The organism is Scytonema sp. UIC 10036, from assembly GCF_009725235.1.
The window spans coordinates 1-45,833 of the sequence record NZ_WJFC01000099.1; the positions used below are offsets into that span (position 1 = coordinate 1).

Here is a 45,833-nt window from a genome sequence, read left to right on the forward strand (position 1 = left end):
CCCCTTTATAAGGGGAGGGTTAGGGTGGGGTAAAAAATATTTGATACATCAATCATGACTTTTCAAACATCCTCTAACAACTATCAACTATCAACTAACCACTAACCAATTTCAAAATCTCCCCAATTCCAAATTGTAATTAATTGTGAAGAACCAGCCATTAAAATCAATGTTTTGCTCGGTAGAACCACCTAAATTTACACCACCTTGTAAACTGAGGTTTGTATAGGTGGATATTCCATAAGTCAAGTGACCGTATATGCGATGGTATTCGTCTTGTCTTTCGCGACGGGTAAAGTCTGACAAACTAAATTGGTAGTTCAGACCTACTTGAAGTGTTTTTTGCCAGTAGTAGTTTAAAGAAACCCATAAGGTATTAGAGATGCGATCGCGATTATCTTGATTGCTCGGAGGGTTAGTAAAACTAGCTCTTAGTTCATAAAAAGTATCTAGCATTAATTTAGGCGTGAGAGGGTCTCGCCTCCCAAAAGACAATTGGACGGAATTTTCGTTAAGGAAACGGTCTCCTGCACTATAAAAACTGCCGTTTCTGGCATAGAAAAACTGTTGATTGCTCCAACCAAATTCTCCATACATTCGTGGTGATAGTTGTTGGTAGACACTAGCGTTAAATCTTATTTGATTGTAATTGTACTTAGATTCGTCTACATAACGAATCAGATTTCCATCAATTGACGCATTTAAATAAGTTTTAGGCCCAAGGCGTAGAGGCGCAGAAGCTAGAGACAATCCTGTATAGATTAAGCCATCTTGTTTTGGATCGACTTCTGAGGAAAAAATATTACTGGTTAGAAAGTAGCCAACCCGACCAAATAGAAATCCTACTGGTTTTGCTTGGATGACAGGCTTTGCTTGGGGTGGAAGCGGTAATTGTTCCAATGGCTTTTCTCGAACTAGCAGTCTACCCAATTCTTCATCACGATCTTCAGTTTCTGGATTTTTTTTCAGTAGTTGCTGTAGTCTCTCCAGTCGTTGTTTGCGTTCTATTTCAGGTGATTGCAGGCGTTGCTCTATTTGCGGTGAACTGGACGGGTCAGTAAAATTGCCCGGTTGCCCTTCGAGCTGAGGATTTTCCAGCTGAGGGGGAGCGACTGGTGTATTAATTTGAGGAGATGGTGCTTCTGGAGGGGTCGTCTCTGGTACAGGTGCTGGTTGTGGTTGTTCTGGAGGTGTCGGAGATGCTGGTGGTTGGGTTGTATCTGCCTGTGCTTGTACGTTTGAATTGAGAACTTCACTACAATGAAGAACGCAAAGTTCAACATCTGCTGCCGTTGAGAGTAGCAATTTTGGAGGCAGCAGGGTTTTTTCAATTTTTTTATGGAAACTTTGTAATTGTTCCTGTAATAGGAGTTGCTCACTGGTGTCGTCGCTTGAGTCAGTTACGCGTATAATCTCTAAAGATGGTATCCTTAATACTAGTTGATGATTCTCATCTTGAATATGGGAATTTGCAGCCCACACCGCATCTACTTTGTTAAAACAGCACCAGGTTGTACTACTGGCTAGTAGAATCCGGAAGAGCAAGTTTTTCCAGCCATTGGGTTGCATGCGAAATCTTTTTTAGCAAAATAAGACCTAAATATGGACTTTAAGTTTTGTGGAGATGTAACTTCTCCTCTAAAACTTCAGTAATAGCACGTGATAACCATTACCTATTTGTTCATCAGAAGCTATGAATTCTACAATGTATTGTTTAAGATTTGTTTTTTTCTTAAAATAACTTAACATTTTATGGAAGGTATTTACACGTACTTCATAAATACGAATAGTTCATTGGATTTAAGCAAATTTACGGAAAAATATTGCTATAACAGATCGCAGGTTGAAAATATTACACTAAAATCCATTCTTACTGCTTTGGTTCAGTATAAATATCCGAGGCTCCAAACGATGTTACGCAAGTTATCTATATTACTGGTGATTAGTGTCATGGAAGTTGTGGTAATGCCTTTACCAAATCGGGCAAGTGCAGCCACTCCTCTAACTCAGGCCGTCATTCAGGAACTTCGCAACTTAGTACAACTCATGCCCCAGAATCGACCGAAGCGTCAAGCGCGTCAGTCGGATGCCATGACGCCTGGTGATGGGTTGTCTACGGGAAGATCTTCTTTAGCAGGCTTGCGCTTCAACGATGGTTCTTTAGCTCGGATAGGGGAACAAGCCGTATTTCGCTTCTTACCGAGAACGCGTTATTTTAGCTTGAAAAACGGAACTGTACTGTTACTGATTCCACCGGGAAAAGGTCAAACACGGGTAAACACTCCAAATGCCGCAGCAGCAATTCGCGGTTCAGCATTATTTGTACGTTACGATCCAAGCACAGAGACCACAATTGTTGGTGCATTAACAACTAGCGGCATTGAAGTTTTTAATAAGGATGCTTCTCAACGAAAGGAGCTTCAGGCTGGGCAACTGATGGTTGTTGTCAAGGGGAAATTTCAAGGTTTGTATGATTTTGATTTAAGAACTTTTTATGATACAAGCGATTTAGTTCGGGGGCTGGATTTGCCCCTAAAAACTGGTGTACCCAGTACAGATCCAGCGATCGCGAGTGTTCAAGCAGAAACGGCTGCCGCTCTTGCCGCACAGCAACCTCTCATTGGTGAAGGGGTTGTGGAAAATCCTTCTTTCTTGAGGTCAACCACTGCTTCTCAAGATCTACTTAATAACGCTAGTAGAGATGATGCTCCTGTTAGTACATTTATTGAAACAGGGCAAGTTGTATCTAATAATGATGAGCGATTGGACAGTGGAGAAAATCCATCAGGAGCGCCAAACTCACCCAATGGAGGCAATCAACCCAGCAATCCAGCGAGTTCAAATAATCCTACTAGCAACCCCACTCCAACAAATCCAACTGAACCTAGTTCGTCCCAGCCACAGCTTGCTACGCCATCACAACCACCTCCACCAGTGTCAACAGCACCCGCACCTGTAGTGCCCGCACCTGCACCTGTAGCACCCGCATCTGTAGCACCCGTACCTGTAGTACCCGTACCTGTAGCACCCGTACCTGTAGCACCCGTACCTGTAGCACCCGTACCTGTAGCACCCGCACCTGTGGTACCACCAGTGTCAACAGCACCTGTAGCGCCAGCGCCAGCACCCGCACCCGCGTCGCCACCTGCGGTACCACCAGTGTCAACAGCACCTGTAGCGCCAGCGCCAGCACCTGCACCTGCACCTGCACCTGTAGCGCCAGCGCCAGCACCCGCACCCGCACCTGTAGAGCTGCCAAGCCCATCGGCAATACAACCACCCACGTCATTGCCAATTCCGAGACCAGAGCAAACTTCCTGGAAACCAAGTACTTGAGTAAACTACCCACCCTTCGCTTGCGTTTAGAGGTGCGGTGAGATATCTCGTGCTATTCATGAAAAAGGTATTGGTGATTGGCAATTGGGAACTGATTTCCAGTCGCCAGTGCCTACTTGCAAGACGAGCTTGCTCACAATTAAGGATGAAAACTTCTCTTCCTCAATCCCTAATCCCTTATCTTGACAGTTGATTGGGAACTTTCATCAGATATTCCCGACCAAGGTGTAGTTGGGGTGTCTGAATCTTCCAGATAAAGGGTATCTGTAGGTAATTCTTCGCGTGACCAGGTAGGCGGCGTTCTCTCAGTGATTTCTAACTCTTCTAATGCCTTAAGTGCCTCTAATGCCGATTGGTAGCGTTGTTGAAAATCTTCGCGTACCATTTTACTAAGAAAATTTGCTAGAGAAACGTTGACTTGTGCCTTATCAACCCATTTCACTTCTCCATTGACATCTCTTTCAAGATCGTGAGGGGCCATACCCGTTAGGGCTTTAATACCAATCATACCGACTGCATAAATATCACTGCTGAATTGGGGACGTCCATAACACTGCTCGCTTGGTGCATAGCCTTTAGTACCAATGCCGATGGTAAAGGCTGTTTGCTCTGAACCGTCAAGCAATTGTGTGGTCATTTCTTTGACGGCTCCAAAGTCAATTAGGACTAACTTACCATCTGAATTGCGTCGAATAATGTTACTGGGTTTAATATCTCGATGAATGACGTTATTTCTGTGAACAAAGGTTAATGTTTGCAGTAAGTCCCGTAAAATATGAACAACAGCTATTTCATGAAGAGGTCTGCCGCTTACTAATTCCTGACTGAGAGCATGGCCTTCTATATACTCTTGAATCACGTAAAATTCTTCTTCCTCTTCAAAGTAGGCTAACAACTTTGGTATTTGCTCGTGATTACCCAATTTTTGAAGGGTTTGGGCTTCTGAAGTAAATAAACGTCTGGCAATTGCCAACTGTTCTGGTTTACTATTCGCTGGTTTTAGCTGCTTTACAACACATTGAGGATGGCCGGGAAGTTTAATATCTTCGGCAATATAGGTTTCACTAAATCCGCCTGCACCCAAAACTTTGACAATTTTGTAGCGACCATCCAAAATTTTTCCTGAGATCGCCATCTCCCTTTGCTGGATCAAGTCTTTTAAATCCTCTTGCTGGCTGAGAATTTCTTGAACAACACGGTGCGAGGAATATTTCCGGAAAATATCTAGCAATTGGCTTCTTCTGGCAATTTCCTTGACAAATTCAGTTCCCAAATAGACAAGTCCAACAGTTATAATTCCCATAATGGGTATGGCTGTAGGTAAAATCAGTAGCCCAGATACAAAGCTTACGTAACTAATTCCTCCCCAGATTGCGGCAAGACCAATACTGGAAAGAAATCTAACTGCGCCCCTCTGCTTCCAAGAAATAAGTGCAGCAGATCCACCTAATAAAAAAAGCACAAATAAACCGCGTCCTTCAGGGCTGGGGATTGCTTCTGCGATCGCTTTGTTTTCCATGAGAGTTGCGATGGCGTTTGCGTGAATTTCTACCCCTGCCATTTTTTCAGGTTGCAACAAACCTCTAGCCGCCGCCGCCGAATGATAGTCATTTGCCAACTGGGCTGTTGCGCCGATCAGGACAATTTTATCTTCAAAAAACTTTCCTTGCTGTAAATAACTGTTCCAATTTTTTGGATCTAGTACGAACCAAAAGGGAATTTGCTCAAATGTCCCTGGTGGTCCGTAGAAATGTACGCGATCGCCCTTTGGTGGAGGATAATTTACTTGAGCTGCTCTCAGAGCTGCCTCATCAAAGGAAAGAACTTTCTCTGTTAAAGTATCACCTTCTCCTATGGACTTAGAAAACTCGCTCGCCAATCTGTGAACTTTACCATTTATTTCTAAGGGAAAATTAACCGAACCCACTCCCACAGATCCCACTTGAAACATCTGTTGGGGTTGCGTCAGTTGCATAAATGCACCTTGATGTGTTGCAAAATTTTCGTACAGTGCTGCTAAAGTCACCTTGCTACCATAGACTTGCAATGATTGTTGCAAAGCCTTATCATCATCTCCTCCATAAGTACTTGGCGTATCAAAAACGACATCTACGGCAACAGAGCGTGCGCCAGCTTTCACTAATTTTTCAATCACTTGGGCGTATGCAGCACGCTTAAAAGGAAAAGATCTCAGTGGTTCTAAGTAAGAAAATTCTTGGGGATTGGTTTTATAATACTGTTCGCCAATAGAGATGGACTGTTCATCAATCGCCAAAATCACGATGTTTTTTGGAGGAACTATCGGTCCCCGGATTAAATAGAACAGGCTTTGCGCCTGGTTTTCCATGAATTGAGTGAAATTAGTATTAAAAGCTGAAAGCAAAGCCGCGCCGACGACTGAAGTGCCAGCCAGGGCGTGCCCCACGCGAGCTAACAGTTTTGAGCGGCGTGCTACCAAGGTCGAAGTTGCTTTCGTCAGGCGTGATAGCGGTCGATTGGCAGCCTCGACATATGGTTTAGTTGTAGATTGAGGTTTTTCTGCCATACAAAAAATGCTGGTTTACTTATGTGTAACATCAAGCTCTTCGTTTCTGCACCGTATCTGCACCCCCAACTACTGCTGTTTCAGATTCGGAGCAGCCAGCAGTCATTACTAAGCTACTTTATACGGAACCACACTTGGCTGTAAATAAGAAAAATCTCTACAAGTGTTTATTTGGAAAGCGCTATATAATTAGACCGAGTAGATGCGCTCAGAGGGCATTCCCATAAATCTACAGTATTGTAGAGGTAAGGATAAGCACGAACTGTACTGAAATGTGCCGTCATTGTTTGCACGCTCGTTTTAACAATCGTGTAAGAGTAGTCAGTGCTCTCCTATATTTTAACTTCTATGACGAAAGCTATAAATCTCGTCTTGTGAATACCTGAAGGCTATGAGCCTACTTCATACCTCTTTAGGAGTAAACTTGACAGGTATAGAGCAAACAATGCTGCTATGCCATCTCTTTTATTGGTAGATTTTAGATTGCGGGTTCTCCTGAGTGTACTTGTGTAAAAAGGTTAGTACCAAGAGCGCTTAGGGGCATACCTACTTCAATGTTCAGCAAATTTTCTGATATGCGAGAGGTTAAATAAAAGCTATATATGACAATATATTTTATAGATATTAGCAAGATAGCCATTTTATAATTGCTATAATCTATTGTTCAATCTAAATTCTTTTATATTATTAGGTGTAACTTTACTATGGGTTCCCCGATGAATCGTCTGTCTATATTTGTAGACGGAAACAATATGTTCTATGCTCAGCAAAAAAATGGCTGGTTTTTTGACCCGAGGCGGGTGTTGGAATATTTCAAAAACGAACAGTCAGAGACAACGTTAATTAATGCATTCTGGTACACGGGCTTAAAAGATCCGCAGGATCAACGAGGATTCAGAGACGCTTTAATTAGCTTGGGTTATACAGTCAGAACTAAGATTTTAAAAGAATATTATGATGATTCCTCAGGTCGCTACTCGCAAAAAGCGAATTTAGATATAGAAATTGTAGTAGATATGTTTAATACAGTAGATCAGTATGACAGAGTAGTACTATTTAGTGGAGATGGAGATTTTGAAAGAGCAATTGAGCTACTGCGTTCTAAAAACACCCATATTACAGTAGTATCCACAGAAGGAATGATAGCCAGAGAATTACGTAATGCTACCGACAGATATATAGATTTGAACGATATTCGCGACCTAATAGAAAAAGTAGATGCTTAGTATTTATTAACATATGTTAGTAGCAGAAAAAGTAAGAAAGACGGTATTTTAAGCCACAAGTAAAAACTTAACAATAAGCGGCAAATGAAGAACAAACCAGAACGAATCATCATTTTCGACACGACACTCCGAGATGGGGAGCAGTGTCCGGGTGCGACTCTGAACATTGATGAAAAACTAGCTATAGCCAAACAACTCGCCCGTTTGGGTGTAGACATTATTGAAGCGGGGTTTGCCTTTGCCAGCCCTGGGGATTTTGAAGCAGTAAGCAAGATTGCTCAAACAGTGGGAACGGAAGATGGTCCGGTGATTTGCAGTTTGGCAAGAGCGCGGCATGATGATATCAAAGCAGCAGCCAAAGCGATCGAACCTGCTGTAAAAGGTAGAATTCACACTTTTATTGCCACAAGTGATATTCATCTCAAGTACAAACTGAAAAAAACTAAAGCAGAAGTCTTGGCAATTACGGAAGAAATGGTTGCTTATGCCAAGAGCTTTATAGATAATGTAGAATTCTCTCCAGAAGATGCAGGACGCTCCGAACCGGAATTTCTTTATGAAGTGTTAGAACGAGCGATCGCAGCAGGAGCAACCACAGTCAATATTCCTGACACAGTGGGTTACACAACTCCTAGCGAATTTGGTGCCCTCATCAAGGGAATCAAAGACAATGTTCCCAATATAGATAAAGCCATTATTTCCGTCCACGGGCATAACGATTTAGGTTTGGCAGTTGCCAACTTTTTAGAAGCGGTGAAAAATGGTGCAAGACAGTTAGAATGTACCATTAACGGTATTGGCGAACGTGCGGGAAACGCAGCACTCGAAGAATTAGTCATGGCATTGCACGTCCGGAGACAATTCTTTAACCCCTTCTTAGGACGACCAGTCGAATCAGAAGAACCGTTAACAAATATTGACACAAGACAAATTTACAAAACGTCACGCTTAGTGTCCAATTTAACAGGGATGCTAGTTCAGCCAAATAAGGCAATAGTGGGAGCAAACGCTTTTGCCCACGAATCTGGAATTCACCAAGATGGTGTGCTAAAAAACAAGCTCACCTACGAAATTATGGATGCCCAACTGATTGGATTAACAGAAAATCAAATTGTCTTGGGCAAACATTCCGGAAGAAACGCTTTCCGCACTCGCTTGAGAGAATTGGGATACGAACTCACAGAAACTGAATTAAACAAGGCGTTTGTTCGCTTTAAGGAGATTGCGGATAAAAAGAAAGAAATTACGGATTGGGATTTAGAAGCTATTGTTAATGATGAAATTCAACAAGCTCCCGACTTATTCCGGTTAGAACTTGTACAAGTTTCGTGCGGTAGCAACGCTCGTCCCACAGCAACAGTGACTATACGCACCCCAGAAGGAGCAGAATTAATGGATGCCGCCATTGGTACCGGACCTGTGGATGCAGTGTATAAAGCAATCAACCGTGTCGTCAACGTACCAAATCAATTGATTGAGTTTTCCGTACAATCAGTCACAGCTGGCATTGATGCACTTGGGGAAGTGACCATCCGTCTTAAATATGAAGACCGAGTTTTCTCAGGTCATGCAGCCAACACCGACATTATCGTAGCATCAGCACAAGCTTACGTAAATGCACTGAATCGATTGTTTGCAGCTTTGCAAATTAAACAACAAAAGCAAGAAGCTGTGAAGAATTAGCAAGTGGATGAAACAGACCCCTCACCTCGTTCCCAGGCTCCGCCTGGGAATGCCTATTGGGAGGCTCCGCCTCCTGTATCGATCTGTAACGCGAGGCAGAATTTTTGTAGGTTGGGTTGAATGATAGTGAAACCCAACAAATGTCTGCCAATGTTGGGTTTAGTTCCTCTATCCCTAAAAAAGCAACTTACTATCAAGCGCGGCATAACATTTATAGAATAGCGTGATACGTATCCCGACATTTTAGCTAATAGGTGAATATTGGAATAAATCGGAATAATCGCTATATAATAGATAAAGAACGATTATTCGGAAATTATGCCATATATTACACCTCAAGAGGCATCAAGAATTACTGGGTTTCATACAAAAACTTTAGCTAATTGGGCAGAAGAAGGTAAGATAACTTATATTAAATCTGCATCTGGACATAGACGTTACGATCTAACTACTCTCAAGAAAATGATTGGGGAAGATGAGAGAGCAGTTGTCCTGTATGCTAGAGTCTCTACTCATTCTCAAAAAGCTGATTTACAGACTCAAATTGACTTTCTCAGAATGAATTGCGGCGAGAGCGAAGTCATTTCAGAAATTGGTTCAGGATGAAATTTTAAACGACGTAAATTACTCTCCATCCTAGAGCGAGTAATCAAAGGGGAAGTTAAGGAAATAGTAGTAGCTTATCATGACAGACTTAGCCGTTTTGGATTTGATTTGATTGTTTGGCTATGCGCTCAATTTGATTGTAAAGTTACCGTACTGAATGAGTCTAAATTATCTCCACAGCAGGAATTAGTCCAAGATATCTTGACAATCCTACACTCATTCAGTGCTAAGCTGTATTTTCTCCGTAAATACGAGAAAAGCATTCGTAAGACTGCTGTCAAGGAGTCTACTCAAGATGAAGATTCTGTAAAGCTGGCTGATATTTCTGAAAAGGACAACTAGAGATGGTATACTATTGATAGTTGCTAATAAAAGGAGGTGATGACGAGAATGGCAAATAAGAAAACTCGGAGAAAAAAGGGACATATTGAGTCTCAAAAAACAATTAAGCTATGGGTAGTAGATGATGTGTCATACAAAGACAATATTGCCAATTACATTATCTCTACTCACAAGAAGTACGCAGAAGTTACTAATTTTTATGCAGACATTCTGCTCGCCGATCTCTCCTTACTCGAAACCAGATCCGATGACTTATATGTCGTTCTAGAAGGACTAACAATTAGAAACAAGAATCGAGCAGAAGTTCAATTTCCCATGCTTGATGATGTTCCATCTGATATGCGTCGGGCTTGCATAAAGAAAGCATTTGGAGTTGTTAAGTCTTGGTATTCTAATTACAAAAAGTGGGAAATTAAGAAAGAGAAGAAACTAGCGCTAGGCAAGAAGTTTACCGATAGACCCCCAGTTCCGCCTAGACCCTGTTCGGGAAGCACAATTAGCCGTTGATTGATAACATCAGGTTGTAATCCCAATTCTTCAAGTGGGATTAAGCCAAGAAGCCGGTCTTCTCCACCAGCCAATTCTGTACAGGTGAATTCACCTTTTCGACCTTCCACTGTCAGACTTACGCGTTTAAAAAGCTTAGTTTTACGTATACCCACAGGAGTTTTGACATCAATTTCTCCCGCTAATGGTAAACCTAATTCAGTAATAATATCTGCGGGCAGGCAAAGACGCGTTGCTCCAGTATCAACTAAAACATTATCAAGAGTCACAGAACGAATTTGCTCTTGAGGGATAAAACCTCGCTCTGCCAAAATTTCATCCACTAAATTGGTGATAATAATTGTAGTCGTGATAATTCCCATGTTGCGCGTATACGTTTTTGGCATAGTAAACCCCTAAAATCATAGTAATTGAAGTACTGTAGGTAGGGAAGACAGCCCACCAAACGTGTATTTCATAAATCAAATAGAAAAATCTGTATTGGCTGCAATTGATTCCCAAGCGTCTAACTCTGTAGTTAAAGATTCTATCAAAATAATTTGGGAGGACGAGAACCCCTCCGTTTAACGTTCCCAGGCTCCACCAGGGAACGAGGTCACAGCCCATCAAAATTAATGTGGTGGACCACTAGTAGTCCACCACACCAACTTTGCTGGGTGAAAAAGATGGATATAAGCGTCCCATCTTTCTACGTGCATCAGTGGTTTTAAAGCACCAATTGACACTTGCTTTTTCTTGGTTACGCTGTTTTTCCCAAGCGGCAATCTCAAACTCCAGAATCGTGCGATCGCTAATTCGTCGTTCTAAACACTGACGAGACAATACAGATAATTCAATTTCAACTTGATTTAGCCAAGAAGCATGTTTGGGGGTGTAGTGCAACTCTAATTTTTCTACAATTCTACGTGCTTCTTGGGGTTGAAAAACTTCATATAAAGCAGCGAGATTATGGGTGTTTAAATTATCTAATACTAGACGAATTACTTCAGCATCTGGAAAATATATATCTACTAAATTTTTCATTTGCAATGCAAAATCAGCCTTAGTACGTTGCTCAGTCACCTCAATATGTCGCCACCCAATTAACGGTTGAAAGCAAGCAAACAAGTTAACATTACCATTGCGTTGATACTCATAATCATAGCGTTCTGGCTGTTTAGGTTGAGTAGGCAAAGGTTCTCTAACGTCTTCTAAAAGTTGGTATGGACGCTCATCAAAACAAACTACAGGACGTTTTGGATCGTAAGGCTGGCTATATAAATCCAACAAATTTTCCATTCGTAAAACATACTCAGCATCCACTTTGGGGATACACCATTGTTCCTTTAACCACGGTTTAATTTCGTTTTTTTTAAAGTGCGACGTATCGTTTCATCGCTAATTAAATCGATAATACCTATGGTTACTAATCGGTCTGCTAAAAGTTGCATTGTCCAGCAAGTTCTGCCATCAGGTGGTGCTGAACATGCTGTCGCAACTAAAAACGCTTCCTGTTCACCATCTAATTTCCGAGGTTTGGGAGGATGTTGGCGGTCAAATAGCGCTTGCTCGATTCTTCCTTGGGCATACTTTGCACGGGTTCGTTCTACTGTCGAAATATGTACTCTCAAGCGTTCCGCAATCGTTGTGTCTATCTCGCCTTCACTTGCCATCAACAGTATGTGAGCGCGGGTGATGCTTCTAGCTTTCGCCTCACCCTTTTTGATTAGCGATTGCAGCTTTTCGACTTCCTCATTACTCAAATTTACGGTATACTTTTTTGCCATGATGCTACCCTCAAAGCCTTAAACTAAGGGTATCATAAAATCTGCCTCACCCAGCAAAGTTGGTGTGGCGGACTACTAGTACTAATCTTAATGGTGGGTTTTCAGAATTCACAACCTAAATCAGTACTTGTGTATGGTGAACCAAATCTGATTCAATCTATGCAGATATATCAGAAGTCTTTAATTGCTTCTGCTGTCACATGACTGGTAGAACTGATATCATGTCCGTAATAATTTTTGTATTTAGAAGCCCTAAGAACTCTCGAATGCAGCCAGATTATTTCGGACAAAGTCGCGGAACAGAGTTGGTTGTTCTCCAAGAATTTGCGGGATATTATGATAAACATCAGCAAAGTCAGGAAGTTGTCCTGCCTGTAGTAATTCCATTTGACGAACAATGCACTCAAAGTAGGCGGGTTCCATTGTTTGACCGATGGGTAACTTTCGCAAATCGGAAGCAAGAAGAGGTTCGTATGCGATCGCTTTGCCAAGTTCTTCTGAAAGAATTTGTGCGGCTTCATTCATGGTCAGGGCTTCCACACTCAGAAAATACTTTTGCCCCGCGTGCTTTTGGGGAGCACGCAACGCTGCTCCTGCAACACGCGCAAGGTCAAAACAATCTACCAATCCGACACGTTCCTGACCAAAAAACATACGTAGTTTTCCATCTTGCACAGCGCCAAAGAAGTTTTGCATGAATGCGTTGGGAAGAAGATGAGTCCAAGCAATACCGCTAGCTTCAATATAAGTTTCCACAAGTTGATGCCAAATGTAATGACGAATCAACTTTGTTTGTGGACGACTGGGTTGATGGAAAGTCCCTACGTGGACTATATACTCAACGCCTGCATCTTTGGCTGCATCGGTCAAGTTTTTACCTTGACTCAGCATATCTACGGTGTAACCAGTAACCATAAAGAGACGCTGTACGCCCTGTAGTGCTTTTTCGTAAGTAGATATCTGGTCAAGCTCAAGATGTACGGTAGAGATACCTCGATTTGTAAAAGTTTCTGCTTGTTCGGGTTTGCGAACGGCAACACGTAACTGAAGGTTATCTGAACCACTGTCTTGTTCCAACAGGTTAACGAGTTGAGAACCCGTTCTACCAGTGGCACCGAGAATCAAAGCAACAGGATTTGAAGGACTCATCTGATTTTTACTGCTAAAAATTACCAAGGAACGGGCTTGCGCGAATTAAAGAAACCGCCTGTAGGACCATCTTCTGGTAGTGTAGCGAGCCATACAGGAGTGTCAGCCCCTTCTTCTACTGTTCCTGGTGCATCCGCACTACCCATATCTGTTTGTAACCATCCAGGGCAAGCAGAATTGACTTTGATGGGAGTATCCGCGAGTTCCTTGGCAAATTGTACCGTAATGGCATTAAGTGCTGTTTTAGACGCTTGATAAGCTAAACCTCGGTATTGAAAGTAGTGTGAGTTTGGATCGAGGGTATCTGTAAGAGAACCAAGCGTACTTGAAATATTGACAATTCGACCTGCATTGCTCTTGCGAATCAGGGGTAGCATTGCTTGCAGTACTGCAAAAGCACCAAAGACATTTGTCTCAAATGTTTCTTTAAAAACTTTTACGTCAAGGTCACTGGGATTGACGCCTCCGTCATGTAAAACACCCGCATTGTTTATCAAAATATCTAGCTTGCCAAAACGTTCTTCAATATTTTTGGCGGCTGTAGCAATAGAGGAGATATCGCTCACATTCAGTTTAATAGATTGTACGTCAAACCCTTGGGCTTGTAACTTTTCGGCAGCTTCAGCCCCTTTGTTTTCGTCTCTGGCACCTATAAGAACAGTCAATCCTGTTGTTGCCAGTTGACGACTAATTTCAAAACCCAGCCCCTTGTTAGCACCTGTTACCAAAGCAATCTTTTTGTCGTGATTCTGCATAGTTTCGTTGTGATTCATTTATGTTGTCAAATCTTATACTTGCTGTGGCTTTCGTGCTGTTAGTACTGCAGTATCACCACTGTAGTATTTTACGGAGTTTCAGTCACTTTAATCTTGCATATTATTGCGAAATCTATCTAATTCTTGTTTTCTCTCGTTTACTAGATTTTTCAAATCTTGCATATACTTTAATTAGACGCACCGTAACGTCTTATAAAAAAGCAGTCTTTATTTATGTCGCAAAAGGTAGAACACAACCGCACTCAAATCAAATCTCCCACGAAAACGCCTTCAACGCGCAGGCGAAATCAGCATTCCCATCAAGCAATTCTTAAGGCTGCTTCGGAATTGTTGGAGGAAAAGGGTTATGGTGGTGTCTGTATTGAGGCGATCGCATCTCGTGCGGCAGTAGGTAAGCAAACTATCTATCGGTGGTGGTCCTCGAAAGCTGCTGTCATTATGGAAGCTTACGCTGCCCAAGCCACAAGCAACATTCCTACACCAAATACAGGTTCAGTGCGGGAAGATTTATGCAATATTTTACAACAACTGTTTGAGCTATTGACAAAAACTCCTACAGGTGCTGCTATTTCTGGACTGATTGCGGAAGCACAAATAGATCCGGAAGTGGCTGAGGTATTTCACGAGAGATTTGTGCAGGGCCGCAGACAAGCCACACGTATCATTTTAGAACGAGGAATTGCGCGTAGTGAATTGCGCTCGGACTTAAATTTGGAATTAGCGATCGACGCAATTTTCGGTCCGATTTGGTATCGGTTGTTGTTGAAGCATGCACCGTTGGATGATGCTTTTGCCGAAGAATTAGTGAATTTGGCTATGGTGGGGTTACAGGTTTAGAGGAGTTTTGAACCGCAAAGACGCGAAGGACGCAGAGTAAAGAGGAGGAGGATTGAAAGAGGGGAATGAGTATTTTTGCTAAAGTTCCGCTTTTTTTATGAATTTTGCGATCGCTAGGAATCTCGTAACAGATATCAATAGTTTGTAATGATGAAACTGCCGTTTCAAGTTATAGGACTCCTATTTGATACTGAATAAGACTCTCCATTGCTCTCAGTCATAGCACTTTGAAAATCAGCAACATCCCTTGCACTTTCCAACGCTCCTAAACCCTTTAACTGATAATTGGGAATAGGTTCTTTCGATACAATTGCATAAAGCACATCTGGGTCAAGATCTGCTCCCGATGGCCATTGAATGGTACCTACCTCACGATTTACCTCAACCCGAGCAAAATCTTCTTGATTTTGTAAGGGAGCGAAAACACCCGTAAATTTAACAATTTTACTGATATCAACAACTCCTTCGACGCCATCTTCAAAACAGATGCGTAGTTGATAATTTTCTTGTGGTTCAACTGCGACTATATCTTTTAACACAATTTACTCCAGTGGTAAAATTTTGTTTAAAGGTTGGTTATCCCTTGCCAGTTCCCAATCTGCCATTAATTCAGATTGATGTAAAGTAGCCCATTCTAATACCAGTTTAAAGAGCCTAGAGGTTAGCTCACCTTCTAAAATTTCCAATGTTTCTATGCTAACTATAGCTTTTTGTTGATTGTAGCGAACATGGAAGTGTGGCGGAGGATGGTCGTTATAGTACATAGTAATAATAATTCCAAAAAATCGGCTAATTTCGGGCATTGGCTTTGCTAGTGTGTAATAATCAGATTTTTAATAATAATTATTGTTCAAACTGTAAGCTAATCTGTCAATACCCTCTACCAACTGCATCTCTGTTAATTCACCATAGCCAAAAATAAACTCACCTTTTGAATGTGGTTTAAGATAATGCGGCGCAGCACACATGATTCCTACACCTGCTCGCCCTGCACGTTGCATAATCTCTTCATCACTAAAAGGTGTTTGCAACCGCACCATTAAATGGATTCCTGCTTTTTCTCCTAATATCGTTGCTTTCTCTCCAAAATTTGTGTTAAAGGCTTTCACCAAAACTTGACGGCGCTTGTCGTAAACGGCTCGCATTTTTCTAATGTGTCGTTCTAAATGCCCTTCCTCAATAAAATCTGCAAGCACTTGTTGTTCTAGTAATGGTAAATGGCGATCGCTTAACCATTTGGCACGAGCAAAAACAGAAACTAAACTTTTTGGTAACACTAAATAGCCAATTCGTAGGGAAGGAAATAGTACTTTTGAGAACGTACCAATGTAGAGAACTGAGTCACTTTTATCCAAACCTTGTAAGGCAGGAATGGGGCGATCTCCATAACGATATTCACTGTCATAGTCATCTTCTATAATAAACGCCCCAGTTGCACCAGACCAAGTGAGTAATTCCAAACGTCTTGGGAGGGAAAGTATTGCTCCTGTAGGAAATTGGTGAGAAGGTGTGACATACACAAGCCGAACTTGTTCTTTTGCACGAGCCAAGTCTTCAACTACCAAACCAGACTCATCTACAATAACGGGTAGAAGTTTTGCGCCTTGTGTTTCAAAAATAAGTCTTGCACTTAAGTAACCGGGGTCTTCCATAGCAATAACGTTCCCAGGTTCAATGAACAAACGCATGATTAAATCAAGTGCTTGCTGTGTCCCGTTCACAACTAACACTCGATCTGGATCGCAATTAACAGCACGGGAACGGGAGAGGTAACGTGCGATCTCATCTCGCAAAGGCTTGTATCCTAGAATATCCCTTGAATAATCCAGCCATTCCAAGTTAGAGCAACAGTAGCGAGAAAGCAACTTGCGCCACAGTTCTACGGGAAATTGGTCAAAAGCAGGTCGTCCGTAGCGGAAGTTAATAAATAAGTCCGGTTCGGGAACTCTTGGTACATTTTCTGTTTGAGCCAAACTCACTCCATATTTAGAGAGTTGAACTGGCGGACGGGTTTTTGTTTTGGTAGATTGAACGGGTGCTGAACGTAATAAATCATCGGGAAGTTGAGAGCAAACGAAAGTACCGGAACCCACAACAGTCTCTATATATCCCTCACTTAAAAGTTGGTCGTAGGTTTGAGTTACAGTCGTGCGGGAAATGCCCAAAGATTTAGCCAGTTGACGGGTGGAAGGAATGCGCCCACCCGGTAAAAATCGTCCATTCAGAATGGCTTGGCGCAGTTCCTCGTAAAGCTGTTGGTGGAGTGGTACTGAGGAATTGCTGTTAATTGTAATGGCAAAATCCATAGCGCTTTGAATTTGCAAAAATAAACGGGCGAGGACGCCCGTTCCACAATATAGAATAATTTACACCCCTTTCATCCCCCCTTACCAAGGGGGGACAGAGGGGGGTAATTTTTGTACCTCACCAACCTAAATTTCGACTTCTGAAACTAATGTAGGTTGAGACTTGGCGGGTAAAACATTTCGCACAATGTCAACAAGTGACTGGCTGCGTGGTTCTTGAACAACGAGCAAAGGTAGCAGAGCAATTAATCGTAAAACAGCCGAAAGCACAAACAGTCCGGGTAAACCTCCAAGCATATTTAGTCCAGCTATAAAGCCACCAACAGTTGAACCTAACCCTCCACTGACACCAGCAACAGCAGCGGCAATGGCAAAATACTGAGAAGGACGATCTAAAGGTGCTACTGACATTTGAATATTGCTGCTGCATAACTCAATTGCTGCCATAAAACCACCAGTTATTAAATGGATTGTTGGTAACAATATCCATATAGAAACTGAATCAGCACCAGCAAATAGCCAAAATATTGGTGTAACTGCTATCAAAATACCAACTAACAGTAGAAGCGGACGATTCCCAATCCTGTCAGCCAACTTACCCCACAGCACTAGCAGGATTAAGTTTGCGCCAGCCGCCAAACTAGTGTAAAGCGTGACTGTACTTAGATCCAACGCTAAATTTCTCATCATATAAAGATTGAAGAACGGTGCGCTAAGGTTGATTGCAAAAGTCCACAGACCTAAGTACAGTAGTAATTTGAGAAAGTTGATGTCTTTAAAGATACTGACCTTTCTAGGTTGGCTGTATTTGTCTTCCTTTTGATTGGGTGAAGTCTCAACATGAGTGACTTGCGGATTGACATCTTGCATCCAAAACTGACACATCAAACTTGCTATCCCAACCACAACTCCACCCAACAACATCACACTAAAACCTTGAATTGTGCCTCCAGGCCAAGCCGATATACTAAATCCAAGCACTGGTACACACAAGAGGTTTGTTAGGCTTGCAGTACTATTGCGAAAACCAAAATATCTGCCCCGCAACTGTTTGGGAACTAAAGCCGCCATCCAGCTAAACCAGGCTGAAGAACCTAAAGCTCCTAACACGTTAGCGATAAAAATTATACTTAATGTCCAAGTTACCAGTTGATGGTGATGATTGTTGGACGAACCCAACCACATAATACCTAACAATAAAGTCAGCCACAGTAGCCTTGATGGCCCAAATATGGCTAGCACGTACCAATGACGGCTCTTGGTACGATCTGCAATAAATGCTCCTAGTGGTTGTAAAAAGTTTACTAGCATGGGAATTGACGACAGCATCCCAATTTCTACTGGTGTTGCACCTAGTTCTAGTAGAAAGTTCACCAGCAACACACCACTCGTGATGTTGGAAAAGATAGCGGCTAAGATACCATCTATGGTGGATGCCTTAAGGCTAGTTCTTATGACTTGTTTAGAAATTTTTGCGCTCGTATCGGTTTTTTGTGTTAGCGTCGCGCCAGAAAGAGGTTCCAGTGCTTCTAAAGTAGGACAAGATAAATTGTTCACTATAAATTCAGTTGTTAAGCTACAGAATCAGACGTGCAAGGACTGACCATACCAGTGCTAGAGCTTCTAAACTGAACACTAGCTTGACCGTTACAGACCAAGTAACAGTCAGCAGTATGATACATTTCTCAATCTACCTAAACATAAATAAAAAGTTAAATTCTACTTAAGGATGAAATGCTGTTTCCGATTGTTTAAATTTATTAAGCTTTTTGGCAAAAGGTAGCTATGCTAAGGCTTTTATCTATGTTGTAGTGCTTGTCACTAATGCTCCCGACGAAACGAAATGGGATGGCAAATGTGTAGGTTGGGTTGAGGAACGAAACCCAACATTTTGTCCGGTTTGTTGGGTAACGCGATCGCGGAAGACGCCGACCCAAACAGATGTATCAATCAGCAGCATGATTCGTTTCGCGCAGGGCTTTGTGGTCGAAGTCCGGAGTAAACTGGATTTGTCCGGCGAGGTCGAGAAGGTTTTTCTTTCTACGCGATCGCACAAGTTCTTGCAGAGCAAGGTTAAGCACTTCTTCTTGAGTGCTAAGGTTGGTAAGTTGGAAGGCTTCGTCAAGAAGAGCTTCATCGAGGTTGAGAGTGATTTGCATGGGCTGACAGTGGGAGAACTGGTTTTAGGGACAATGTGTCTTATACTTTATCCTCTACCTTGTAGGGCTTTTATTTTTTCATTAAATCACTTGTAGTACGATACCGATGCTCTAGTTGAAATGGAATGATGTGAAAGTTGCCTCACGAATACGACACGCCGTAAACAGGCATACTCCAAACAAAGTCCGGTCACGGTCATTTTCTAGCCCGTGGTTGAAAATTCGCTGTATCTCCTCCTGTGTAAGCACTTTAGCCCTACCGTGCCGATTGACCTTCATCACTCAACTGCAATTTACCCTGTATCACAATTTACTATCACTCCTCACAAAAAACTCAAAATCAAATGATACAAAAACTTAAATTCCAAATCGTATGTATTATTTTTTCAAAAGGAGGTATGTGAATGTCCAATTATCTAAGTAGTTGTGACCTAGTTACACTGTTATGTAATACATTCGGATACACTCTTGAACATCTAACTATTGTAGAAAAGCAATTACTTAGATTAATTTTGTCTTATTATACAACCCGTTCTTATACGTATAAACCGATATCTCTTACAAAAGCAATGTTAGAAACTGAAAACATGATTTATCAGATAACCTCTAAATACCCAAGGAATAAGGAATCTGTTTCTTTAGCTATTGGTATTTTGGAAGGGATTGACATAGATACAGCCGAGGGATTGATAGAAAGTATCACCAAACTGATTAAATCTGAATCGAACGAGGTAAGTAACTTACCAATTCAAACAAAATCCTTTAACAAAGATTTTGGTAATCATGTTATTGTTAGGTCTCAAAAACTTAGAGATAATTCAAAACAGCTTCAAATGAGATATAGGGAAAATAGAGCTAATTCAAAACAACTTAAGATACTTTATAACGACTTTAGTTGTCGGTTTGAAGCCTTGAAAGCACATTTTGCTTAAGGTCAACAGAAATTAGGGATAATCAAGCTGTATCAATTGAGTCAATAGCCAATAGATTTTCCAACATTGATATATAGTCATCTCATTTCATTGAACACACTAGTGTGACTGTACCAGGAAACAAACCGATTACTGTTGGTGAGGGGTACAGTACTATTGCTTGGGTGCTGTGAAGATTCTGGTAGTTGGGCATTACCGTTGCGGCACGAGCGAATCACTATGACATGGGCTTTAAGATTGTAGAATTAAGAAGTCGAGAAAATAGACTATCAAATACAGAGATGTGCTAATGACTTACCCGGAACTGCGCCAAAAAATCGAACAACAACTAGCTCAATTGCCATCCGAACAACTCTCCTTAGTCAGTGATTTCTTGGATTCCCTAACTAACAAAAGTACTATTAATCAACGCCCGCTTCGTCGGTTAGCTCCAATTAAACGAGGAACCAAGGCAGGCGATCTACTGAAATTTGCTGGAACCTGGCAAGGAAATGATTTGGAAGAATGTCTTCGCTCTGTAAAAGAATCCCGCTCTAAAGCCCAATTTTAATTTCTTTCCATGTATCTCTTAGATACCAACCATTGCAGTTATATCATTAATAACATCCCTAACGTCATTGCCGCTCTGCAATCTCGTTCTGCTAGTGACATTGGCATTAGCATTATCACTTACGGTGAACTGCTCTACATGAGCGAAAAATCAGAACAACAAGCCAAAAACCGGGCAGCAGTTCAAGCATTTTTGATAGATATTGACTTGTATTTCATTGACGAAGAAACCGCTATTTTTTACAGTCAACTCAAAGCAGCAGTTTTTGAGCGGTTTGCCCCTAAAGATAAAAGCAAACGTCGGAGTACAAGTGTTGGAGATTTGGGATTTGATGACCACGATCTTTGGATCGCAGCGACAGCGATTCAGCATAATCTCATCCTTGTTTCTGCGGACAGCGATTTTATCCGAATTCAGCAAGCACAACCTTTTCTGGTGGAATCTTGGCTATAATCCACGAAAAACCTGTGGTCGGTTATCTTTGATGAGAGTTTTGCTAATGTGAACACGAAGGCTAGTCTTTACAAAAAAACTGGTTTTTTTGTTGAGCCAACAAGATATCAAGTAGGGGCGCAATGCCGCCGCGCCCCTACAAGTCTGAAACGACCATTATCCGTTAACACATATAATGGTCAATTTGTATAGTGCGTAAGTCCTAATTATTAAAACTCACGTAAAGACGCAATTTTGCGTAATTTTTATGTTAAGTCATGATATTTATGCATAAGCTGATTTTGCTTAACACTATTTAAATATATAGGTAATAGATAGTTTAAGCAGTTATTTATAACTTCCAATTATGTCCAAGCACGAGTTTCAGCGGAATTTTGCCGTTATTATCGGGATTAATGATTATTCAAATGGCATCCCACCCTTGGAAACGGCTGTCCCTGATGCTTGCGAACTTGCTCGGATTCTGGAAGATTACAAATACGGTGTGCGGCTGCTTTTAAACCAAGATGCTTCTTTGGAAGGACTGAACCAACTACTTGCTGCTTTTCACGCACAGAAATTACCTCTTGATCGAGAAACGATCGCACTCAATGAAAATGACAGGATTGTATTTTACTTTGCCGGACACGGTCTTGCTCTGGATGCATTGGAAAATGAAGAAGGTCCGGCGGGTTATCTTGTACCGGCTGATGCTGAGTCAGGTCATATCAGTACTTACCTGCAAATGCAGAATTTACACGATGCTCTGCTTGCTCTACCTTGCAGGCATTTGTTAGTTATTCTTGATTGCTGTTTTGCAGGCGCATTTCGTTGGTCAAGTCACAAAAGAAATGCCTTGCGGCGTTTGCCAGTTGTGTATCAAGAACGTTACGATCGCTTCATTCAAGACCGAGCTTGGCAAGTCCTAGCATCTGCGGCTGACGATGAGAAGGCTTTGGATTTTGTTGCATCTCGTGGAACGGTAGAACATCACTCTCCTTTTGCTGCAGCACTGTTTCAAGCCTTACGCGGTGATGCCGATATTTCTTTACCAGTTAAAGATGGCACACCAACTGGGGATGGAGTCATTACAGCAACAGAACTCTACTTTTATCTGGGGGCGAAATTGGCAACAACGACTCAAAAACTCCACAGTCGCCAAACTCCTGGTTTATATCACTTAGCAAAACATGACAACGGGGAATACATTTTTCTAGTTCCCGGTCATAAATTGAACTTACCACCTGCTCCTCAACTGAATCCTGAGAAGAACCCTTACCGAGGTCTAGAATCTTTTGATGAGGCTCACAGTGAGTTGTTTTTTGGAAGAAAGAAATTAACAGAACAATTGAGTCGGGTTGTTTGCGATCGCCAATTAACGGTAGTCTTGGGAGCCTCAGGAACAGGTAAATCCAGTCTTGTAAAAGCCGGATTATTGCCTTATTTGCGTAAATCTACTATTCATGATTGGTATATTATTGACCCTATTCGTCCCGGTATTTCTCCAAGAATTGTACTTTCTCAAGTTAAAAAGAAGATATCAACGGCAAACGATCGCCAATTGTCACTGCTTGCTGTCGTAAATGCTTGGTGCAATGCCAATCCTCAAAAGAAACTACTGCTTGCGATCGACCAATTTGAAGAATTGGTTACCACGTGTCAAAACGATGAAATGCGATCGCAGTTTTTAACAGAACTGGAACAAGCACTTGCCCAACCACAGTTTCATATTGTCATAACGCTCCGCTTGGACTTTGAACCACAGTTTTTAACATCTGCTTTTCCAGATCGTTGGATGGATGCCCGATTTTTGATACCGCCAATGACTCAAAATGAGCTTCGAGAAGTCATTGAAAAACCAGCAGCAGAAAAAGTCCTTTATTTTGAACCAGCACAATTAGTAGAGCGATTAATTAATGAAGTTGTTCAGATGCCTGGAGCACTTCCGCTCCTTTCTTTTACTCTGAGCGAACTTTATTTGAAATATTTGAACCGTCGAGGCGATAACCGGGCTTTAACAGAACAGGATTATAACGACTTGGGGGGAGTCGCAGGCTCCCTAACCCGTAGAGCAACCAAAGAGTATGAAAAATTAGTACAAATGGACTCTCTTTACGACTACACTGTTCGTAAAGTTATGTTGCGAACGGTCACTGTCGATGGCGGTGCTTTGGCTCGCAGACGGGTTCCTTTGCGCGAACTAGAGTACCCCAATGCTGAAGACAACAAGCGAGTTAAGCAAATTATTCAATGCTTTACCGATGCTCGATTGATTGTCAGTGGAAAAGAACCTAATGGGGAACCTTTCGTAGAACCCGCCCACGATGCTTTAGTGTTGGGATGGGATCTTTTACAAAAGTGGAAGGACGATAAGCAACAAAATGAAAGTTTAGTGCTGCGCCAACGTCTGGCACTGGCTGCTCATGATTGGCACGATCGCGATCGCAAATCGGCTTTTCTCTGGAGTCGTGACCCCCGCATTGCCGTGTTAGAAAAAGTTCTAGAATATCCTCCCCAGAAGAACTGGCTGAATCAGCTAGAAACGGAATTTGTGAAAAGTAGCATTCAAAAAAGACAAGATGAACTTGAAGAAGCTAAGGAGCGTTTGCGAATCTCACAAGAACGACAGCAAATTGCTCGGGCTCGCCTATTAGCAACACAAGCACAAATGATACAAAGGGAGGATATTAGTTTACTGCAATTGAGTACTTTACTGGCTGTTGAATCCATGAAACGCTTCAACAAGCTAGAAATGAGGTATCTTTTGGCAGATCAAACCCTACGTCAAGGGCTGGCTTTGCTCCCACGCTCTATCGCTCGGATCGATAAACATAGCTTTCAGAATTATACTTGTTCAAATTCATTAGCCTTTTGTTCTGATGGCAAACATTTAGCGATCGCCAATGATGCCATCAGACTGATAGAAATAAAGAGCGGTCAAGAAGTGGCTAGTCTAGAGTATGAAAAAGATTTAAAAGTTGCCACCATCAGCCCAGATGGGAAATATGCTGCTACTTGTTGTCAAGATGGAATCGTCAAGATTTGGAATTTAAAAAATCAACAATTCATTGCACAAATAGTCAGCGAGCGACCCGTACAGCATATTATTTTTAGCCCAAAAAGACAATATATAGTTATTGTAAGTGGTGGTTTTAGAGGTGTATGGCAATTGACGGATTCTTTAGAAGTCATACCTGTGGGATTGCCATTAGTAAAATTACCAGAGTTTTATAGCGGTCAAGAGCCGATTTCTTTCAGTCCGGATGGCAATTATTTAGCTGAATTTATTGAAGATAATCCTGGTTCTGGAGAAGGGAGAAGACAGGTTTGGAAACTTTCTACCAAGCGGCGAATTATCAACGAAACCGTGAATTTATCTTCACCAACTAGCTCCGAACTCAATTTGGCTGTTCGCGAAAATGTTGATGACATGGCATTTAGTTTAGACAGTAAATTTTTTGCGGCAACAGTGAATTTAACTACCGTTAAAGTATGGAAAATACCAAGTGGTAGAGAAGAGATGACTGTAGAGCATAATGCATGGATTAATACTATTGCCATGAGCTTTAATGGTCAGTATATGGCGGCTGGAGATAGGAAAGGAGAAGCAATTGTTTGGGAGGTTCCTCGCGGTTATCAAGTGACACATATCAAAGATAACCCCACAACCTGGTTGAGTTGTGTTGTCTTTAGTCCCGATGGAAATTATTTGGCTACTGTGGGGAAAGGATTTAACAAAATTGCTAGAATATATCACGTTTTTCGAGGTCAAGAAGTTGCACGCCTGCTCCATGAAAACTATGTTGTCAATATCGCCTTTAGTCGAGATAGTCAGTACATAGCAACTCAGGAAGATAGCAATCCAGAAAAAGGGTATAGCGATACTGTACATCTATGGCAGATTGTTGATGACTTTGATGGTAAAGTTGCGCTCGAACTTGATAGAGAAAAATTTGTTAATAGTATCACTATAAGTTCTCGCGGTCAGTATTTAGGAATAACTTGCAGCCAAGCTCATGGGTTACAAGTTTATGATATGAATTCTTATCAGGAGGTAAGATTTATCAAACATCAAGGAGCACATTATGCTGTTTTCAGTACAGATGAAGAATTGGTAGCTACTGTTGGCGATGATAAAACGGTAAGACTTTGGGAACTAGCAAGCGGTCAAGAATTGCTAGCGATGGAACACAATGCGAATGTGATTGCGATCGCCTTTAGTCAAGACGCAAAATTCTTAACTACATTAGTTCACTTGACAACTATATATAGAGACAACATTGAAGTTTTAATTTGTGATATTATAGTATGGGATATTATAAATTATCAACAAAGTGATAAATTAGAAAATAGCAAAGTCATCAGCATCAGTTCAGATGGAAAATCTTTAGTAATTCTTCCTAAAGATTCAAATTTTACCGATAAAAATTTATTGGTTCTAAAAATTTTAGAAAGAGAAGAAGTGACACGTATAAAGCTAGATAATGAGGGATTAAGTGAATTTATCCTGAGTACAGATGGAAAATACCTAGCTGGGTTTGGTGGATTTTATGGTTCGGATACATCCGTAGACAGTGATGGTTTCATCCAAGTGTGGGACTTGTCCGGTGAAGAAATTTTACCTATTATAAAACTGGGTAGAGCGGTGACAAAAGTAGTTTTCAGTCCAGGAAGTCGCTTCTTAGCAGCAGCTGTTGGTGGTGATACTGTCAGAATATGGGATTTGATAAGTAAGCAAGAAGTGTCGCGTATTGAAGTTTACGGAGGTATAAATCATATTATTTTTAGCTGGGATAGCGAACACTTAGTAACTGTTAATTGTTTAAACCAAGTTCAAATCTGGAATTTACAGCCAGAAGTTTTGATTGAAGAGGCATGCAGTCGATTGACTTGCAATTTAACTTTAGAAGAGTGGGACTTGTATTTAGGTGAAACTTATCAAAAAATTTGCCCCAATCTTCCTTAAATTTTAAATTATATTTAACTGCTAAAAGCCTCACCTTGTAAAACTAAAACAGAACAAGGGGCATTGTGAAGGACATAACTGCTGACGCTCCCTAATAAAACTTCTGTGAAACCTCTAAAACCTCTGCGACCAAGTACAATCAGATCTGCCCTCCAACTTTGTGCTAAATTGCAAATTGATTTTCCGGGTTCTCCCACTCGGCATAAAGATTCTACTGCAACTCCTTGCTCTTGTGCTTTTTTCTTGTACCCTTGAAGTAATTCTTCGCCTTCTTGAGTTTTCTCTTTGATTTCAGTTGGAAAAGTGAGTTTTGAGCCAAAATCCACACAGTTAAAGAGCATTAAGCAAGCTGACTCTTTTTTTGCTAATTGTAAAGCCTCCTCAAACACCACCTGTGTTTCAGGTGATGCATCAAGAGCTACCAAAATTTTTTTAAACCCCACAGACAACCTCCCATGTCAATTGCTGCTGTATAACTGTTATTTTCCTACAAAAACATAACATTTGTCATTTGTCATTTGTCAAAAGTCATTTGTTATTTGTTACTGGTCACTGTCTTTCCTGCATACTTCTAACAATTTTTGTCACCATTTTTCTTGTGCTAAATCTTACACTAGCAGCTAATATTTTATTCTTGATTCCAGTAATAACAACAGTTTTCCCTTCCATTAAGGCAGTATAGCCAATTTTGGCTACAGTTTCCGAATCCATAATCTTTTGACCTTTAACTAGTTTTGAGTCTTCCATTGCTGCTCTTTTCTGAAAACCAGATTCTGTTGGTCCCGGACAAAGTGCTGTGATTGTAACACCAGTCCCCTCTAATTCGTTGGCGATCGCTTCAGAAAAAGATAAGACATAAGCCTTGGTTGCAAAATAAACTGCCATCAAAGGACCGGGCTGAAATGATGCAGTTGAAGCAACGTTTAAGATTTTGCCATAACCTTGCTTAACCATATCTTTAAGAAAGAGCTTTGTTAAATGGGTGAGACACACCATATTAACTTGCATCATTTCCAGTTCGGTATTAAGGTCGGTTTCATTAAAGAAACCATAAGTAGCAAATCCAGCATTATTGACTAAAATATCTACAGTAATATTTTCTTGTTGTAATTCTTGGAAAATTTCTTCTGGAGAGGTAGGTTCGGATAAATCCTTGGGAATAACTTTAACTGTAATGCTGTATTTTTGATTGAATTCTTGTGCAATTATAGCCAGCTTTTCGCCACTTCTCGCTATGAGAACAAGATTGTAACCTTCTCGAGCAAATAACTTCACCAATTCATAACCAATTCCACTAGATGCTCCAGTAATAAGTGCTGTTTGCTTCTGGTTATGTTGATTTGTTGTTTTCATAACTTTCTTTATAAGAGGTAGTAGGGGAGCAGTGGTAGCCCTGTCAAGGTGGATTAAAATTTCAGGAAATCAATCGTCTTCTCACCTCTTACCTCTGTGTACTCTGCGTCCTCTGCGGTTAAATAAATGACTTTTGAACCGCAGAGGCACAGAGAGCGCAGAGGAAAAAAATGTTGCCTTGCCACATGAATCAAAATTTTGTGAGTCACCTTGACAGGGCTAGGTGAGCAGTGCCCACCCTACATAGCTAGAGAAGCGTTAAAAAGTTTTCACAAACTCAATCAACGCTTTCTTATCTTCATCAGATAGTTCCGATCCAAAGGTATGACCCTTGTCCTCAATGAAATCAGGAGACTTGTTTGCCCTTATAAGCAAGCGTGCAAGTTTGCCTTTAATACCACCTTCAGGTCTCACATCTTGAAGAAAATGCAGAATGTTGAAATCTGTGATTGCATCTCTAATGTTGATATTTGCCACTAAGTTCACAGGTGTTTCTTTAGGAACGGGAAGCTTAACAATTCCACGAGGTAGTGTTAAGGTGCTGGCTTGAGTTGTCCGGCTGATAATACCTTCACGTTTTTCAGGCCACAGCATTTTTTCCATTGCATCTGTGTACGCTTCTACACGTCCTTTAACAGTTGGATCTTCGTTGTAAATTCCCAATGTATTGTTGTGCAAAAATGGTGCTGTTGCCCAAATACTAATGAGCGATGGTGTGCGATAATATCCCACCCCCCCAGAAGGCACTTCAAAATTAATGGGTGCGCTTTTGTCAAAGGGATTATCTAGCTTTAAGGTGCCTGGTGATGGCAATTCCTTATACGTCTTAGAAGAAAATTGTTCCCAAATATGCCCTTTTGTTGCATTTGTTGCTAACGCACGTCCCGCGTTTGTGCCTATAAGGGTGACGGGGTAACGCTTGTCATCGGACAAGAAGTTGTGGTCTAAAAAGTCACTGCTCAATACAGATTCCAAATACCACTGTTTGGCTTTTTCTGGATCGGCTGCAACTTCTGCGGGAGGCTGTTTGCTGGAATGACAGGTAGCACAACTGTTGGCAAAAACGGCTTTACCGCGATTGAGAATTTCTTCATCTTTGGTTAGGAATGTCTCACCATCAGGCGCATCTTTCAAATGCATAGGTTGGATGGTTTTTAAGAATGCTTCCATATCTCCCATGCGGGCTTCTGTTGCTCTCCAGTCTCCGCATTCCTTCTTGGCTTTTTCGATATCAAAAGGTCGTTGTGGTTTTCTGCCTAGTATGGGATCGTGGAGACTCAACCAGTAATCACCGCACATCCCAATGTTGACGTAAACCCGCAGTGATGCATTTGCGACTCCAGTAGAATCAGCCCCATCTTTGAGAATGTGATTGACTTCCTGTGTGGAACCATCGTTCATGACTTCGGGATATTTGGGGCGATCGCTTAAATTGAAGATAGCATTGACTGCATTGGGGGCGTTAATGTAATCTGTCGCGATGCGAGAAGTATCAGAAGTCCCTGGCTTTTGTGAGTGCAGCACTTGCCATTTAAAATCATCTGGCTTAATTCTTGAGCCAAACAGTTCATTTTCCTTGATGTACTGATTCCCCAATGCTGCTACCAAGTTTTCCCATTTTGGGTGTTCTGGATCTTGGGGCGGGTTGAGGGGGTTTAAGGCTACGTGACAAATAGCACAGGATTGTCCGATTCGGTAAGGAGGTTCTACTTGTGCGTCTTGCTTGTATTTTTCTAAGTCCCATTTTACAGGATCGAAGTTGGGATTTTTGAACTTTCGCAATCCAATTACCCCTGTGGATTGAGAGTCTTTACACTTATCGAGCCACAAACCATATTCATCTGGTTCTGTTGCTTTTTCACAGCCCGGATCGTTGATTGCGCCGAAACGCTTGAGCCGTTGGTCGCGATCGCGTGAATCCATTAAACTTAGTAAATCGACTTCACCATGTGTTCGCTTTGCTACATCTCTGTAATATTTATCGTTTCCACCCGTCCATAAGTACCAAGTACAACGACCTCGCTTTTCCGCATCTGTCAGGTTGTCGTCGTATGGTAAATAACCAAGACCATCACAGTTATTGACATCATCTGAGTACTCAGCACCAGATGCTGTAGAGTACCCAGTTGCAACAGGTATAGAAGTTTCACTAGATTCGCTAGCGAAAGCTGTAGATGTTCCATAAAAGCCGCAGACTATAAACATAATCACGGCAAGGAGCAGACAGCTAGTAAATAATAGACTTGTCTTCTTCATAAAACCCACTTGTCGCAAGACTACACTTTTATAACTCACGTATTGGCAGAAATTTAAGCGGTTGCAGTTAGTTACCTTTAGCTTGCTCTTAACTTGAACAAAAACGATCTGCCTTACTTAAATAGGTATGAGCACAATTCACTCATGCACTTCGAAAGTGAACTCCATATTAAAATACAATGAGTGATTCAGATTCAAAATAGATAATTCCGAAACGATAAATACAATTCTTTACAATTATTTTTCTATTTATGACATTTCTTTGTGAAGCTACAATATATTTTTACCCCACAGCTAAATCTTTCCCCCCAATGCCTTGAGGGAACTACACGGAAGTTCAGAAGTTGAGAAGATGCATCTTTATACAGAATTGCTATGACATTTTTTATAATCCTGGTGTTCCCTAAATGCATGAGTGAAATTTGCTGACACTTACATAAGTAAGAAGGCTGATAAGCAGTTCAACCTAAAAAAACATAAAATGTTCGTAGTTGCGCTGTCTATGCCTGCGGCACGCAAGGGCGGCGAACGCGCTTGGTGCAACTACGAGCCTCAAGCATTTTACACTTAATTTGTTTGACGCTACTGATTAAGTAAAAAAGCTTAGAGTGCATAACTGCTCTAATGCTGGAAGCCCTTTGCCTATTTATTTTTGCTCCAGAGGTAATTAAAAATGACAATTACAATGAAAGACTTGATGGCAATGACACCTACAGAATTAGATAATCTTTATAAAAACAGTCCTATTGGTGAAATTCCCAATGGTCAAAGCAATGGGAAGGTTCTCTTTGTTTTTCAAATTTCCATGTGGGAAGTCTTTTCATCTTTAATTGATTCATTTCTTTGGCAGGGAAAGATTTTTGACCGAGAGCAAGGATTGTTGCTCAATCGGCTGACTGTCTTTGGGCTTCATATGGTCGATGCTAAAGTTTACAGGGGAAATAGTTGGTTGAGTGAAGGAGAATCCATTATCTTGGATTACTCCAAATCTTCATTTTTTCTTGCTCAAAAGATTCGGGATGAGATTCGTGAAGTTGCTCCTGGGTTGTATCTGGGACAAGCTTATTGGGATCGCACCCGAGTGCTATCTTTTGCCTTACAATTCTAAGCTATTGAAAAGAACAACCAGGGCATTGCCCAATCTCCAATGCCCGTTTCACGTTGGCACTTTGGCATCATTGGAAATTGTACAATGAGTATTGTATGGATTAAGTGCAAGAGTGTCGAAAGACATCATACCCCGGAGAAAAACCGGGGATTTTTATAAAATCTCATAAACTTTACACTTTAATACAAGAATTGATACAACCGTAGCTTTACGAGGGAGAATAAAGACTATTGCCTGTCTGGTTAGCCCTATGAAAAAATTGATTAGAGGTCTGCGCGAATTTAAAGCTAGCTACTATTGCAGATACCAAGAGCTGTTCAAACAACTAACTCACGGTCAAAATCCTAGAGTGTTGTTTATTACCTGCTCTGATTCGCGTGTCGATCCAAACCTAATTACCCAAGCTGGTTTGGGTGAATTGTTTGTCATTCGCAATGCTGGCAATATTATACCCCCATTTGGTGCAACTAATGGTGGTGAAGGTGCTTCAATTGAATATGCTGTTGAAGCACTGGATATTCGACAGATTATTGTCTGCGGTCACTCACATTGCGGTGCAATGAAAGGGCTACTGAAGTTAGACAAGCTGCGTGAGGAAATGCCCCTCGTGCATGATTGGCTCAAGTATGCAGAGGCAACCCGACGCTTAATACAAGACCATTACAGCCAATATGAGGGGGAAGAATTGCTAGAAATTCTCACTGCCGAAAATGTACTGACTCAAATTGAGAATTTACGGACATATCCCGTCATTCGCTCCAAGCTCTACCAAGGACAATTAAGTATTTATGCTTGGATTTATCACATTGAAACAGGAGAGGTTTTGGCATACGATGCTGAAAATCATGCTTATGTCCTCCCTCAAGCTCAGCTTCCACCAACAGAGTTAGACGAGGCCCTACTTCTTCCTCTTCCTTCTTGCGAGATATGCGATCCTTCTACTGAAACATCGGTAAAAGAGGTTCAACCAATCCAGGAAATTGAGATAGCTAACCATAACCATCATCCGTTTCCAATGACTTCTCTTTCTCAAGAGCAGCTAGAGCGAATTTATCGAGGCTCAAAGTCATATAAGTAACCAGTGACCCATCAGCCACTCTCGTTCCCAGCCAGAGGCTGGGAATGCAGTCCGCGAGGCTCTGCCTCGCACTTCTGGCTGAGTACGGGAGGCGGAGCCTCAAGTCAGGCATTCCCAGGCTCTGCCTGGGAACGAGGTGAAGGAGGTGAAGGAGGTGAGGAGAGTCTTCCGGTCACCGATCACAGCAATTTTAACTGAGTATCTCTACTATTGGTTAAGGCAAGGTCTTGTTCTTGAGTCAGTGGTTCGAGAGCAACTTCCACATCATCAGCTAATAAATTGTGTGCCGCTTCTAACATTAATTCTGCTATGTCTTTGAGGTCATTACGGTTATCTAAGTAAGTTTTTAACGCCTCCATTGGGTCAATACTATTACTTGCACTTAACTCTGGAATACGGGGACGAGCCAATTGACTGACCAATTCTGGTTGGATGCTATGGGTATGAGCTGCACTGAGAGCACGGTGCAATTCAGAGGTATCAATTAAATCTAGTTGTTCGGAACGAAGTTTGTAAATCAATCGTACAACAGTATCCTGGATGTTGTGTTTTGCGATCGCTTTCACAATTGCGGCTTGTGGCTCTTCTATCTTAGAGACATCAATCTCAATAGTCTTAAAAGTTCGTGCGGGTAGGGGGCAAAATTCCCACTGAGTGTCACCCCGTTCGATTTCCAACATTACATAACCTTTTTCTTCCTTTTCTTCACTAAAATCCACCCTTTCGATACTTCCCGGATAAACAACAGGGGGATTGTTAGACTTATTAAGATTTTGATGGCGGTGTACGTGACCTAAGGCGACATAATCAAAGCAAGGTCGTGCTAGCAAAGAGACAGGAAGTGTAAAACCTTTTCCTACGGCTAAATAACGTTCTGCTCCTAAAGAAGCATTATCGGCCATTAAATGGCCCAAAAGAATAGTTGGTACATTGGGGTCAAGACGGCGAATTTCTGCTTCTAGTACGACTTCAAGACGTTCGATCAGCAGCTGGTTAATTTCTACTAAAGATAAACCTTCAGTCTCTTGGCGAGTCATCAAAGTTGAGCGAGTTAACCAAGGAAGGGTCAGAATTTGTATTAACCCATTACGAGTTGTGATGCGATGGGTTGTTAAGCGATCGCCTACAATGACTCCCGGTACACCCAAGGTACGATAAATGCAAAGACTAGCGCCCCCCAGTCCTTGAGAATGTTGATCGTGATTTCCTACAAGTAGGACTGTGGGGATATTGGCATCTGCAAGGCGACGAAACTGACTGGCAAAAGCTTCTTGTACGTATGGAGGTGGAGTTGCGTCAGGAAAAGCATCACCTCCAAAAATGACTAAATCGACTGGTTCTGACAATGCTCTATCAATGCATAGTGATAAAGAATTAACAAAATCCTCCAATCGCGTGTTCAATCCGGTTACGGGATTAATCTTTCCGTGGGAAAAACCACTTCCCATATGGATATCAGAGAGATGAAGAATTTTTATCATAATTTGGTTAAGAGGTCATTTGTCATCGTCAAGAGAGCTTGCGGACATAGGATAGACTTGCCCGTAGTATGAGTATACTGGCTGTATCGTGTTGTATCCATTAAGTTTTTTAAGTCAAACTCCTTCCCATTCCGCTTCCAGAGAAATCTGGGTATTAGACTAAGAGTCATATTTACCAAACATCTGCCTTTAGATATATATTTTAATATTTTATTTTGTGAGAGTATAATGGCAAAATTTGTGATTTCTCGTCAGTTTTCAGTTAACCTCACAATAGCAATTAAAACGTGACTCCCCATAGAATTTTCAACCATGACATCATGGTCTGTACCCATGAATCTGTCATAGGTAATCATCTGTATTCTGGTAGGGTGCTAGGTTTGACTGACCCAAATGATATTATTCAGTTGCACCCAGATTTAAAGTCGCAATGGGATACAATTACAGAACACTATGGACGGATAGGTTTAAGCCATAGTAAAAATGTCATCTGGGATGTCTCGCTTAGAGTTTTGGAAGACTATCCTAACCTGGAGATTTCCCTTTTCTTCTTTGGCAATCCTGGAAACAAAGTCGGTTGTGATGAAGATTGGTTTCGCCGAGTCGATTCTGACTGGCTGAACGTGGTTAAATTTATAAACTGCAAGAACAATTTTATACACCTGGCACACCAGCTTGGAGTTAGCGTTCCTCTAACGTTTTGTTTTGAAAACAAAGCTGCTATCAAAGACTTATCTGAGTTTTCCTATCCGTGTTATTTCAAACCTACTATTTCCGTTGATGGTGCTGGAATTAGGCGATGTGAAAACCCACAACAGCTTTCTCAAATCCTCACAACGTTTCCCAATACAATATCTTTACAAATCCAGGTGGAAGTCACAGCTTCCTCTTTTTTAAATTTGCAATACTGCGTTGTGGCGTCAAAGCTTCAACGTCTAGTCGTAACTTCTCAATTACTCGATGGTTACACCCATATAGGCAATTGCTATCCCAGCAAGCATCAGCCTTGGGACACTGTTGAACCAATAGCCGAATGGATGACGCAACGTGGGATGAAACAGGTATTTGCTTTTGATGTTGCTGTCGTGGAAGATGCAACACAGACGCGTTATCTAGCGATCGAGTGCAATCCACGCTTTAACGGCGCATCATATCCTACAGGTATTGCCAAGAAACTTAATATTACCAGTTGGAGTTGTGAAACCTTTAAGACGCGATATTGCTCGCTCGAAAACCTTGATTTCAGTGATATTGAATTTAATCCTAAAAGCAATACTGGCATTGTGTTGGTTAACTGGGGTACTATTCTAGTGGGAAAAATCAGTATCCTGCTTGCTGGAACTGTTCAAAAGCAGAATGAACTCAGAAGCATCTTGAAACAGCGATTGTGAGCGGGCGACATACGAGAAAACACTCCTCTTCAATGTCTAAAAATTGTAACGCTGAGTCATCGTTAATACATATTACGCGAACAAGTATTTTGTATCCAAAGTCCAATAGGGCAAAAGCTCACTAAAAACCTTATTAATGACAAATCACTTATAACAATCATTAAAAATTCAAAATAAAAAAAAATGTAGGTTATCAACAAATTGTTCATTGTAAACTTCTGATTTAACAATTATATATAAGTAAGAAGCAGTAACGGCTTTCTAAGTTGTCAGTTGTCAGTTGTCAGTTGTCATTAGGCGTGCGTTATTTCCCCTGCTTGTGTGCGAACCTATCCCTAACCCCTAACCCCTAACCCCTAATTTCTACTAAAAACCAATGTAAAAAGTACTTAAACATACATAAATTCTCCGGAACTGCAAATAACATTGGGTATACAAGTAGATAGACGTAAAGCTTAATGCTTATTTTCATCCGTCTGATTGTACGCAGCTTATAAGGACTACCTAAAAGTTGGCTTTCATTAACCTATGTATGTGTTTGTAAAGTACTTGCAAAATATCCTCATTTATAATTTTTTTTGTAACTTTGGCAACAAAGTGAAAAGAAAAAATTACCCCTATTGGGTGAGGTGATACTTGACATAAGTCTGCGAATATGCATTCAAGAGCTGAAGAAATTAAGGAGTCTGATATGTATAGACAAATGTGCTGGTTATCACAGTCTAGCAAAAGTGAGAACAAGATTCTGCATTTGCAGACTGCACCCAATCAACCTTGGCGTCCTTACACCGCGTTTCCACAATTTTCTGTTCCCGATTATCCAATACCAGGAGGTTCTAAAGGTTGGGCGACTTATCAAAAACTTTTAAAAGCAGGCTGGACATTAGTGCCTAGCGCACGCGCCAATGAGTTTAGCTCCAAATCCATTGAAGTTAAGAGTTAATACCATTTTGGATTTTAGATTTTAGATTTTGGATTGAGAAAGGCAACTTAATAGCCTTTTGCGGAACCTTCTCCGCGTGGATCGCCTGCGCTTTCTAAAATTCCATCAGGTGCGACTACAATTGTGTTGATATTTCCCCAAGGCGCAGTTTGCTTAATCTTGTGTACCCGTCGTTGTAATTCTATGATGGTAAGAGCATCTAAACTTAAAGGTTATACTCTCAATTCATCTGGCAACCACTGATGATGTATGCGTGGTGCGGATACGGCAGAACCTGCATCCATGTTGTATTCTAGTACATTAAGAATCACTTGCAATACTTGAGTAATAATTGTGCCACCACCAGGCGCACCTACTGCCATAAGCAGGCGATCGCTCTGCAAGTTCCTAACATTGATTAGTCATGAGTCGAGAGTGTCTTTGTGTAGGAGTCATGCGGTTAATAGTTGAGAAGAAAACTCAGGAAAAAACTGGATAACTTGCCAGACAACTGATGAGTCAAGCCGAACAAGCGCTAACCGATGTCATTTTGAAGGAAAAGGTTTTAGAATTTATTCAAACAGTTGTCATTGATAAGTTTACTAACTTGAGTCGGGAGGAAATTGCCGCTATGCTGGGTTTAGAATCTTTGAAAAAAAGCAGAGTTTATCAAGAAACAAGACAAGAAGCTATACTGGAGACTAAGTTGGAAATGATACCAATCTTATTGGAGATGGGATTAACTATTGAGCAAACTGCCGAGCGCTTAAAGCTGGATGTGGAAACTGTCAGAAAACACGCTCAACAATATTGGTAGAGTTAGCAAGCGATCGTATGATTTTGAATAGGAGTTCCATGTGACAAAAGTAAATATAAATGTAGATGACAACAATTTTCCAAAACTGATTCATCGAGTTACGGAAAGTGGAGAGCGTATAGTAATTGAACAACAAGGGAAAGCAACAGCTGCAATTATTACCTATGATGATTTAAAACGACTTGAAGCATTAGAAGCTGCCATACTTAAAAAAGCAGAACTAGAAGAATATGAATTGCTAACAGTAGCAATGAAAAATTCAGCTTTTGATTTTCTTAAAGACCAAGAAGAAGATATTTACACCTTAGCTGATGGAAAACCATTTCACGATCTAGAATATGCTCAATCGGTAGTAAGTGAACCAGATTTCTGTTCCATAACAGAGCCAGAAGAAGATATTTACACCTTAGCTGATGGAAAACCATTTCATGATTAAGGGTAAAGTTGTCTTAGTTCCTTTTCCTTATGATGATTTATCTGTCAATAAGTTGCGTCCAGCAGTTTGTTTGACCACTCCTGTAGGAGCACGTCGTCATGTCATTATGGCTTATGTTACCAGTCGTATCCCAGATACTGTATTAGAAACGGATATTGCGATCGACAGCAGTCATCCCGACTTTGCTACTTCAGGCTTACGAGTTGCCTCTACTATCAGATTACATCAATTGGTAACAGTTTCTACAGTAGTTATCCAGCGCGAACTAGGTGAATTATCGTCAGATACCTTAACTCAAATTGCTGAGAAATTGTGTAAGCTGATGAGAGAGTAAATTATTTTTTACTGCTAAATAAAATACTAAAAGAAAATACAGCAAATGCTACTCGTTTGCCTAGATTAAAAATCGCCTCGACGCTCAGCAAGTTCCTGTTCGAGTTCTTCATCACTCAATAGAGGAACGCCAGATGCGATAATACGTTGACGGATTTCCCATAACTTTTTACCAAGGGGAGTTTGTGGAACGAACTCTGGCTGAGGCTTAAGAGTTTGCGCGAGTTGAAGTACTCGATCTTGGGCTTCAGGGGAGAGTTCGCGCCAATATTCGAGTAGCTGTTCTTCTTTACTCATAATAAGCTTCTTCGATCTCTATTGTCATTTTACTTTCTCGTTTTGCCACTTTCTTGAAAACGGCGTGAGGGATTCAGATTCATTATTCGCCAACAGCATACGATCGCTGAGAAGAAAACCGTCTTTTGCAAGAGCGATCGCTAGCTTTTATACCAGCAGGACGCGATCCAGCAGGATTCGGTGCATTTGGTCTGCGTGTCCCACATCGCAAGAGTCTAGTGCTAGTTGGTGGTAATATCAGGATGGATGGTGGTCACAACAAGGGTTAACCCTCGTAATACATCGAGATTTGACCCTTGGGGTAATCCGGTCTGGCGTAGCAACGAATTCCCGAAGACCTTGTTTGATTTCCAGTCTTATGAAAAAGGGGCTAACTTCGTGGGGACGGTTAATGGCTACATTGCTCATTCTGGATTGAACGCTGCACGTAACATAGCGCTAAAAGCAATATTGCGACACAGAACTAATCTCGTGTTTAGGACAGGTACAAAGTATCAGGCTAACTCTGCACGAGAGAAAGCCTAGAACAGTAATGTTTTAGGTGTGCAATGAAACTAGAACGAGAATCTGCAACCTCTCACTTTCATTGTACTAGGCTTGGGTAGACTGCCTAATGGTTCCTACCGAACTACGCTCCAAGTGGTTGGGTCTACGATCCGCTTGCTACTGGAAGCGACTACGGAGTGAGCCTAGAAAGTGAAGAAATGATGGTGTTTGACTCCGGTTTACTCCGTTATTTAGCTACTCAACTAAATGCTTATGGTGGAAGAGTTAAGTTGGGAGGATTGGCAGAACCAGGAATAGTAGCTCTCTCAATCGACGATAATAAATTCAGCTTGAGCTTCCCTTCTCAAAGTACTAGAGCAAACGTATCTTTGACTAATGGCCGAGTCATTATTAATAGTAGCGATCGCACTTTCAATAACCGTGTTGCTCAATTTGGTACAAGAGTCGGAACTATTGATGCGGCTAGTGGCTTGTTTGTTCTTTCTCAAGGTTCTGGAATCGCAGGAGATATTGAAGTCATCTCACCCCAAATTCGTTTAGACAACACTGGAACCATCAACGCTACATCTGCATCCGGTAATGGCGGTAATATCAAAAAGATTATTAAAACCATCAGCTAAATAACTTTTGAAAGGCGACCAATAATCTCTGGTTCCTTTACTGGGTTCTAGATTTTTTGCCAACCAAGCATTTCCTGGTTGTCGCACTTTTTTATCAAAATCAGGTGGTTCTGGAGGAGGATTAAATGGCATCATCTGTGTTATACTCCAGATAACCCAAAGTTTCTTTTCTCCGTTGTTACTATCCAACGAGGCCAAAATGGATCGTGTCCTGGTAAAACTCTTTGAAGTTCCTGATGAATTTGTGTTGGTCTTCTCAAATTTTCTGGAAACGCATTCATATCATCATCGCGCATCCAAGCTTCTGCTGCTTCAATTGCGATTTCTGCTTCTTGGGAACGGGCTTGTTTGAGTCCAAAAATTGCTGAGGTTAACCATCCCACTGTGTCCCCTTGTTTTGACCAAGGTACTTCGTCAAGGCTAACTTCTCTATCTTGTAATTTAAATAAAAATAATTTATCTTCTTGCTCGTTAAAATTTGGTTCTAAGGAAGCAAGAACAAGGGGCGAATGAGTTGTTACTAAAGCCTGTATCTTTGTCCAGGGTTGTAATTTACACGCTACATCTAAAATAGCTGGTAAAATAACCCTCTGCCAACAAGGATGCAAATGAGATTCAATTTCATCCATTAGTAAAACTATCCGATCTACTGGTTCTTGCTGTCGTAGTTCAGAAGCTTTTTTATGTTCGTACCAAGTCCATACTAGTAAATAAGCTAGTCCCAAAATACGCTTCATTCCTGCTGATGTTTGGGTGATAGGAACATTTCCATAAGGTAGATTAACTGTAGGAATATCGCGCACGTCTTCAATAGAAACTCGCGTTGGTTCTCCCACTTGTATCCATTCTGAAGGGTGGGGCGCAAGTTTTGTAATGACATTAGAAAAGAGTTGAAATGGATATTTCTTGGGTTGATTTTGCCATGTTACCCAATCTTGAATTAGACCATTACAAAGCACTTTATCTTGTGACTTTAATCCATTCCAGAGTGTATTTGGATTAAAATTATAAGCAATCTCGCGTTGACGGGCTGGGTCAAAAACAGAATAACTTCCATCAACACGCATATAAATAACTACCTCTTTTAATAAAGGAGGCATTTGTAAATTACGCCAGCTTAATGATAGTCTAATAGACGGACTAATGGCGCTGACCCTGGCTGCTACCCCAAGATTTGGCGATGCAGGTAACATTAGTGCGTTTTTGTTAGCACTTTTGACAGTTATTGGCTGTTTACAGTATGAGAACGACTTGAGGCACTTGAAGCTACAGCACCCTCAAAAAACCTAGAGAGTCAAGTTTAAGTAAAAAATTATACTATTTAACCCTGCTAACTTGGATTGATAATTTTCATACCATAGATAGATACAAATAATGTATTTCAAAAGGAGTGTTTTAAATTAGTTATAGTTTAAAGAATACGCCTTTTGGCTAAACATAAAGTATTGAGGTCACCAAAATCCATTTATAGAAACTTAAACTTCTGTTTTCGTCCCCTTTCCAAGGTCTGGGTTAAAGTGGGGTGAAACACAATCTCAGACACAGATTTATAAACTCTCATATACTTGTGTATACACTTTAGCCTTAAATAACAAGAATACCCTGCTCGCTGGTTACTGGTCACTGCTCACTGCTCACTGTAATAATCATGGTTACGGAATTAACAACGAAAGAAAGTGATAACTTAGATCTCAAACAGCTACTAAAAACCCTCTCAGCTGTTAAGAAAGGGGACTTTTCAGCCCGTATGCCCATCGACCAAACGGGTATAGCAGGAAAAATAGCTGATGCTCTCAATGACATAATTGAACAAAATGAGCGATTAACAGAAGAGCTACAACGCATTAGTAATGTTGTAGGTAAAGAAGGTAAAATTACCGAGCGAGCAACCCTTGGTAATGTACGGGGTTCTTGGTCAGCTTGTGTTGATTCTGTCAATACTCTAATTACAGATTTGGTTCAGCCAACGGCGGAAACTGCGCGTGTTATCCGGGCTGTGGCGAATGGTGACTTATCCCAAACTATTGCACCAGAAATTGAAGGTAGACCTCTCAAAGGAGAATTCTTACAAACTGCCCAAATGGTCAACACGATGGTGGGACAGTTAAACTCTTTTGCTTCTGAGGTGACACGGGTAGCCCGTGAGGTGGGTACTGAAGGGAAACTGGGAGTACAAGCAGAAGTTCCGGGAGTTGCTGGAACTTGGAAGGATTTAACAGATAGCGTCAACTTAATGGCAGGAAATTTAACTGCTCAAGTCCGTAATATTGCGGAAGTGACAACAGCAGTAGCAAACGGTGACTTGTCGAAGAAAATCACTGTTGATGTCAAAGGAGAAATTTTAGAACTGAAAAACACCATCAACACGATGGTAGACCAACTGAATTCCTTTGCGTCTGAGGTGACGCGGGTGGCTCGTGAGGTGGGTATTGAAGGAAAACTAGGTGTTCTCGCTGAGGTCAAAGGTGTTGCGGGGACTTGGAAGGATTTAACAGAGTCGGTGAACATGATGGCGGGAAATTTAACCGCTCAGGTACGTAATATTGCAGAAGTGACAACGGCAGTGGCGAATGGCGACTTGTCGAAGAAAATCACCGTTGATGTTAAGGGGGAAATTTTAGAGTTGAAGAATACGGTTAACATCATGGTTGACCAACTCAACTCTTTTGCATCGGAGGTGACTAGGGTTGCAAGGGAAGTCGGTGCTGAAGGAAAATTGGGAGGTCAAGCTCAAGTCCCTGGGGTTGCAGGAACTTGGAAGGACTTGACGGATAGCGTGAATTTCATGGCAGGAAGTTTAACCGCCCAGGTACGTAATATTGCGGAAGTGACAACGGCGGTGGCAAATGGTGACTTGTCGAAGAAAATTACTGTGGATGTGAAGGGCGAGATTTTGGAATTGAAAAATACCATCAACACCATGGTGGATCAGTTAAATTCTTTTGCATCTGAGGTAACCAGGGTTGCGCGAGAGGTGGGTACCGAAGGGAAACTCGGCGTACAAGCAGAAGTACAGGGGGTTGCAGGTACCTGGAAAGATTTGACGGACAGCGTCAATATGATGGCTGGAAATTTGACGGGTCAAGTCCGTAATATTGCTGAGGTGGCAACTGCGATCGCAAACGGTGACTTGTCGAAGAAAATTACTGTAGATGTCAAAGGGGAGATTTTTGAACTCAAAAACACCATCAACATCATGGTGGATCAGTTGAGTTCTTTTGCTTCTGAGGTAACCAGGGTGGCTCGTGAAGTCGGTTCGGAAGGAAAACTCGGCGTACAAGCAGATGTGAGGGGAGTTGCTGGAACCTGGAAGGACTTGACGGACAGCGTGAATTTCATGGCGGGAAGTTTAACAGCCCAAGTGCGGAACATTGCGGAAGTGACAACCGCAGTGGCAAACGGTGACCTTTCCAAGAAAATCACAGTGGATGTGAGAGGCGAAATATTGGAGTTGAAGAATACCATCAACACCATGGTGGATCAGCTCAACTCTTTTGCAGGTGAAGTCACGAGGGTAGCCCGTGAGGTGGGTGCAGAAGGAAAATTGGGCGTACAAGCTGAGGTCAAGGGCGTTGCGGGAACCTGGAAGGATTTGACCGACAGCGTCAACTTTATGGCAGGAAATTTGACAGCTCAGGTACGTAATATTGCGGAAGTGACAACGGCGGTGGCAAACGGTGACTTGTCGAAGAAAATTACTGTGGATGTGAAAGGGGAAATTTTGGAGTTGAAGAACACCATTAACATCATGGTGGATCAACTCAGTTCCTTTGCATCGGAGGTAACCAGGGTAGCCCGTGAGGTGGGTACGGAAGGGAAACTGGGCGTGCAAGCTGAAGTGAAGGGAGTTGCAGGCACTTGGAAAGACCTTACGGGTGCGGTGAACATGATGGCAGGAAACCTCACCGATCAGGTGCGGAATATTGCAGAAGTGGCAACTGCGATCGCAAACGGTGACCTTTCTAAGAAAATTACAGTACAGGTGAAAGGTGAGATTTTTGAACTGAAAAACACCATGAACATTATGGTGGATCAGTTGAACTCCTTTGCATCAGAAGTCACCAGGGTGGCGAGAGAAGTAGGTTCGGAAGGAAAACTCGGCGTCCAAGCGGATGTGAGGGGAGTCGCCGGAACTTGGAAAGACTTGACCGACAGTGTAAACTTTATGGCGGGAAGCTTAACCGCCCAAGTCCGGAACATCGCAGCAGTAACGACAGCAGTCGCAAACGGTGACTTGTCCAAGAAAATTACCGTTGATGTCAAAGGCGAGATATTAGAACTGAAGAACACCATCAATACAATGGTGGATCAGTTAAACTCCTTTGCATCTGAGGTCACTAGGGTTGCGCGAGAGGTGGGTACCGAAGGGAAACTTGGCGTACAAGCCCAAGTACCAGGAATTGCAGGGACGTGGAAAGATTTGACCGACTCGGTAAACTCAATGGCAGGAAGTTTAACCTCCCAAGTGAGGAACATCGCCGAAGTCACAACAGCAGTGGCAAACGGTGACTTATCCAAGAAAATTACCGTAGATGTCAAAGGCGAGATATTAGAACTCAAAGATACCATCAACACAATGGTGGATCAGTTAAACTCCTTTGCATCAGAAGTAACTAGGGTAGCCCGTGAGGTGGGTACCGAAGGTAAACTCGGCGCACAAGCTTACGTAAAAGGCGTTGCAGGAACTTGGAAGGATTTGACTGACAACGTGAACTCAATGGCGGGTAACCTGACAGCCCAGGTGCGAAACATTGCGGAAGTCACCAAAGCGGTGGCAAACGGTGACTTGTCCAAGAAAATTACCGTTGATGTAAGAGGTGAAATTCTCGATTTGAAGAACACCATCAACACAATGGTAGATCAACTCAGTTCCTTTGCATCTGAGGTAACTAGGGTAGCTCGTGAAGTGGGTACGGAAGGTAAACTTGGAGGTCAAGCACAAGTCACCGGTGTTGCGGGAACTTGGAAAGACTTGACCGATAATGTGAACTCAATGGCGGGGAACTTAACAGCACAAGTGCGAGGGATTGCGCGAGTTGTGACAGCCGTTGCTAACGGTGACCTGAAGCGCAAACTGATGCTTGATGCTAAGGGGGAAATTGAAACCCTAGCAGAAACCATCAACGAAATGATTGACACCCTAGCAACCTTTGCCAATCAGGTGACTACTGTAGCCCGTGAGGTGGGGATTGAAGGAAAATTGGGAGGTCAAGCGAAAGTTCCCGGTGCGGCTGGTACGTGGAAGGATTTGACGGATAATGTAAATGAACTGGCTGCAACTTTGACAACTCAGTTAAGAGCGATCGCAGAAGTTGCAACAGCAGTCACAAAAGGTGACTTAACACGTTCGATTTCCGTGGAAGCACTGGGTGAAGTCGCCATCTTGAAGGACAACATCAACCAGATGATTGCTAACCTGAGAGAAACAACCCAGAAGAACACCGAACAAGACTGGTTGAAGACAAACCTAGCTAAGTTCACCCGAATGCTACAGGGTCAGCGCGACTTAGAGACCGTTTCCAAATTAATTCTCTCGGAGTTAGCACCACTGGTAGGAGCATCTCACGGTGTCTTCTACATTATGGAAGGCATAGAAGACAATCCATTCTTAAAGCTACTAAGTAGTTATGCTTACCGGGAACGGAAGCACCTTGCCAATCGCTTCCACCTTGGCGAAGGTTTGGTGGGACAGTGTGCTTTGGAAAAAGAACGCATTCTGCTGACAGAAATACCCTACGACTATATTAAGATTGGTTCTGGGTTGGGAGAAGCACCGCCACTCAACGTTGTCGTTTTACCAGTCCTATTTGAAGGACAAGTCACAGCCGTGATTGAATTGGCATCATTCCGACGCTTCAGTGAAATTCACCTGACTTTCTTTGACCAACTCACCGAAAGTATTGCAATTGTATTAAACACCATTGCGGCTAGCATGCGGACTGAAGAGTTACTCAAGCAATCGCAGTCTTTGGCACAGGAATTACAAGCACAGCAAAACGAACTTAGGGAAACAAACAAGCGCTTGGAACAACAAGCCCTCACCCTAAAAGCTTCCGAAGAATTACTGAAGAAGCAGCAAGAGGAGTTACAACAAACCAATGCCGAACTTGAAGAAAAAGCAGAGTTGCTAGCGTTGCAGAACAAAGAAGTTGAACGTAAAAATCAAGAAATTGAATACGCAAGACGTTCTTTGGAAGAAAAAGCAGAACAACTCTCCCTTTCCTCAAGATACAAGTCCGAGTTTTTGGCAAATATGTCCCATGAATTGCGGACACCACTCAATAGCTTGTTAATTCTGGCGAAGCTACTATCAGATAATGTTGGGGGCAATTTAACAGATAAACAAGTCGAATACAGCCGGACAATTTTCTCCTCAGGAAATGACTTGTTAGCACTAATTAATGACATTTTGGATTTAGCGAAAATTGAATCCGGGACTATGTCAATTGATATAGACCAAATGCTGTTTACAGAATTGCACCAACAAATAGAGCGTACCTTCAGACAAATTGCAAGTGACAAAAACCTCGGTTTTCACATCGAACTCGCTGCAGATCTTCCCAGAAGCATTCATACTGATGCCAAACGTTTGCAGCAAGTGTTAAAAAACCTGCTCGCCAATGCATTCAAGTTTACTGAACGTGGAGAAGTCCGCTTGCAAATGTTTGTAGCAACTCAGGGATGGTCTCACGACCACGAAACTTTAAGTCGCGCCCAAACTGTCATCGGCTTTGCTGTTAGCGATACAGGTATTGGCATTGCTAATGAGAAGCAAAAGATAATTTTTGAAGCGTTTCAACAAGCGGATGGAACCACCAGCCGTAAATACGGTGGTACTGGGTTGGGCTTGTCAATTAGCCGGGAAATTACCCGTTTGTTAGGTGGAGAAATTAAACTTGTTAGCCGTCTGGGTGAGGGAAGCACCTTTACACTTTATTTACCCCAAGCCAGAGGATATGAGGATTTGTTGACATGGCGACACGGAAACACAGTTTCTTCATCGTCTCCCTCTGGAATGACCGATCAATCTCATTCCTTACTGCAAAATAACTCATCCCAGCGTCCCCTACCTGCTACTTCCACTACTCCCACTACTCCCCCACTCCCCCCATCTCC

37 protein-coding genes and 3 pseudogenes are annotated in these 45,833 nt (G+C 41.8%); 20 read left to right on the forward strand and 20 right to left on the reverse strand.

The genetic code is table 11. The features are described 5' to 3' along the window. Positions 1 to 111 precede the first annotated feature (111 nt). Positions 112 to 1,569: a hypothetical protein gene (locus F7734_RS35030; protein WP_155749123.1), complete on the reverse strand. Its 1,458-nt coding sequence runs from the start codon at positions 1,567 to 1,569 to the stop codon at positions 112 to 114. Between the two features lie 342 nt (positions 1,570 to 1,911). On the opposite strand from F7734_RS35030, the gene F7734_RS35035 reads away from it, so the two are divergent. Beyond that, complete coding sequence (locus F7734_RS35035) at positions 1,912 to 3,336, forward strand: FecR family protein (protein ID WP_155749124.1); 1,425 nt, start codon at positions 1,912 to 1,914, stop codon at positions 3,334 to 3,336. Positions 3,337 to 3,505: 169 nt separating this feature from the next. Here F7734_RS35035 and F7734_RS35040 read toward each other — a convergent pair whose 3' ends face one another. Continuing rightward, complete coding sequence (locus F7734_RS35040; protein ID WP_155749125.1) at positions 3,506 to 5,881, reverse strand: serine/threonine-protein kinase; 2,376 nt, start codon at positions 5,879 to 5,881, stop codon at positions 3,506 to 3,508. A 704-nt stretch (positions 5,882 to 6,585) separates the two neighbouring features. Here F7734_RS35040 and F7734_RS35045 point away from each other — a divergent pair. The 4 genes and pseudogenes from F7734_RS35045 to F7734_RS62350 form a co-directional block, all read left to right on the forward strand. Continuing rightward, complete coding sequence (locus F7734_RS35045) at positions 6,586 to 7,107, forward strand: NYN domain-containing protein (RefSeq protein WP_038074984.1); 522 nt, start codon at positions 6,586 to 6,588, stop codon at positions 7,105 to 7,107. A gap of 84 nt (positions 7,108 to 7,191) precedes the next feature. Further along, positions 7,192 to 8,790, forward strand: coding sequence for a 2-isopropylmalate synthase (locus tag F7734_RS35050; RefSeq protein ID WP_155749126.1), 1,599 nt, complete (start codon positions 7,192 to 7,194; stop codon positions 8,788 to 8,790). Positions 8,791 to 9,108: 318 nt separating this feature from the next. After that, positions 9,109 to 9,396, forward strand: a complete 288-nt coding sequence (locus F7734_RS62345; RefSeq protein ID WP_207714194.1) for a MerR family DNA-binding transcriptional regulator — start codon at positions 9,109 to 9,111, stop codon at positions 9,394 to 9,396. A gap of 18 nt (positions 9,397 to 9,414) precedes the next feature. After that, positions 9,415 to 9,738, forward strand: a pseudogene (locus F7734_RS62350) (recombinase family protein); the annotation flags it as partial. 395 nt (positions 9,739 to 10,133) lie between these two features. Here the strand turns inward: F7734_RS62350 and F7734_RS35060 are convergent. The 4 genes from F7734_RS35060 to F7734_RS35075 all read right to left on the reverse strand — a co-directional run bounded on the left by F7734_RS35060 (position 10,134) and on the right by F7734_RS35075 (position 13,915). Continuing rightward, positions 10,134 to 10,631 (reverse strand): aspartyl protease, encoded by a 498-nt coding sequence (locus F7734_RS35060; protein WP_243147251.1) that lies wholly within the window; start codon positions 10,629 to 10,631, stop codon positions 10,134 to 10,136. A 241-nt stretch (positions 10,632 to 10,872) separates the two neighbouring features. Beyond that, positions 10,873 to 12,011 (reverse strand): IS630 family transposase gene (locus F7734_RS35065; RefSeq protein ID WP_243147252.1). Its coding sequence is split into 2 segments (ribosomal slippage): positions 10,873 to 11,591 and positions 11,591 to 12,011, totalling 1,140 coding nucleotides; the frame shifts between segments, so codons are not numbered across the junction. A 252-nt stretch (positions 12,012 to 12,263) separates the two neighbouring features. Beyond that, a complete protein-coding gene (locus F7734_RS35070) occupies positions 12,264 to 13,160 on the reverse strand; it encodes an NmrA family NAD(P)-binding protein (RefSeq protein WP_155749127.1) in 897 nt (298 codons plus the stop codon). 20 nt (positions 13,161 to 13,180) lie between these two features. Beyond that, a complete protein-coding gene (locus F7734_RS35075) occupies positions 13,181 to 13,915 on the reverse strand; it encodes an SDR family oxidoreductase (RefSeq protein WP_155749128.1) in 735 nt (244 codons plus the stop codon). 234 nt (positions 13,916 to 14,149) lie between these two features. On the opposite strand from F7734_RS35075, the gene F7734_RS35080 reads away from it, so the two are divergent. Continuing rightward, the gene (locus F7734_RS35080; RefSeq protein WP_155749129.1) at positions 14,150 to 14,773 is read left to right on the forward strand and encodes a TetR/AcrR family transcriptional regulator; all 624 of its coding nucleotides are present in this window, start codon (positions 14,150 to 14,152) and stop codon (positions 14,771 to 14,773) included. A 164-nt stretch (positions 14,774 to 14,937) separates the two neighbouring features. Here F7734_RS35080 and F7734_RS35085 read toward each other — a convergent pair whose 3' ends face one another. The 7 genes and pseudogenes from F7734_RS35085 to F7734_RS64160 all read right to left on the reverse strand — a co-directional run. Beyond that, complete coding sequence (locus tag F7734_RS35085) at positions 14,938 to 15,312, reverse strand: DUF2442 domain-containing protein (RefSeq protein ID WP_166482341.1); 375 nt, start codon at positions 15,310 to 15,312, stop codon at positions 14,938 to 14,940. Between the two features lie 3 nt (positions 15,313 to 15,315). After that, positions 15,316 to 15,576 (reverse strand): DUF4160 domain-containing protein, encoded by a 261-nt coding sequence (locus F7734_RS35090; protein WP_155749130.1) that lies wholly within the window; start codon positions 15,574 to 15,576, stop codon positions 15,316 to 15,318. 30 nt (positions 15,577 to 15,606) lie between these two features. Beyond that, positions 15,607 to 17,079 (reverse strand): PLP-dependent aminotransferase family protein, encoded by a 1,473-nt coding sequence (locus F7734_RS35095; protein WP_155749131.1) that lies wholly within the window; start codon positions 17,077 to 17,079, stop codon positions 15,607 to 15,609. A 126-nt stretch (positions 17,080 to 17,205) separates the two neighbouring features. After that, on the reverse strand, positions 17,206 to 18,636 hold the full coding sequence (locus F7734_RS35100; protein WP_166482342.1) for an MFS transporter: 1,431 nt from the start codon (positions 18,634 to 18,636) through the stop codon (positions 17,206 to 17,208). A 244-nt stretch (positions 18,637 to 18,880) separates the two neighbouring features. Further along, on the reverse strand, positions 18,881 to 19,039 hold the full coding sequence (locus tag F7734_RS35105) for a hypothetical protein (protein WP_155749132.1): 159 nt from the start codon (positions 19,037 to 19,039) through the stop codon (positions 18,881 to 18,883). Continuing rightward, a complete protein-coding gene (locus F7734_RS35110; protein WP_155749133.1) occupies positions 19,026 to 19,238 on the reverse strand; it encodes a type II toxin-antitoxin system VapB family antitoxin in 213 nt (70 codons plus the stop codon). Before F7734_RS35110 ends, F7734_RS35105 begins: the two co-directional genes overlap by 14 nt. A 141-nt stretch (positions 19,239 to 19,379) precedes the next feature. Further along, a pseudogene (locus tag F7734_RS64160) lies at positions 19,380 to 19,517 on the reverse strand (site-specific integrase); the annotation flags it as partial. Positions 19,518 to 19,807: 290 nt separating this feature from the next. On the opposite strand from F7734_RS64160, the gene F7734_RS35120 reads away from it, so the two are divergent. The 4 genes from F7734_RS35120 (at position 19,808) to F7734_RS35135 (ending at position 26,118) form a co-directional block, all read left to right on the forward strand. Then, entirely contained in the window at positions 19,808 to 20,170 is a 363-nt protein-coding gene (locus F7734_RS35120) for a hypothetical protein (protein WP_155749134.1), read from the forward strand. Positions 20,171 to 20,459: 289 nt separating this feature from the next. Next, positions 20,460 to 20,720, forward strand: a complete 261-nt coding sequence (locus F7734_RS35125; RefSeq protein ID WP_155749135.1) for a hypothetical protein — start codon at positions 20,460 to 20,462, stop codon at positions 20,718 to 20,720. Positions 20,721 to 20,729: 9 nt separating this feature from the next. Beyond that, the gene (locus F7734_RS35130) at positions 20,730 to 21,173 is read left to right on the forward strand and encodes a type II toxin-antitoxin system VapC family toxin (RefSeq protein WP_155749136.1); all 444 of its coding nucleotides are present in this window, start codon (positions 20,730 to 20,732) and stop codon (positions 21,171 to 21,173) included. Positions 21,174 to 21,519: 346 nt separating this feature from the next. Next, positions 21,520 to 26,118 (forward strand): caspase family protein, encoded by a 4,599-nt coding sequence (locus F7734_RS35135; protein ID WP_155749137.1) that lies wholly within the window; start codon positions 21,520 to 21,522, stop codon positions 26,116 to 26,118. Between the two features lie 14 nt (positions 26,119 to 26,132). Here F7734_RS35135 and F7734_RS35140 read toward each other — a convergent pair whose 3' ends face one another. The 3 genes from F7734_RS35140 to F7734_RS35150 all read right to left on the reverse strand — a co-directional run bounded on the left by F7734_RS35140 (position 26,133) and on the right by F7734_RS35150 (position 29,727). Beyond that, complete coding sequence (locus F7734_RS35140) at positions 26,133 to 26,561, reverse strand: universal stress protein (protein WP_166482343.1); 429 nt, start codon at positions 26,559 to 26,561, stop codon at positions 26,133 to 26,135. 106 nt (positions 26,562 to 26,667) lie between these two features. Further along, entirely contained in the window at positions 26,668 to 27,471 is an 804-nt protein-coding gene (locus tag F7734_RS35145; RefSeq protein WP_155749139.1) for an SDR family oxidoreductase, read from the reverse strand. A gap of 258 nt (positions 27,472 to 27,729) precedes the next feature. Continuing rightward, positions 27,730 to 29,727, reverse strand: a complete 1,998-nt coding sequence (locus tag F7734_RS35150) for a hypothetical protein (RefSeq protein WP_243147253.1) — start codon at positions 29,725 to 29,727, stop codon at positions 27,730 to 27,732. 673 nt (positions 29,728 to 30,400) lie between these two features. On the opposite strand from F7734_RS35150, the gene F7734_RS35155 reads away from it, so the two are divergent. Continuing rightward, positions 30,401 to 30,835: a hypothetical protein gene (locus F7734_RS35155; protein ID WP_155749140.1), complete on the forward strand. Its 435-nt coding sequence runs from the start codon at positions 30,401 to 30,403 to the stop codon at positions 30,833 to 30,835. A gap of 250 nt (positions 30,836 to 31,085) precedes the next feature. Continuing rightward, complete coding sequence (locus F7734_RS35160) at positions 31,086 to 31,913, forward strand: carbonic anhydrase (RefSeq protein WP_155749141.1); 828 nt, start codon at positions 31,086 to 31,088, stop codon at positions 31,911 to 31,913. Positions 31,914 to 32,092: 179 nt separating this feature from the next. On the opposite strand, the gene F7734_RS35165 is transcribed toward F7734_RS35160, so the two are convergent. Continuing rightward, positions 32,093 to 33,394, reverse strand: coding sequence for an exonuclease SbcCD subunit D (locus F7734_RS35165; RefSeq protein ID WP_155749142.1), 1,302 nt, complete (start codon positions 33,392 to 33,394; stop codon positions 32,093 to 32,095). A gap of 380 nt (positions 33,395 to 33,774) precedes the next feature. Here F7734_RS35165 and F7734_RS35170 point away from each other — a divergent pair, with 380 nt between their 5' ends. After that, on the forward strand, positions 33,775 to 34,785 hold the full coding sequence (locus F7734_RS35170; protein ID WP_207714288.1) for a hypothetical protein: 1,011 nt from the start codon (positions 33,775 to 33,777) through the stop codon (positions 34,783 to 34,785). 691 nt (positions 34,786 to 35,476) lie between these two features. Continuing rightward, the gene (locus tag F7734_RS35175; RefSeq protein WP_155749144.1) at positions 35,477 to 35,728 is read left to right on the forward strand and encodes a hypothetical protein; all 252 of its coding nucleotides are present in this window, start codon (positions 35,477 to 35,479) and stop codon (positions 35,726 to 35,728) included. A 47-nt stretch (positions 35,729 to 35,775) separates the two neighbouring features. On the opposite strand, the pseudogene F7734_RS35180 reads toward F7734_RS35175, so the two are convergent. After that, positions 35,776 to 36,108 (reverse strand): annotated as a pseudogene (locus tag F7734_RS35180) (gamma-glutamyltransferase); the annotation flags it as partial. 113 nt (positions 36,109 to 36,221) lie between these two features. On the opposite strand from F7734_RS35180, the gene F7734_RS35185 reads away from it, so the two are divergent. The 3 genes from F7734_RS35185 to F7734_RS35195 are packed head-to-tail and all read left to right on the forward strand — an operon-like array spanning position 36,222 to position 37,294. After that, on the forward strand, positions 36,222 to 36,524 hold the full coding sequence (locus tag F7734_RS35185; RefSeq protein ID WP_155749145.1) for a DUF2887 domain-containing protein: 303 nt from the start codon (positions 36,222 to 36,224) through the stop codon (positions 36,522 to 36,524). A 40-nt stretch (positions 36,525 to 36,564) separates the two neighbouring features. Then, the gene (locus tag F7734_RS35190; RefSeq protein ID WP_166482344.1) at positions 36,565 to 36,960 is read left to right on the forward strand and encodes a type II toxin-antitoxin system Phd/YefM family antitoxin; all 396 of its coding nucleotides are present in this window, start codon (positions 36,565 to 36,567) and stop codon (positions 36,958 to 36,960) included. Further along, positions 36,953 to 37,294 carry a type II toxin-antitoxin system PemK/MazF family toxin gene (locus tag F7734_RS35195; RefSeq protein WP_155749146.1) on the forward strand — a complete coding sequence of 114 codons (342 nt, stop codon included), beginning with the start codon at positions 36,953 to 36,955 and terminating at the stop codon, positions 37,292 to 37,294. The genes F7734_RS35190 and F7734_RS35195 overlap by 8 nt, the downstream gene beginning before the upstream one ends. 65 nt (positions 37,295 to 37,359) lie before the next feature. Here F7734_RS35195 and F7734_RS35200 read toward each other — a convergent pair whose 3' ends face one another. After that, the gene (locus F7734_RS35200; protein ID WP_155749147.1) at positions 37,360 to 37,590 is read right to left on the reverse strand and encodes a hypothetical protein; all 231 of its coding nucleotides are present in this window, start codon (positions 37,588 to 37,590) and stop codon (positions 37,360 to 37,362) included. A gap of 125 nt (positions 37,591 to 37,715) precedes the next feature. Between F7734_RS35200 and F7734_RS35205 the strand changes: the two genes are divergently transcribed. Then, a complete protein-coding gene (locus F7734_RS35205; RefSeq protein WP_155749148.1) occupies positions 37,716 to 37,859 on the forward strand; it encodes a hypothetical protein in 144 nt (47 codons plus the stop codon). A 414-nt stretch (positions 37,860 to 38,273) separates the two neighbouring features. Then, the gene (locus F7734_RS35210; protein WP_155749149.1) at positions 38,274 to 38,717 is read left to right on the forward strand and encodes a hypothetical protein; all 444 of its coding nucleotides are present in this window, start codon (positions 38,274 to 38,276) and stop codon (positions 38,715 to 38,717) included. A 140-nt stretch (positions 38,718 to 38,857) separates the two neighbouring features. On the opposite strand, the gene F7734_RS35215 is transcribed toward F7734_RS35210, so the two are convergent. Further along, the gene (locus F7734_RS35215; protein WP_243147254.1) at positions 38,858 to 39,910 is read right to left on the reverse strand and encodes an AAA family ATPase; all 1,053 of its coding nucleotides are present in this window, start codon (positions 39,908 to 39,910) and stop codon (positions 38,858 to 38,860) included. A gap of 455 nt (positions 39,911 to 40,365) precedes the next feature. On the opposite strand from F7734_RS35215, the gene F7734_RS35220 reads away from it, so the two are divergent. Further along, positions 40,366 to 45,833: HAMP domain-containing protein (locus F7734_RS35220; RefSeq protein ID WP_155749150.1), on the forward strand; the 5,468-nt coding region annotated here is incomplete at its 3' end.

What these genes read in the sequence shown, in the direction of transcription:
- F7734_RS35090 (WP_155749130.1), bottom strand. Translation starts at nt 15,576, where the DNA reads ATGCCCGAAATTAGCCGATTTTTTGGAATTATTATTACTATGTACTAT.
- F7734_RS35070 (WP_155749127.1), bottom strand. Translation starts at nt 13,160, where the DNA reads ATGAGTCCTTCAAATCCTGTTGCTTTGATTCTCGGTGCCACTGGTAGA.
- F7734_RS35130 (WP_155749136.1), top strand. Translation starts at nt 20,730, where the DNA reads ATGTATCTCTTAGATACCAACCATTGCAGTTATATCATTAATAACATC.
- F7734_RS35195 (WP_155749146.1), top strand. Translation starts at nt 36,953, where the DNA reads ATGATTAAGGGTAAAGTTGTCTTAGTTCCTTTTCCTTATGATGATTTA.
- F7734_RS35185 (WP_155749145.1), top strand. Translation starts at nt 36,222, where the DNA reads ATGAGTCAAGCCGAACAAGCGCTAACCGATGTCATTTTGAAGGAAAAG.
- F7734_RS35060 (WP_243147251.1), bottom strand. Translation starts at nt 10,631, where the DNA reads ATGCCAAAAACGTATACGCGCAACATGGGAATTATCACGACTACAATT.
- F7734_RS35040 (WP_155749125.1), bottom strand. Translation starts at nt 5,881, where the DNA reads ATGGCAGAAAAACCTCAATCTACAACTAAACCATATGTCGAGGCTGCC.
- F7734_RS35120 (WP_155749134.1), top strand. Translation starts at nt 19,808, where the DNA reads ATGTTAGAAACTGAAAACATGATTTATCAGATAACCTCTAAATACCCA.
- F7734_RS35110 (WP_155749133.1), bottom strand. Translation starts at nt 19,238, where the DNA reads ATGCAAATCACTCTCAACCTCGATGAAGCTCTTCTTGACGAAGCCTTC.
- F7734_RS35125 (WP_155749135.1), top strand. Translation starts at nt 20,460, where the DNA reads ATGACTTACCCGGAACTGCGCCAAAAAATCGAACAACAACTAGCTCAA.
- F7734_RS35165 (WP_155749142.1), bottom strand. Translation starts at nt 33,394, where the DNA reads ATGATAAAAATTCTTCATCTCTCTGATATCCATATGGGAAGTGGTTTT.
- F7734_RS35175 (WP_155749144.1), top strand. Translation starts at nt 35,477, where the DNA reads ATGTATAGACAAATGTGCTGGTTATCACAGTCTAGCAAAAGTGAGAAC.
- F7734_RS35150 (WP_243147253.1), bottom strand. Translation starts at nt 29,727, where the DNA reads ATGAAGAAGACAAGTCTATTATTTACTAGCTGTCTGCTCCTTGCCGTG.
- F7734_RS35160 (WP_155749141.1), top strand. Translation starts at nt 31,086, where the DNA reads ATGAAAAAATTGATTAGAGGTCTGCGCGAATTTAAAGCTAGCTACTAT.
- F7734_RS35145 (WP_155749139.1), bottom strand. Translation starts at nt 27,471, where the DNA reads ATGAAAACAACAAATCAACATAACCAGAAGCAAACAGCACTTATTACT.
- F7734_RS35045 (WP_038074984.1), top strand. Translation starts at nt 6,586, where the DNA reads ATGGGTTCCCCGATGAATCGTCTGTCTATATTTGTAGACGGAAACAAT.
- F7734_RS35200 (WP_155749147.1), bottom strand. Translation starts at nt 37,590, where the DNA reads ATGAGTAAAGAAGAACAGCTACTCGAATATTGGCGCGAACTCTCCCCT.
- F7734_RS35035 (WP_155749124.1), top strand. Translation starts at nt 1,912, where the DNA reads ATGTTACGCAAGTTATCTATATTACTGGTGATTAGTGTCATGGAAGTT.
- F7734_RS35075 (WP_155749128.1), bottom strand. Translation starts at nt 13,915, where the DNA reads ATGCAGAATCACGACAAAAAGATTGCTTTGGTAACAGGTGCTAACAAG.
- F7734_RS35095 (WP_155749131.1), bottom strand. Translation starts at nt 17,079, where the DNA reads ATGGATTTTGCCATTACAATTAACAGCAATTCCTCAGTACCACTCCAC.
- F7734_RS35135 (WP_155749137.1), top strand. Translation starts at nt 21,520, where the DNA reads ATGTCCAAGCACGAGTTTCAGCGGAATTTTGCCGTTATTATCGGGATT.
- F7734_RS35030 (WP_155749123.1), bottom strand. Translation starts at nt 1,569, where the DNA reads ATGCAACCCAATGGCTGGAAAAACTTGCTCTTCCGGATTCTACTAGCC.
- F7734_RS35105 (WP_155749132.1), bottom strand. Translation starts at nt 19,039, where the DNA reads ATGCTGCTGATTGATACATCTGTTTGGGTCGGCGTCTTCCGCGATCGC.
- F7734_RS35155 (WP_155749140.1), top strand. Translation starts at nt 30,401, where the DNA reads ATGACAATTACAATGAAAGACTTGATGGCAATGACACCTACAGAATTA.
- F7734_RS35050 (WP_155749126.1), top strand. Translation starts at nt 7,192, where the DNA reads ATGAAGAACAAACCAGAACGAATCATCATTTTCGACACGACACTCCGA.
- F7734_RS35215 (WP_243147254.1), bottom strand. Translation starts at nt 39,910, where the DNA reads ATGTTACCTGCATCGCCAAATCTTGGGGTAGCAGCCAGGGTCAGCGCC.
- F7734_RS62345 (WP_207714194.1), top strand. Translation starts at nt 9,109, where the DNA reads ATGCCATATATTACACCTCAAGAGGCATCAAGAATTACTGGGTTTCAT.
- F7734_RS35080 (WP_155749129.1), top strand. Translation starts at nt 14,150, where the DNA reads ATGTCGCAAAAGGTAGAACACAACCGCACTCAAATCAAATCTCCCACG.